The organism is Sporolactobacillus kofuensis (genome assembly GCF_024125425.1).
GTDB classification, from domain to species: domain Bacteria; phylum Bacillota; class Bacilli; order Bacillales; family Sporolactobacillaceae; genus Sporolactobacillus; species Sporolactobacillus kofuensis.
In genome coordinates, this window is the sequence record NZ_JAMXWN010000014.1 from 1 (window position 1) to 57,671 (window position 57,671).

The window sequence follows — 57,671 nt, forward strand, 5'->3', positions numbered from 1 at the left end:
TACTACTATTCGTTTCGACTTCCAAGAGTGGAACTTCTGCTAAGATCGTGCACGTCCTGTGCACAACGCAGAAGTCACCACATCCTGTGGAAGATCGTTCATAAGATCCATAGCAAATTGAATTGATTAGGGGTTTATAACCCTTATATCACGCTTGGCTTTTGTTCAGTTTTCAAGGAACATTCATTACGTCGTTCTCAACAGCAACTTAATTATCATACCATGCTGTTTCGAAACTGTCAACACTTTTTTATTAAACTATCAAGTCGCTTTTCAGCGACAAAAAATATTATATCTCAACTAAACTATCAAGTCAAGATGTTTTTTTACTATGCCGGATAATCATTTTCTTAAAATCGCGGCGGAATGCTATATTAACATCTCATTTGCAATCCGTCAATCCTTTTCACTATATTGCAGTCTATTAGGCAACGTTCGTACACTAGTGGTAACTAATCTATGTAAGAAACTTTATAAACTGATTTACGCTATTCACTATTGAAAGAAGATGTTTCAACAGTATTTAAAATTCAAACACTATTATTAATTTCCTCATAAAAAGTTTCTATAATCAATGAAATTTCCAAAGATTTTTAGCTGTCACAAAAAAATATTCTTTTCGCTATTCCCCCGAAAAGCAAAAAGGTATATGTTTAAGCAAATAATGTTATTTTTTATTACATCATAATTTTAGGAGGGTTATTTGTGTCAAAAAATCTATCACAAATGAATGGTTCAATCCCTACCAATGCTGCTCAGGCAAAGGTAAAAGAGTATGGTGCAACAGAAACAGTGCCTCATTCCACAGCGCGTAACATGTCCTTTTGGGACATGATTGCGACATGGATCGGCGCCAATGCCAACAATGGTACTTGGTACATTGGCGGTGTTGTTGCAGGTTGTGCGTTTGGTGGCGCACTTGCTGTTACGCTTATTGCAAATCCGATTGCGTATATCTTCATGGCTCTTGTTGGTTACATGGGCTACAAAGTCGGCACTTCAACAATGGCACTCACCCGTCCATCCTTTGGTGTACGCGGAAGTTCATTGCCCACTATAGTAAACCTAACGTCATTTATTGGCTGGACTGCAGTGAACACCTTTATTGCAGCGATATCGATCAGCTTCCTGCTCAAATCAAGCCTTGGGTGGCCTGCTTTCGGTGAAAAAGGCAGCGCGAAAGCGATGATCGTTGGCATTATCATTATGAGCATTCTTCACTTAGTATCAATCTCTCTTGGCCACCGTTCGGTAAAACTGATCGAACGTGTTGGCATGATCTTAGTCTGCATCCTTGGCATTTGGGAAACGATTGTCGTCCTGCAACATGTTTCCTTGAGTCAGATCATTCATTGGCGCCCTTCAAATGCATTATCCCTTCCTTTCGGTACCGCGATGGATACTATGGCAGCATTTAGTCTAGCTTGGATACCGGCAATCGCAGAATTCACACGTTATACAAGGAAAAAATCGAGTGCAACCATTGCCCCGATGATCGGAGCTAATATCGGTTTGTTCTGGTTTGCATTCGTTGGTATTATCGCAACCATTGCTGCGGCAATCTCTACTGGAACGTATAATCCTAACAATTCAGACCCGAGTACCATCGCGAGTCAGCTCGGCCTTGGTTGGCTTGCAATGATTGTCATCGTCATCACAAGTACAACTGCTAATGCAGTAAATCTGATGGCAGCCGGGATTTCTCTGACGAACTTGTCAAAGAAAGTAAAACCTATGCCTGCGCTTTGGGCAGCGACCATTTGTGCCGTCCTACTTACGTTTGTTCCTCTCTTATTCGGTAGCTTTCTCGATTCATTTATTGCATTCCTTGATTACCTTGGCATGGTACTTGGGCCGCTGATCGGCATTATGGTTACAGACTTTTTCTTCGTTAAAAAGAGACACTATGATCCATCTGCTTTTGAAGACACAAAAGGTAAATATTGGTTTACCGCTGGCTTCCATCTCCCTGCTTTAATTTCGTGGGCGATCGGAGTTGTTGCGTTCATCCTTTTACACAACCTTTCCTTCTTCAAAGAAAGCATTGGCGCAACTTATCCAGTTTTAGTTCTATCAGGATTAATTTATTGGTTGCTTACAAGAAATCGCAAATAATTGTTGGGTGGTCTGAAAAATGTTAGTACGTAACGCTCGTTTAACAAACCGTGATGGGCTCTGGCAAATCCTTTTGAATAAAGAGCGTATTGCAAAAATTGAACCAATGGATAATGTACGCAATGACTATTCCGGAGAAACATTGGATGCCGAAGGTGGTTTGGTTATTCCTCCGTTTATAGAACCTCATGTGCATCTTGATACGGTATTAACCGCCGGAGAACCAAAGTGGAACATCAGCGGAACATTATTTGAAGGTATTGAAACATGGTCTCTAAGAAAAAATCAGTTATCTCGAGAGGACGTTCTTTCTCGTGCACAGAAAGCGCTAATGTGGCAAGCCGCTCAAGGCATACAATTTGTCCGAACACATGTCGATGTTGATGATCACGAATTGACTGCATTAAAAGCTTTGCTAGAATTGAAAGAACGCGTATCAGACTGGATGGATATCCAAATTGTAGCCTTCCCTCAGGAAAGTATTCTTGGGTATCCTAAAGGAAAAGAGCTCATAGAAGAAGCAATGGTTCTCGGTGCCGACGCAGTCGGTGGAATTCCCCATTATGAACTCACACGGGAAGATGGGGTCGATTCAATGAAATTTGTTTTTGACCTTGCCGAAAAATATGATCGTCTGATCGACGTGCATTGTGACGAAATTGATGATGAACAATCCCGGTTTGTTGAAGTGATTGCTGCCGAAGCCTATAAACGAGAAATGGGGCACCGTGTGACGGCAAGCCATACAACCGCCATGCATTCTTATAATGGAGCCTATGCTGCGAAACTGTTCCGCGTTCTAAAAATGTCAGGAATCAACTTTGTTGCGAATCCGCTCGTGAATACCCATCTTCAAGGTCGCTTTGATACATATCCGAAACGACGAGGGGTCACACGTGTTAAAGAAATGCTTCAAGCCGGGATCAATGTTTGCTTCGGTCATGATGACATCTTTGACCCGTGGTATCCTCTCGGCACCGGCAATATGCTTCAAGTCCTGTTCATGGGTCTGCATGTCTGCCAGTTAATGGGCTATCAACAGATCACCCGTGCCCTGGATCTAATCACCGTCAATAGTGCCAAAACGCTTCACGTTTCCGAACAGTACGGAATTGAAGAAGGAAAGCCGGCGAATTTTCTAGTTATGTCAGAGTCAGAGAGCTATAATGTGATTCGAAAACTAGCGCCCGTGCGCTACTCCGTTCATAAAGGAAAAGTTCTGGCTGAAACCAAACCAAGTGTAACAAAGATCCTACTTGATAGCGTAGAAACCCCTGTTGACTTTAATTGATTCTTTTAACCGTAGAGGAACTGCTGATTTTCGGCGGTTCCTTTTTTATTGAGGTTTAAGCATATAAATACAAAATCATGTTAATAAGTTACAGGTCTTGAAAAGCTCTGATCGGATTCATTATTTTTGCAGTTTCTGCGCTTTACCCCTACACTAACTATTAGAAAATACAGTTCAGAAAGAAGGATGCACAATGACGATCTATGATTTTACTTTTCCGAAATTAACGGGTAGCGACACCCTTTCTCTCGCAGATTATAAAAATCAAGTACTGTTGGTCGTGAACACAGCCAGCAAGTGCGGCTTCACGCCACAGTATGAAGGACTTGAAAATCTCTATAAGACCTACCATAACCAAGGATTTTCTGTACTCGGCTTTCCCAGTGATAGTTTTCTAAAGCAAGAGTTTGCTGAAGGAGAAAAAACAGCCGAATTCTGCAAACTAAATTACGGCGTTACCTTCCCCCTATTGAAAAAATCAAAAATGAAAGGTAGCGAAATCAATCCGCTGTTCAAATACTTGCTTAATGAAGCAGGCGAAAAAAAGATTACTTGGAACTTCAATAAGTTCTTGATTAACCGTGAAGGAAAAGTCGTGCATTATTATGGATCACGCACGAAACCAGAAAAAATCGAACGTGCTATTCAAACGCTGTTGCAAGATTCAGTGAATGCATAATTTACTTAGATATGAAATTTACGGTTATACGATTTGTTTACACATCATTTTCTAAGCATCTAAATAGTAAAGAAAGGCTTATTTCCGACTCGGAGATAAGCCTTTTTATTATTAATTTTCTTTAAATACTTGATCAATTGGGTGCTGTCCAATCGGTTTATTCATAGGCACGAACTAATTTTTAATTAGCGTCCAATTATTTGTGGTGTAACGATGTTGTAATGCCCTGTTCATTAGAATAAAAGCAATTAAATTCTAGGGACATCTCATAATTAGGGAGGACAATGATGTATAATTGTGCACTGCTAAAATTTAAAGATATTGTGAGTAACGATGGGCATTTAACATCAATTGAGGAGCGCATTGATGTCCCTTTTATCATAAAACGTATTTATTACATTACAGGAGTTGCACAAGATGCTGAAAGAGGTTTTCATGCGCACAAAACACTCCATCAGGTGCTTATCTGCTTGAATGGTTCAATAAAAATACGTCTAAAAACTCCAATCAAGGAAGAACAAATAAAGTTAAATGACCCATCAGTCGGTTTATATATCGGTCCCCTTATTTGGCGTGAAATGTTTGATTTTACAAAAGGTAGTGTATTATTGGTTGCTGCCTCAGACCATTACTCTGAAGATGACTATATCAGAGACTATAATCTCTATTTAGATGAAGCGAAAGATACCTTTTTGAGTCATTCAATTCATGAGTAATCCGTTGTATTCGGCAGTTTCACTTAGGGGTATTTATCAATGATTATTAGTAGGCTACCCAAATAACCCAGAGATATAGATTGGTGGAGAAAAAATGGGGGGATTTTTTTTGAAGGGAATTATCATGGCTGGCGGCAGTGGTACTCGGCTATATCCGATTACGCGTTCAATATCGAAACAATTGCTCCCCGTTTATGACAAACCGATGATTTATTATCCATTGTCCGTTCTCATGTTGGCTGGCATTAGAGAAATCCTGATCATCTCAACACCTCAGGATACCCCGCGCTTTCAAGAATTACTTGGTGACGGTAGAAACTACGGAATACAGCTGAAGTATATGATACAACCAAAGGCTGACGGATTGGCTCGGGCTTTTCAATTAGGTAAAGATTTTATTGGTCACGATCACGTAGCCCTTATTCTCGGTGACAATATTTTCTACGGTGATGATTTCAAAAACATTCTCCAAAAAGCTGCAACTCAAAAGCAAGGAGCTACTGTATTTTGTTATAACGTCAAGGATCCTGAGCAATTTGGCATTATTGGATTTGACACTACGGGAAATGTTACATCAATAGAAGAAAAGCCCAAGCATCCTAAATCAAACTTTGCGGTTACCGGACTTTACTTTTATGATAACCAGGTTGTCGATATTGTAAATGACTTAGAGCCTTCTTCTCGAGGTGAATTGGAAATTACTTCGGTTAATGAGGCGTATTTAAATCAAGGAATGTTGAAAGTTGAATTGCTTGGACGTGGATTTGCTTGGCTGGATACGGGTACACATGAATCGTTGTTAAGTGCTTCCCTCTTTATTCAAACGATTGAAAATCGACAAGGGTTGCAAATTGCATGTATCGAAGAAATTGCTTATCGTATGGGCTATATTGATGAAGACAAATTATTGCAATTAGCTCAACCTTTAAGTAAAAATGGATATGGCCAATATTTGCTGAATTTGTTGAAAGAACAAGCTACATAGTTATGATATGGAGGTTGGGCATTGATGAAGCTGCTAGTAACTGGCGGAGCAGGATTTATCGGTAGCAATTTTATTCATTATATGATGAAGAACTACCCAAGTGATACAATCATTAACTTCGATTTACTCACGTATGCAGGTAACTTAGAAAATCTTGAAGATATCCGAAAAAATCCGAATTATCATTTTGTTCATGGGAATATCTGCAATGATGAACTACTTGATTATGTCATCGATCAATTTGCTGTGGATGCCATTGTTAATTTTGCTGCGGAATCACACGTGGATCGCAGTATTACCGAACCAGGCGTGTTTATCAAAACAAACGTGCTTGGCACGCAAACGTTGCTTGAAGTTGCCAAGAACAAGCATATTCATAAATATCTTCAAGTTTCAACAGATGAAGTCTATGGAACCTTAGGATCAACCGGTTATTTTAAAGAGACAACACCACTCGCACCAAACAGTCCCTATGCATCAAGCAAGGCTTCAGCAGATTTGGTGGTTCGTGCCTATTATGAAACATACGGAATCAATACGAATATCACGCGCTGTTCGAACAACTACGGCCCCTACCATTTTCCAGAGAAATTGATTCCATTAATCATCACAAATGCTCTAGAAAATAAAAAACTGCCCGTCTACGGTGACGGAAAAAATGTTCGCGACTGGCTGTATGTTGAAGACCACTGCCGTGCAATCGATCTCGTCCTCCATCGTGGAAAGCCGGGCGAAGTCTATAATGTTGGCGGACATCATGAAATGCGCAATATTGATCTTATTGAACTCATTCTCGACAAATTGCACAAACCGAACAGCCTAATCAAACATGTTTCAGATCGGCCTGGCCATGACCGGCGCTATGCGATTGACCCGACAAAGATAACAACTGAACTGGGCTGGCATCCGCAGTTTACCTTGGAACAAGGACTGAACAAGACCATTCAATGGTATCAGACGCATATGGAATGGTGGCACAAAATCAAGTCCGGATCATACATGGATTACTACAAGAAACATTATGGGTCATCTAGTTGAACGGAAAGGATACTGACAGTGTGATCCATGATTCTGTGAATCAAACTCATACTCATTTCTACAGCATGATCTAGCGTCTTGACAATCTTGAAAGAAGATGATTGCTTACACTCGGAAAAAGAGGAGCGTTCTCTGTGAATCATCCATTAGTGTCCGTCATTATCTTGACCTACAATAATTTTCACTATCTAGAACAATCCATCGATTCTGTACTCAGTCAAAACTACTCAAATATAGAGCTCATTATTAGTGATGATGGTTCTAAAAATTTTAATAAAACCTTTGTCGAAAATTATTTAAGCGAGAATTTGAATGAAAATATTAAAGATTACAGTGTGATCCAAAACAAGAAGAATTTAGGCATTGTTAAAAACTTCAACAACTCAATAAAAATAAGTAATGGAGAATATATCGTACCGCTAGATTGTGATGATTGTTTTTATGATGAAAACGTAATCCGTTCATTAGTTAAGGAATTCTTAAACACTGGTGCAAATATCATTACCGGCTATATGGACGAATACGACCAAAGCTTGAAAACATTTATACAAAGATCCCCAAATAAGAGTAAATTAATCTTATTCAATAATATGGATCAGCTTTTCGAGGAATTATGTAGAAGAAATTTCATTGCCGGTGCATGCACCTCATATAGCAGAAAGTTATTTGATAAATATGGATTTTTAGATGAAAGTTACACATTTTTAAATGATTATCCTGAATTTTTAAGATTAGCTCGTCTCGGTGAACAGATCTATTTTATTCACACCACCATTATTAAATATCGGTTAGGCGGAATAAGTACCGGGAAAGTCATTAATCCAGCATTTGAAAAAGATGTTAATTTAGTTTTGCGTAAAGAGATACTCCCCTATCGAGAAAAAATAAGTCCCCGTTTATACAGGGTAAAAATGTATGACTACCTCAGAAGGACAGAAAAAAAAGTGAATCTTCTCCTTCTCAGTATTAAGTATTTTGATGTCGTTGTGATCAAAGTTATGGATCGATTAAAAAGTTTCGTTGGAAAATACTTTGTTCATAAATATTAATCTAGGAGATGTATGGTTTTTATGAATATACCCTTCAATAGTTTCAAACCTATGCATCATGAAATAAAACGTGAAGTCCTAGATAAAATTAATGAAATTTATCAAAAGAACTGGTTTATTAATGGATCAGAAGTTGAACAATTTGAGAAAGAATTTGCAAACTACTGCGGAGTTCAGTACTGTATTGGCTGTGGAAATGGCCTTGATGCATTATACCTTATCTTACGAGGATATGGTATTAAAGATGGCGATGAAGTTATTGTCCCCTCGAACACCTTCATCGCTACAGCTCTTGCTGTTTCCTATACCGGAGCAAAACCAGTATTCGTTGAACCTGAACTTAGAACATATAATATTAATCCCGACCTCATAGAAAAAAAAATAAATAATAAAACGAAAGCCATTATTGCCGTGCATTTGTACGGTCAGCCCGCTAGCATGGACAAAATTATTCAGATTGCAAAAAAATATGCTCTCAAAGTTATTGAAGATTCAGCACAAGGACACGGTGCGAAATACAAAGGAAAGAGAACCGGAAACCTTGGAAATGCAGCTGGTTTCAGCTTTTATCCAGGTAAAAATTTAGGTGCACTTGGGGATGCAGGTGCTGTTGTAACCAATGATCCAGCATTGGCGATAAAAATCAAGGCATTAGCAAATTATGGTTCTGACCGAAAATATCATCATATTTATAAAGGCGTAAATTCACGTCTAGATGAAATACAGGCTGCGCTCTTAAGAATAAAGCTCAGAAATTTAGAAAGATGGAACAATCATAGAAATGCGATTGCTAAGAAGTATTTAATAAAAATTGATCATGATAAAATCATTAAACCACATGTAAGTATGGAAGTAGAACCAGTCTGGCATATTTTTGCGGTCAGAACGCGAAACAGAGATGTTTTTCAAAAGTACCTAGCAGAAAATGGAATACAATCCACGATTCATTATCCTATACCTATTCACTTGCAAGATGCCTATCTTGATTTAAATATAAAAAAAGGACAATTGCCCATTGCAGAACAAATCGCAGATGAAATTATCAGTTTACCAATGTGGTATGGAATGACTGATCAGGAAGTCGACTATGTAATTGAGAAAATTAATACCTGGAAGTAGAACGAAATGTAAAGATTCCTCAGTCATGAGTCAATTCGATTTATCGCTTATTCGATTTGTGAACTTTTTGCTGACTATGAAATTATGGATCGCAGGCTTTCAACTGCTTACTAAATTTATCATAAAGGCAGAGTGTTTAAAAATGAAGATAGCCTATTTAATTATTGCCCACAATAATTTTGAACACTTAAAGAGATTGATCAGATCCATTCAAAATGAGAATGTATTCTTTTTTATTCATATTGATCAGAAGGCTCCTCAAATCTCCTTTGATGAATTCTATCATGTTCAATTGATTCCAGAACAGTATTCTATAAAATGGGGCGGTTTTAGCATGGTAAAAGTGACCATTGAATTATTAAAATACGCCTATCATTTTGATGATTTTAACCGTTTTGTCTTATTAAGCGGCGTTGACTATCCTATAAGAAGTAATGAATATATTGAAAATCTCTTTCAAAAGAATCCAACAATTAACTACATAGATACGCAACTGATGCCTTCTATCGATAAGCCATTTGATCGACTTTTCCGGTATTATATAGAATGTGACCGAACGGTTAATCTGCAATCTTTTCCAATTAAAGTCGTCAACAAATTGATCAAACAATCTAGGATTTGGAGAGCTTATCCTGAACAATACCAACACTATAAGCCATTTGCCGGTAGCCAATGGTGGTCGTTTAGCGATGCATTTGTTGACTATCTATTAAATTTTATTTCCACAAACGATGCATTCATTAGGTTCTATTTGCATACCTTCGTGCCAGATGAGATGTTTTTTCAAACAATTATTATGAACTCCCCATTTGCACAAACCGTTAGAAACACACTCACTTTTGCTGACTGGGAACTTGGAGGACCTCCCTATCCTTCACTTATTCGAAAAATACATATGGACCTTCTAAAGAATGAATTAATTTATTCAAATCAAAAAGTAACGATTTACTGTTTTGCAAGAAAATTTACTGATGATTCATCAAAAATTGTTTCTGAACTTGATAAAATCAGATCTAATTTTTGAGTTCACATAGGCATCTCTTGGTCGGCAAATCAATCTATGGAACTCCAAAAAAATACCCACATGTACTCAACTATGTAAAAGTGGGCATCAATGATTATCTACTTTTGTATTTTTGCAAAGTCTTTCTCATTTCACGATATATCATTCCATCGCGTTTGAAATATTCTTGAACGAAGACGATTGAAAGATAAACGCCCATGCCAAGCACGATTTGGACAATCGTTGTTACTGCGGAAACCCCCATACTTCTTCCCACCAGTCGCACGAGGATCCACATCAGGAACCCTGCAATCAAATAGTCAATTGTATTTCGTGCCATATTTTTGAACGGAACGATTTCTCTAACGAGATAAAGTTGCACAAAAGTTACAGTTAATTCCGCTGCAACAGTACCTACGCTTGCACCAATAGATCCGAACGGAGCAATGAGCATTAGGTTAACAATAAAATTGACTATTGCTCCTGCATACACAGAGATGGTATATTCTTTCATTTTGCCCAATGGCAACATATATTGGGTACCGAATACACCACTCCAGGCCATGAGTACAATCGTTGGCGCAAGAATCACAAGGACCTGAATACATTTTATAAAACTATTTCCCATATACCAAGGAATGAACTCTTCTGCGACTCCTGCTACACCAAACATCAGTGGTATAGCCAGAAACGTGGAAAATTCCAGTGATTTAAATAGATACTCTTTCGCTTTTTCAATCTGGCCGATAGCGAATGTATGAGCCATTCTTGGGAGCATCACTGTCCCAAGTGAAGTAACAACAGATAATGCCATCATCCGAATCTTATCAGCATAATCAAAAATACCAACTTCACTGTTACTTGACACGATGCCAATCATCGTCTTATTCAAAACAAAGTAAATTTGAAGAGCAATTCCTGGAATAAAATAAACAATGGCTGGTTTTAAATGACTTATCATTTGTTTGAATGTAACTCTCACAATCATAATTTGACCTTTAAGATAAAACCACATAATTAGAGAACTGACTAGAACGGATAGACACATAATATAGGTATAGATAGGTAAGTCTGATGGGTTTTTCACCAAAGTAAATACGGCTAATAAAGAAAGGAGTTTAATCACGATATTCCGGGTGACTATTTTTTTAAACATCTCAACACCAAAGAAAAACCAGGAGCAATCGAAGACAATTCCTAATAAACTAATCGTCTGAATCAACGCAATTGTCTTATCTTGCTGAATGAAAAAAACAGCCAAGATTAAATAGCCAATAACCGAACTAAGCGTGAGTATCAATTGAAGAAAATAGAGGCTGAAAAAGTTCTCACTCATCTTTCTTTTATTATCTCTCGTCATGGCAATGATCTTATTTCCATAGGTATCAATACCAAGCATGCCGATAAAAGAGAAGTAGGAAATAATGGAAGCTGTATAAGCATAGGTACCGACACCATGAGGAAGCAAAACACGCGAAACATAAGGAACCGTAATCAGAGGTAAGATCATTACCAATATTTGATAGAGAAGATTATAGAGATAATTTTTCTTAACACTCATATTATCGTTACCCCTCTAATGATCATTTGTCAAAACAGAGTATTAACTAGAGGCTTTCCGGTATTGAATTGGCGCAGAGTCTCAAACGATGCTGTTTACGTGAATAAACTGATGTGTCTAACCCATAAACCAGAACCCTTTTCAAATTAACACCTCCTCCGTGGTCTAATCTCTTATTCTATTTCAGGAATTAGTGCAATAGATTGTGAGGAATTAGCTTACACCTCGATGCTTCCACTTGTAAAAGAGCTTGAATATTGGCGTATAAATGAGTGAAAACCATCCGACAAGCAACAATTGCAAACGACGTGCAAAGGATAACTCAATAGTTGCTATCAGCTCTGAATAATATTTACGGACAATCTTTTTCGTCTTTTGTTTGTAGGCAATCCATTTGGGATCATTTACACCGGTTCGAAGAATCAAATCGTAAATGCCCAACAAGGCGAACACATAGCCCGAAATGGCATAGATTTCGATTGACGGATATTTCTTTCTCACAAGCGCTAACATTTTTTCTGCAGATTGTATTGAGCAAAGATCAATATCCGAACGATGCGTAATACTTCCAGAGCGCTGCCGATAATAGTATTTTGGTGTAGAGTCATAGACTATCGTGCCTGCTCGATCAAGCAAAGTATAGGTTACACTATAGTCTTCACCAGTGTGTCCTAGGGGAAATCGTACATGATCAAACAACTGTTTTGCATAAAGTTTGTCCCAAACACCAACACCGAAGTAGCCGATACTGTTTATGAATCGAAAGGCCTGCTCACTATTCATCACTAAATAGACATTTTCTTTTTTTTCAGGACGCCGAATAGATTTTCCAAAGACCTGAAATTCACTACATATGGACATATCAGCCCTTTCTTTTCTAAGATTGGTCATAAGGAACTCATAGGTATCGTTTTGTATCCAATCATCACAATCAACAAAAGCAATATAATCACCTGTTGCACGATCCAAAGCAACGTTCAGTGCTGAAGAAGGACCACCATTCTTTTTGTGGATCACGAGAATACGAGAATCTTTTTCTGCCCATAAGTCACAAATTTCCGGACTGCGATCTGGAGATCCATCATCTACGAGAATAATTTCGAGATTCCGATACGTTTGATTAACAATGCTTTCGATACATTGTTCAAGATATTGTTCCGTTTGATACACAGCAACAATTACGCTAATTAGCGGATCCACGGCAAGCCTGCCTCCTTTAATAACAACCATTACTTATTTCAATTACCTATGTTTTATTATTTATCATAGAAAACGCTTCTTTTGGTTTTCAGCACAGTTTGCAAAAGGTATATTCTCGCACTAACTGAAGCTATGATTGGCCAACAAAGATCTCCTCTAATTTCTTTGCTTCCGTCTCAATATCGTATCCTGATGCTTTGATCATCGTTGATGTATCTGAGCGCACGTACTCTTTATGATTCAAAATCAAGCTTGCCCAGCATGAAGCTGATTGTTTTAAAGAGTAATAGTTCATTAATTTAGTAATAGCAGCTTCTTTTGTAACCGCAGTCGATGCAATGACCTGCAATCCCGCTGCCTGTGCTTCTATGCTAACCACTGGCAATCCCTCATATCTTGAAGGGAGTAGAAACAGGTCCATTGCCTGCATCCATTCATTGACATTATTTCTCATGCCCATAAAAATAACAGCGTCTGTTATGCCTAACAAATCTACTTTTTCCCTCATGTTAGCCTCGAGTTTGCCGCTCCCTATTAATACCAATACTGTCTGAGGGCATCGCTTATGCATCTCATAAAAGACATCAATAATAAATTTATGGTTTTTTTGATTATGAAATCTGCCGACATGACCAATGACGAAAATTTGATCCGTGATTCCCAGTATTTTCCTATAGTTCTTTCGTACTGGACGAGAAAAAGAGTAAAGGGTTGTTTCTATTGCATTATGAATGAGTTTATAGCGGCTTCCTGACATTATTTTTTTCGAATAGAACCATGAACCCGCAGCATTGGAACAAGCCCAATAATCTGTAGCATATCTTCGCAAAAACAGTTTATTCCAGTAATGAAAAATTTTTTTCACGAATCCATCAGTCTCTTGAGTATTATGACTATGAATGATCCTCGTTGTAACGCCGTATCTTTTAGCGAATTTTAAATAATCGATATTTGCTAAGCTGCAACTATTCACCCATATCGACTTATAATTTTGCCCGTTTTGAGCGAAGAAGCATTTTAAGTCTTTAATATATTGAAAGAGATGGTGCACCTTGCCGTGAATATGCCACACTCTACCTCCAAGCGTTTGAATTTCATCTTCGTAAGCGATTTTTGGAAAGATGGTCAAGAAGTCAAATTGAACCCGCTTTTTGTTCATCTGTCGATAATAGTTCATGAGAAAGCTCTCAACGCCGCCTTTATTGGCAGTCATGCCAACGACAAGAATCCTGTTCATTTTTTTCACCCACAAATTCTTTAATGAATTTAATTGCTGAACGCTAGGAATAATCTTTAATTTAAAAGTTCATGAGCAAATGTGTGGTAATAATGATCAAGATTCAACCCTTCTGCATTTTTACGACTTGCCTCAGCCATACGTTCACGTAATGCTTTTTTCGAAAGTAAGGTATTCATTGACTCTGCCAAATGGGTTACGAGTTCTTTATCTCTAGCCAATAAAACAGCACAATCCTTATTCACGTACTCTGGGATACCACCTGATACGGTTGTGATCAGCGGCAATCCGGATGCCATGGATTCGATAACGGTTAATGGAGCCGGATCATCCCACATCGATGGCACAACAGCCAAGTCTGCCATTGCATAAATCGAAGGCATCTGTTGGTAAGCAACAAAACCTGTAAATATGATCTTGTCGTTCATCGATTCTGCAAGCTTTTTCAATCCAGTTTCATAGTCGCTCTCCATCTTACTGCCATAGAAATAACCACCGACGATAACTAGCTTTGCATCCGGAATATTCGCCTGCCTGAATGCGAGCAGCAATTCCTTAATCCCTTTTTCCTTAGAGAGCCGCCCCGAAAATAAGATAATCTTTTCATTCTCTGCAATTCCATATTTTCTGCGAACATTCATTGCTTCTTTTCTGCTTTTAATACTTCCAAACAGAGCTGTATCTACACAATTCTTAAGCACAATCAAATGTTTTGGTGGGGATCCTTCAAAGAAAATTTCTAGTGTATTATTGATGTAGCGGCTCACACCGAGCACTTTCTTACAGTTGCGAATAAGTTCCCGACAATTGTAGTCCTTGGTGACCTCATTATGAAGATGATAATAATATCTACCAAGGTACTTGCGAGAATTCCCATATTTTTTCAATGCCATAAATAGTGTTGCATGATTTTCAAGCACAACTTTATCGTAATTGTTCTTTTTTAAATACTTTCCGACTTTATAAATGTAATGAAGTCTCTGAACGATATATCGATAGGACATATGCTTCTCTATTTTTATTTTTTTTGCGATGAAATAAATAATCCGATCACAAATTCGAAGTAGATAAGGAGGTTTTATGAACACATACGCCGAGTTTCTCTTGCTGGCAGCAATTCTAACCGCTTTTTCATGATAGGTACTAAAAATGATTAGTTTAAACAGTTGATAGCGCTCATTCTCATTCACAAGATTATCCACTAACGCTTCTACTGCTCCTCCCATCGCAGCTGGAACAGGTAAATATCCAGATGTAACGATCGCAATATTCATTGACGATCCTCCCTTAAAAGCGGATGATAAAATTTTTTGCATGCTTCTTGCGCACAGGAACTTTCGGAGCTAAAGCCAAACCGACTAAGAAAAAATAGTTCATAACAGCGGGGGGATACAAAAATGATCCGTCAATCATAAATGCAATTAGTACACAAATCATCCCAATGGCTGCAAGGTCATTCTGTTTATAAACGCTGATGATCGCTGAAATAAAGATGCCAAGAAATCCAATAAATCCGAAAATACCGTACATTTGAAATGAGTAAAACAGTCCCTCAACATAATTGATTTCATCCCAGGGCAAACCAACGATCAGAAATCTGAGAAACTCAGCTTCAGTTAAATGATTAATTTGTGAAAACGCACTTGCATATTGCAAGGTACGCCCGGCACCGGTCGGATCTGATATCGTTTGCTGCATATAACGTGCATAGGCTTGTTGAAGAAATGAACTATCCGCATGAATGAGGTATAAAATTCCAAAACCGGAAATGAACAAAACCGCCGCCAGGAACAGGAGCTGATGATGATCATTTAATTTGTTTTTCACAAGCATCAGAATAAATATAAGAAAGATAACAAAGGGAATCATGATCGATCGCGAGCCACTCAGAAATAAACCGACAAGCCCGAAAACAATGGCTGCGTATTTAAGCACTTTTTGTTTCATCGTTAATGGAAACCATGAGAGCAGGAACGGAATGCCCATCGCATAAAATAAACCGACTCCGTTTCCATTTTGATAAGTTGATGGCATTTTCTGTGCTTCTCCAGAGATCGCCATACCGAAGCCAATCGGTTTGTCTGCTAAATCCTGACCAAATGTATACGTGAGTCCTGGAATTGCCGTCGCGACAATACCGGCAATCCTTTGTATCAGTGCATAACTTCCCACAATAATAAGAGAAAACGCCAGAATTTTTATTGCCTTTTGAGCATCCATTGACCTTCCAATGCCGATTGCCAGCGGTGAAGCAAAAACAACCATAGCCGCTGTGATTTGAAATGACGAAAGACTGCCCAAATTAATGACAAAGGCTAGCAACACAGAACATGCAAAAAGAACATAAGATACGGACAAACCTTTTATTTGGTTAATTGCTGAAATCACATGTAACTGGCATTTTATTAGCGCAAACAAAAATAAGAACATAGCAATCGTTATTGGAACACCAATCTGCACTCCTGCCTTTGGAAAAGTAAATGTTATGAATTCAAAAAAATAATTCAGCATTAACCTAATCCCCTTACTATCGATCTGTCCCAATTAAATGATGCATATTCTCATTTTTTCTTTTCATGACTGCTATTTTTTCAAAACATCGAGCTTACTGATCGGTTGCCGAATGCGAACGGTTAGTTTGATCATTCCTATTAATCAGTTGCTCATAAACCTCTACTATTCTGCGATTTAGTTTGTCGCTTGTATATTTTTCTTTATAGATTGCATAGCCTTGTTCCCCCAAGGTTTCTAGATCACGTTTACTGACCGTTGTTAGAATCTTCGTTAATTGTTCTAAATGGTTTAGGTCAAATAAATAACCGTTCACTCCATCCGTCACTAATTCAGGAAGATCTCCTCGATTACTGGCAATGATCGGTTTTTTGTTCTTCATCGCTTCTATTGCGACCAATCCAAAACCCTCCCATCTGGATGGAATGATGATCGCATCAAATTTTTCATAATAACTGTCAATGATTTGATGATCAACCCAACCTAGTGTCGTGACATTATTTGGAATTTCCATAAGCGCCGGATCCAGAACATTCTGCCCTATTGCATATAAATTGACATTTTCCAGAGGGGAATTCTTAAAGTAATCAAATAAAAGATCAATGCCCTTTTGCCTATCAAACCGTCCAACAAAAAGTAGATTAATTTTCGTTTGATCAAGATTTAGCGAGAGATCCTCACCTTTAAATAGTCGGTCTTCAATCCCATTTGGAATCACTATTGATTTCTGCTTGGGTATCTTATAGAGTTGTGAACCAATAAACTCTTTATTCGATATATTGACAATAATGTCTGTTTTTCTCGCGAGCAAGCGCTCTAACCATCCGTAAATATATTTTTTTATCTGAGAGATCTCCATCATGAATGACCATCCATGGGCACAATACACAATTTTGGGGCGTTTCATTTTGAAAAAAAACCACACGCGAACAAATAAACCAGCAAAGGAACTATGAATGTGAACAATATCAGGTTTTAACTTAGTTATCGCTTGATGAACTTCGATGATCGCAGGAAGTACTTTGGATAATTTCCTTTTATAGTGGTAATAGTGAAAATGGACGCCATCGATCGGTAGATTGTCAGAATTATAGTCACTCATTAACACATGAACACTACTTACCTGATCTGCGGACACTTGAAATTTTAAAACCTCGTTTATATAAGTTGATATCCCGCCTCGAACATACTCACAAACATGTAAAATTCTCATTGCTATCCGCCCTCACCCTCTAAGAAGCTTCTATAAATTTTTTTTACCAGCCGGGCTTCATAAGATTGGTGCAGCGATATCTGGTTCAATAAATGGTGATTATCTAATAGGAATTTTTAGAATGAAAAATAATGAAAAGTGTTTTAATCATAATTTTGATATCGAATAGAGTGCTTCTCTTCTTAATGTACTCAATATCTAATTCAACCATCGTTTCAAATCCTACACTGCTTCTCGCCTCAACTTGCCAGAGACCCGTACAACCTGGCTTAACGAGTAACCGTTGCTTATCATATTGGGAATATTGTTGTACTTCCCGGAGCAGCGGTGGGCGGGGCCCGACTAAACTCATTTCTCCTTTTAATACATTTAATAATTGAGGAAACTCATCTAAGCTTGTTTTCCGCAAAAATCGGCCAACCTGAGTAACTCTTGGGTCATTTTTTATTTTGAACATAGCTCCTGACGATTCATTTTTATCAAGCAGATCATCCAACAGGTCTTCAGCGTGATGCACCATTGATCGGAATTTATAGATGCGAAATTGTTCACCGTTCTTTCCAACTCGATTTTGCTTGAAAAATATTGGGCCCTCAGGATCATTTAGTTTAATAATGATCGAGATCAATAGGAACAGTGGTGACAAAAAGATTAGCCCTACTAAAGCACCACATAGATCCATTACTCTTTTTATGAATAAATAGCCGGGTGTCTCCCTTAAATGTAGTTGAAGATTTTGCATGTTTTCTCTAATGTTCATTGTCGTATCGTAAGTTTTCTCAGCCGGCGGCTTTGAGAAAGCCATAATGTCTGCCTCCTGTAGACAATAGATAGTAGTCATCTTGAATGAAGAGGAATGCAGATCGACGAGAAAAGAAGCTTATTATTCTATCAATGTTCGCTATAGTTGTAGTGATACCGGTCTTTTCTACGTACTTTCTTATCATTCAACACCATACCAAGAAGTTTGCCATTAACTTCTGAAAACACATGAGCTGCTTTCCGAACGTTCTCGAATTCTGAGGTTCCGCTTTTTACCACCATTAAGATTCCGTCACATAGGTTTGCCAGTAGCCGAGCATCTGTAACAGCCAAGATCGGTGGAGAATCAATAATCACTTGATCAAAATGTTCCTCTGCCTGCCTGATCACGTCTTCCATTTCCGCAGAACTCAGTAAATCAGCGGGATTAGGTGGGACAGGTCCACTAGTCATGAGATAGAGCTGATCCAAAATAGTCGATCGAAGTACACTTGAGGCCTTCGCTTGCCCTGTTAGCACATTCGTCAGCCCTTTTCGGTTATTCCGATCAAAAAATCGATGCTGTGTCGGCTTTCGAGTGTCCGCATCGATCAGTAGCACTTGTTTCCCCTGTTGCGCCATGACGACGGCCAAATTCGCAGCTGTTGTTGATTTTCCCTCACCAGATTCAGCCGAAGTCACGACCAATGATTTTAAACCTCCTCCTGCTTTAGCAAAGGAAATATTTGTTCGTAATGTGCGATATTGTTCAGAAATCGAAGAGTTTTCCTGAAAAAAGGTGACAAGAGCATACGGTTCCCCTTTCTCTTTCATCACACGTCTAAAAAGGCGTCTTCTCTTTCTAAACATTTCTAACCTTGTTGTGTTAGGTACCTTTTTATCAACTATTTTTCTGTGCCTGTCTTGATTACCAAAATGCTCAATAACGCCAACCACGGGGAAACCTAATTTCTGTTCAATGTCTTCTTCTGTCTTAATCGTGTTATCCAGATATTCAATCAGAAAAACAAGACCAGTCGAGAACAATAAACCAAGGATTACTGCGACAGTGAGATTTTTGGTGAGATTTGGCGAAACCTGTCCACTACTCGCAGACACAGTTGCTGGTGAAATCAAACTGACGTTATCCACTTTCAAAAACTCTTGCACTTGCGCTTTGAACTCCCTAGCAACACTGTTCACGATGCGTACGGAAAGTTCCGCACGATTCGTCTCTGCTGTTATCGAAAAGATCTGGGATTGTTCACTCGTTTCGACAGTTAAGGTGCCTTGTAATTCTTCTGTCGTCCAGTTCAGATTTAAATCTCGAATGACCTTTTTTAATACTGACGGATCATCGATCAATTCACTGTACGTGTTTACAAGCTGGACATTTGTTTGAACGGCATTCGAATTATAGAGCATTTTTCCATTGCCTAAATTTACAAGAATTCGAGTCGTCGCATCGTACTTTGGTGTCATGAAAAAGTTGGTGGCAATCGCTCCGATTAGGACGGCGACAAAAGTTATGGAAGCGATCAACCATATCCGCTTCCTAACAATCAGATAGATTTCCTTTAATCCCACTGTCTTTTTCATCAAAGTTCCTCCAAATGTCGTTCAAGTTCACCCAATCTGACTATCAGGTAGGGAACAAATAGTTCTTCATTTTTATTACACGTATCATACAGAACAGGACGTAACACAATCATTACACGGACATGCCACATCTGAGTGAAGTGAAGCATCAGATTATTGGAATACAAACTTTTTCTTTGCCACCATCTCATGTTGAGTTCTCAATAATGTATGTACTTGAACTGTTTTAGAGATTGTAAGATACAGGATTATCCATAAGCCCATCCATTTTTATAAAAAATAATGAATACTCTTCTCGAAAAGAGCATTCATTTTATACATAGGGATCTGATTTTTTGGATTTAATCAGTTTGTATCGTGTGGGGGAACAACCAATGCAAAAAATACACACTGAAATTGGAGACTGTCTTTTCGAGGTTCAAGCAGATTCGGCGACTCTAATGACTATGTTTACAAGAAATTTTATTTGTGTAAGTAATGTTCAAGATCAATCAGCAAACATGATCATATATATCCATGGTGGCTATGATACGCCTATCGTAAAAAAAGGCTCCAAACACACGCATGAACAGTGTTCATTGATGATCCAACAGAATGACTATGTCATTATCGTTGAAAAGCACTTCAGCTCCGCTCATCTCTATGTTTATCATCTTCAAGCGCTAATTACAGCTTTTTACAACTTATACAGTCTGCTCATTGTTCATAACGAATGGGGTATCATGGTGAACTGCAGATACATGATCAAACAGGGTGAAGCGCACCTCGAGTTAACTAGGTTAGCGAACAACGCACATGAAATAAGCACTTGTGCAGAAGACAAGGTGGGAACGGTCCTGATCAAAATTTCTCCAAATGGTGCGACCCTATTCGAATGTACAGCTCAGAATATTGAATCAGCTGAATTCTATCCAATAGGCAGCATTAGGTTTTCTAATCAATTTTCCCCCAAAAAAATAAGAAAAACGCAAGTAATGTTACAGCTTCTCGACTCTGTACCCTATTTGCCAAATGAAAACGAGTCGATGCTGCACATGATTTCAATGCTCAAGCAATTCGTTGCTGTCACTCCGATTCTGGGATGTTCTACTGATCGAAAATTCATCTCGTGACTTGACTTGATCAAATGAAACTCTATTTATTGAGGAACACTCAAGCAACATTGGGTTCGAGGAATGCTATTCTTCCAAACATGGTTTGGCTTATGATGATGCTTAATATGGTTTATCGAGTGAACCTTTTTTCAAAACTTAGCCTATCAATTCATCCATTACACAATCATTTCAGTACAAATTTTAATTAATTAATGTGTACTAAAGAGGTTAAACCTTATGGATACACTTGCCATGACTCATTATTCTTTGCATTATTCAGCTAATTTTCCAACCCCAAATGCCCCGACAGTACTCTTTATTCATGACATGATGGTCAATGCAGCTGAGTGGATACCGATGACGGGATATCTTGGAAACCAATTGAATTTTGTAGTCTATGATTTATATGACCATGAAAGAACAGGTGGTAATCATCGGCCGAGCTTCAAAAAATTTATCTCAGACATTTGTTTATTAATCAATCACCTTAAACTCAATAACATTCATATCGTTGGGGATGGTTTGGGTGGAAATATCGGTTTTGAGTTCGCGAGAAGGTACCCTCAACGAGTTGCTTCACTCACTATGATGGCTACTAATTTTTTCTTTAAAAACGATGTAGTGAGTAGAGAACTCACATTACTCGCTCAACTGATTGACTGCGATCGATCGTTGTTCTTTCAAAAATTACTTGAGGTCAATTTTCAAACACTTACCGAGGATAAAATTTTGCTCTTTGAAAATTCTTCCGCGCATGTTTCATCTCGTTTCATCAAAGAGTGTTTGAGCATGCTCCTTAACTTTTATGATCCTGAACGATTTTGCTTTGAAATAGAGCTTAGCAAGTTGAACGTTCCAACACTTGTCCTACATGGCACCAATGATCTGTTTTTCCCAGGGTATCTATCCGCCATATTTTCAGCATGCCTTCCAAACAGTCATTTTCTTACCGTGCCTGGAGCGGCGCATAACCTGCCACTCGATCAGCCGGAAATCACCGCTACCTTTGTAAGTCACTTTATTTTAACAAATAGGAAGTCACCATTTGTTTCTTCACTTCACAACAAACTGGTGAATGAATTTCGAGAGGTATTGAGAAAAAGCCTTGATTTGTCAAAAAATGATCGACATATTCTCAGGATAACAATGATGGGTGAAATCCAAATTCTGTGGAATGATGAATTGATTGAAGGTAAGTGGAATCAGCGTCGTGCGAAAGAGCTGCTCTTGTTTATAATCCTTAAAGGTGGAATGACCACTCGGGATGAGCTGATTCAAACCTTTCTTCCAAGTCTTACGCACGAATCTTCAAGGAATCATTTGCGCGTGCAAATCAATCATTTAAATCAACTTTTTCATGATTCTCCTAATCCTGATGTTCATAACCTTTTGTTGATAAATGAGCAAATGATTGCGTTAAATGCGCAATGTGAAAGCGACATTGGAGATTATCAAAAGTCGTTAGATCAACTTGCTCAGGACACACGCCCCATAAACGATCAATTGTTGACGTTGATTTTATTATTGAAACAGTATGATCCTGACTCCTTCACTTCATTCCACGGGGAATGGATCAATACATTAACTAATCAAATTGAATCTAAATTATCAGACGTTATGGTACATCTGCTCTCAAAATTGAATGTAGAAAAAATGTATTCAGAGATGCGCGGGCTACTCCACTATGGAAAATCTGTTGAGCCTTATGATGGATACTGCGAGGAGCAACTGATGAAAATACAACATCATCTACGGCTTGAATGAATCAATGATAAGTACTGGGAAAGGGGAGCGTTCTAGGTTGTCAACCGTAACTATTGAAAATCATACGCTGAACTATCATTACCATCTATCCGATAAAAATAGTCCAACTCTGCTCTTCATCCACGATCTGTGTATGGATTCGGAAATGTGGAAGTACACGCTGCCACACATGGGACAGCACTTCAATTTACTCACTTATGACTTTTATGGCCATGGCAAAACAACAGACACTCTTGAGCCAAGTTCACTGCATCTCCTCACTCATGAGCTACTCGCACTTTTACACTACTTAGAACTTGATTGTGTTCACATAGTAGGTTGTAAATATGGTGCATTCCTTGCTCTTGAACTGGCTATTAACTACCCAAACCTTGTAAGTTCGCTCGCACTAATCTCATTGCCATTCTATATACAGAAAGACATTTATGATCGTGACGGTTCCATAAACTTACAACTGATCCAGCTCGATCAAGCATTGTTTGTGAAAAAGTATATCATAGAAAACACTTGTCCCGTTGCCTTGTCAAAAGCTCGATTAATCACACGTGCCCTTCATCGAATACCTAACCGTCACCTCTATTCATCATTCAAGGACCTGATCATAAGAAGTGGTCTACCAAATGGCAATACCATGAGTAAACTCAAACAACTTCAGAAACCGATCTTATTCATGCATGGCGAAAATGATCCAATATTTCCCCCAACTCTAGCAATGATCTACAGTCAATTTGCAGCAAACAGCCGGTTCATGGTGATTCAAGCATCTTCTTCCCTCATCCCTCTCGACCAGCCTGAATATGCGGCAGATACACTCTGCCAATTCTTGAACAAATATGATTCAATGTCATCTGTTCATTTGAGAAAAGATGGATTTATTCGTTCATTGCATCAAGTTCTTGAACAAACATATCAATCTCGGTTCGATCACCCATGTGAACTGAGACTGTCCATCATGAGCGGGGTTACGCATGTCTTCTGGAATAACGAGGAACTCAATGCGACATGGACAAGGCGAAATGCTCGGGAACTCCTTCTCTTCATCATTCTGAAAAAAGGTGTTGTTCATCGAGACACAATCATCAATGCCTTCTTAACCGACATGGCTATCGATCACGCCCGTAACCATCTGCGCGTTCAACTAAATTATCTAAACACGCTGTTTCGCAATCAGGCAGATCCGGCTCTTCGACATGTCCTCATCGTCACCCGAGAATCAGTAGCCTTAAATGCTGATGTAAAAAGTGATCTAGGTGAATTTATGGAATCCATTGAAGACATGATCTGGTCTAATGCACCTATTGAAGAACGCGTTCGTAATTTTTTGATCCTTATTGAAGATTTTAAGCCGACTATTTTTCATACATGGAAAGGTGGGTGGATCAAAAAAATAGAACAGCAAATAACAAATCAACTGATACAAATCCTCGAACAGATTCTATTCGTGCTTACTAAAGAAGGAAACGATGCTGAAATTCAGCGAATCCTTAGCAAATGCATGAGTAATGAACTCTATAAAGACCGCTGTGAACACTACACGAACCTTCTGGATCAAAGAAACGGAACTTCTCGTAAAGGGACTCCCCCAATCCCTTCTCAATAATTCTAAGTGCATTAATGATAGAGTTTAGAACAGCTTAATCCTATAAAAAATAGTGTAGTGAGTTCATGTATTTTTACTAAAATCATACTCGTTAATTTCCAAAAAAAGAAAGGCTTACCTCCAATTTTCCGGAGCTAAGCCTTTCTTTAAAAATGAAATCAACCCATCAATTCGCAAATATTGTTTGAGAACGCTACAGGATCCTGTACCGGCAGTCCTTCAATGAGCAGTGCTTGGTTATACAGTAGATTGGTGTACAACTCAACTTTAGACTGATCGTTCAGATCAAAGGCAGCTTTAAGGGCTTTAAACACATTGTGATTTGTATTAATTTCTAGAATTTTGTCCGCTTTGACATTTTCGTTGTTTGGCATCTGGTTCAATACTTTTTCCATCTCAATGGAGACTTCTCCTTCTGTTGCAAAGCATACCGGATACGATTTCAAACGTTTAGACGCGCGGACCCCTTTAACTTTATCAGTAAGGACATCCATCATCTTGTCAAACAAGCCTTTGTTTGCTTTTTCTTCAGCTTCATCTTGTTTCTTGTCCTTCTCATCTTCGAGACCAAGGTCACTGCTTGATACAGACTTGAATTCTTTTTCTTTATATTTCAACAGCATCTTGATCGCAAATTCGTCGATGTCTTCGGTGAAGTACAGCATCTCAAAGCCTTTGTCAGCAACGAGCTCAGTTTGTGGCAATTTATCAATTTTATCAGTTGATTCGCCAACCGCGTAATAAATATATTTCTGATCTTCGGGCATGCGCGATACATATTCATCGAGTGTGACCATTTTCTTCTCTTTTGAGGAGTAGAACATCAACAGGTCTTGCAGATCTTCTTTATGTTGACCATAATCCATATATGCACCGTATTTTAACTGGCGGCCAAATGCTTTATAGAAGGTCTCATACTTCTCACGGTCTTCCTTGAGCAGTTTCTCAAGCTCTTTCTTGATCTTGTGGTTGATATTCTTGGCGATCAGTTTGAGTTGCTTGTCTTGTTGAAGAATTTCACGTGAAATGTTCAGTGACAAATCTTCAGAGTCAACCATACCTTTTACGAAACTAAAGTAGTCCGGAAGCAGGTCCGAACATTTTTCCATGATCATGACGCCATTGGAATAAAGTTCTAGACCTTTTTCATATTCCTTAGAATAGTAATCGAACGGTATACTTTCCGGAATGTACAGAATCGCGTGATAGCGAACCATACCGTCTGCCTGAATATTGATGTAACGCAGCGGTTTATCGAAGCCGTAGTGCTTCTCCATATAGAAGTTCTCGTAATCTTCAGGCTTAAGTTCCGACTTATTCTTACGCCAAATCGGTACCATGCTGTTAATTGTCTGAACTTCTTTTACTTCTTCAAATTCCTTATCGTTATCTTTTTTCGGACGACTTTCCGTTACTTCCATTTTGATTGGGTAGCGGATGAAGTCGGAATACTTCTTGATGATTTGGCGCAGTCGATATTCTTCGAGGTAGTCACTATACTTCTCGTCCTCGGTATCTTCCTTCAAGGTTAAAATGATATCCGTACCTACTGAACTCTTATCTGCCGGCGTTAATGTGTAACCATCGGCGCCTTCCGATTCCCACTTGTAAGCCTGATCGCTGTCCAATGCTTTACTAATTACCGTAACTTTATCAGCAACCATAAAAGAGGAATAAAAACCAACACCAAATTGGCCGATGATATCGTGGTTATCTTTGGATTCATTTTCCGTCTTGAATTTTAACGAACCACTTTGCGCGATCGTACCGAGGTTTTCTTCAAGCTCTTCCTCGGTCATACCGATCCCAGTATCGGAGATCGTCAATGTGTGGTTGTCCTTATCCGGTTTAATTTCAATATAATAGTTATCTTTGTCAAAATTGAGGCTTTGATCGGTCAGCGCACGATAGTAGATCTTATCCATTGCGTCACTGGCATTAGAGATGATTTCTCGTAGGAAAATTTCCTTCTGAGAATAGATCGAGTGAATCATCATATCCAACAATTTTTTGGATTCTGCTTTAAATTCTTTCGTAGCCATCAGTAATCCCCTTTCGTTCGCTTCTTTATATTTATTTCGCTATTGTCGTGAAGATTAGCACTCTTTGCTTAAGAGTGCTAATACTATTTTTATAGCGCATACACTACTTTTTGTCAAATTTTTTCGGGTAGTAACCTTTCTTTTTCACCTTTCTTTAACCGTTTACATGAAGTTTCTCTTCATGATACGATAGAAGTAATAAATCTATAGTAAATAATGGGAGAAAATATGAAAACAGTTTATATCGTGCGACATGGAGAAACACTGCTTAATTTATTAAATCGTTCACAAGGATGGGCAGATTCCCCATTGACATCGAAAGGGACACGACAAGCAGAAGAATTAGGTGAGAAACTACAAGAGCAAGCGATAACCTTTGATGCTGCATTTTCTAGTGACACGGGTCGAGCGAGACAAACAGCTCGGTTAATTCTTGATCATTCTGGAAATGAGTCTTTACCAATAAAAGAACTCTTTAATTTACGTGAAGCATCCTTTGGCCTCTTCGAAGGTGCAGACAACGACGTGATGTGGGAAGAAGGTGGAAAAGCAGCTGGGGAGCTTGGTATGAGTCGGAAATCTTCGATCGATCTGAAAATAAAAGCACTGACCGGCATTAAGAATCTCGATTCGATCGATTATGCGGAAGACTTTCAAGATTTAAAAAAGCGCATTCTTGCACTTAAAGAAACACTGCTCAATACCAACGCGTCAAACATATTGATCGTTACCCACTCACTCTATATCTGCTGTATGCTCTATGTACTTATTTCGGAGGATTTAACCATTGGTAAGGTGCCGAATTGTAGCGTTACCAAGCTTAATGTGAATGAGGGGCACTTCGAATTAGATTATATTGGTCGCACTGAAGAATTGTAATTCGATCGCATAGAACGTGAAAAAGACAAAAGCGAAGCAGATCTTTGTTCCGATCTGCTTCGCTTTTGTCCTATTGATAGACTTTTAATCAAGAGTTGTAAAAAGTCAGTTTATTTCTTCCATAAAATGCCTAATACGCTTCATTGCCTCTTGGAGTTGAGCCATGGATGTTGCATAGGAACAACGAACATGACCTTCACCGCTTTTTCCAAATGCGTTCCCTGGAACGACTACGACACGCTCAGTATGAAGGAGCCTGGTTGCAAAAGTTTCTGAATCCATACCGGTAGATTCAATGCTTGGAAAGGTGTAGAATGCCCCTTCAGGCTTATAACAAGTCAGTCCCATCTCATTTAGCGACTGAACAATATAGTTTCGGCGTTGGCGATAGCTCTTTCGCATCTCCGTAACATCCCGTCGCCCATTTTTTAACCCTTCAATTGCAGCATGCTGTGCCATTGTTGATGCACACATGATCGCATACTGATGAATTTTCAGCATACCTTCCGTGATTTCCTTGGGTGCGCAAACAAAACCTAATCGCCAACCGGTCATTGCCAAATCCTTAGAAAAGCCGCTCACAAGAATCGTTCGTTCCTGCATGCCTTCAATGGCAGCAAAGCTGGTGTATAGCTCATCATATACGAGTTCTGCATAAATTTCGTCAGACAGAATAAGAAGATCATGTTTCTTCGCTACTTTGCAAACCTGTTCCATTTCGTCTCTGCTGAGCATCGATCCTGTTGGATTATTTGGCGAGCAAATCATGATGGCCTTAGTGCGATCAGTTACTGCATCCTCAAGTTGTTCCGGACGCACTTTAAAATCGTGATCGCGTGACGACTCGACAATAACCGGAACACCACCGGCAAGTGTGACAAGTGGTGCATACGAGACAAAACACGGTTCTACAACCAACACCTCATCGCCGGGATCAAGAATCGCGCGCAAGGCAATATCAATTGCTTCACTAGCGCCGACAGTTACGGTAATCTCAGATTCCGGATCATAAGATACGCAATAGTTTTCATCTATATAGTTCGCAATTTCTTCACGTAGTTCGATCAATCCCGCATTTGCAGTGTAAGAAGTAAACCCATCTTTAAGTGAAAGAATGGCTGCCTCACGAACATTCCAGGGCGTAACGAAATCAGGCTCCCCCACCCCAAGGGAAATCACATCAGTCATGCCGGCAGTTGCATCGAAAAACTTACGAATTCCGGATGGTTGCAGCTGGCGTACATGTTTTGCAAGATAAGATGTTTTCAGTTCCATTATGGTGACACCACAATTCGTTTATCGTGATCATCCGAATCATAGATCGTGCCATCATGTTTGAACTTTTTAAGAACAAAATGAGTCGTTGTTGAAATGACTCCTTCAATCGTTGACAATTTCTGACTAACAAAATGAGCTACTTCATTAACCGAGTGTCCTTCCACTTGTACGGATAGATCATAAGTACCTGACATCAGGTAAACTGATTTTACTTCTCTATGGCGATAAATACGTTCAGCGACGTCGTTAAAGCCCACATCCCGCTTAGGTGTTACTTTAACATCGATCATTGCCGTAACCCCTTGATGACCATCAATCTTCGTCCAATCGACTAAGGACACGTAGCGGACAATCACCTTGGTTTCTTCCAACTTTTTAACAATTTGAGTGATCTGATCAATGCTAAGATCAGTCATTTTTGCCAGATCCTCATTTGTTAAGCGGGCATCTTTCTCTAATATTTCCGCAATCTCAATCTCAGTTGCTGTTAGCTTCACGTATATCATTCCTCTCTGAACCTTCTTGCGCCAACTACATTACAGACATTATATAACGGTATGCGGTTGTGAACCACAGAATATGTAAAAATTGTTATAAATCTCGACACATTTATTCACGTTCTTATCTCCATTATTGGTTACATCGGATTGGAAAAATAATTTCAATAACGTATACTTACAATGAATAGAATTGATCAATTGTGCGGAATCATGAAATGAATCGTTACCCGCAAATGGGGGCCTTAAAATGAAACTGGTTGTTGTTCGTCACGGCGAAAGTGCATATAATAAATCCAATCTTTTTTCCGGATGGGAAGATGTAGCGCTTACCACGAATGGAATTGAAGAAGCAAAACAGGCAGGGAGACGGCTGGGAAAAAAACAGATTGAATTTGATTATGCATTTACTTCTGTACTCAAACGTTCGATTAAATCCCTCCAATACATTTTAGATGAAATGCATCAGGAATGGCTTCCGGTTAAGAAGACGTGGCGACTTAATGAACGGAGTTATGGCGCGCTGCAACGTCTGAATAAAGCAGAAACTGCTAACAAAGAAGGAAAAGCATTGGTGAATCGCTGGCGCAAAAGCTATGATGCACTTCCTCCTTTGCTCAATTTAGCTGATCCGAGGCATCCGATTCATGACCGCCGTTACAGTAATGTCGATCCAAAATTGTTACCGAGCGGTGAAAGCTTGAAAACCACGCTCGATCGCGTCCTCCCTTGTTGGGCCGATGAGATTGCACCTTTACTTCTCGGTGGAAAAAATGTGCTCGTCGTCAGCCACAGAAATACGTTGCGCGCATTAGTTAAATACCTTGAAAATATTTCGGATGAAGACATTGTAAATGTAGATGTACCGACTGGTGCACCTGTTGTCTATGAATTTGATAAATCTTTGAACATTCTTTCTAAAGAAGAATTAATTGATGAAGTTAAGATGTAATCCATATATTCTTATTTACATATGTTAAGGTTGTGTTTGTTTGTGAATGCATCACTGCACGCGAAGAGCCGTGAAGTCCTATCACTAGCGATCCCAGCGATGGTGGAGAACTTTTTGCAAACGGTCGTTGGCTTTGTTGATACATTGTTTGTTGCTCATCTTGGACTCGTTGAAGTCACTGCCGTTGGTGTCGCAAATACCTTACTCGCTGTATATATAGCAGTATTTATGGCGATTGGTATCGGTACCTCATCGATTATCGCTAAGCAAATTGGTGCCGGTAATACGGCATACGCGCAACATGCAGCGCGGCAGGCCACTTGGATTTCGTTAATTGCCGGGCTGTTTTTTGGTGTGATTACCTTATGCTTCGCGGAATCCTTGCTCAAATTGATGGGCGCAAGTGGTGATGTTCTGCGTGAAGGCACAACATATTTTCGTATCGTTGGTATTCCTTCACTTGTGATCTCATTAATGATTAATTTTGGTAATGTACTTCGTGCATCAGGTAATACGGTCTCACCGATGATGGTTAGTTTCTGGATGAATCTTATTCACATCGGCTTGGATTATCTGCTCATCTTCGGTATTTTTCAGTTTAGCGGATTTGGCGTTGCCGGAGCAGCCACTGCTACCGTACTTACAAGAACAATTGGAGCAGCAATGCTTTTTCTTGCCATTCGTCGATCATTAATTCGGTTTTCAATTTGGCGAAAAAAAAGTTCTCTTGATACACCAATTACCAAGAAAATCATTCGATTATCAATTCCGGCCACCGCTGAACGGCTGATCATGCGGTTAGGACAAGTCGTTTATTTAGGTTTAATTGTCACTATGGGAACTGAAATCTATGCTGCGAATGCGATTGCTGAGAATATCGAAACCTTTGCCTATCTTCCAGGACTCGGTCTTGGGGTTGCTGCAACGATTTTAGTAGGCAAACAGCTCGGAGCAGAAAAAATCGATGAAGCCTATCAATATGGCCTACTTTCTGCCATCATTTCTGTTGTAATTATGAGCATTGCTGGAGTATTGCTCTTTTTCTGTACCCCATTCTTAGCCGATTGGTTCACCAATCAGCAAAGTACTGCAAATATGATCACCCTAGCGATGCGCATCGATGCCTTTTTTATGCCGCCGCTTGCAGTTGGTTTGGTACTCGCTGGTGCTTTACAAGGTGCAGGTGAAACAAAAATACCGATGTACAGTACAGCTATTGGCATGTGGGGTATCCGGGTAGTGTTTATCTATCTTCTCGGTATTCAGTTTAAAATCGGGATTGCAGGTATTTGGATTGCTCAAGGAATTGATCTCACGGTGAAAGCTGTATTTCTCTATTACTTTTATAAGAAACTATTTATTCGGTCTCGATCGCATAGAATTTCGACGAAATAAATCTCCCACTATATCCTTTTTTTATGAAATTGTACATTTTGAAATAAGGCCAAAGTCCCCATTTACAACAAACTCCTGTTATTAGAGACCATCGGTCACTTTACCGAGATTTGGAAAAGTTTATAATGGAGGCAAATCAACAATCGGGGGTGGGTAAATGCAAATTTCTCCATTTCGGACGATCATAACTACCGGACAGGCAATGAAAAATACTTATAATCAATTGGCTGCCTTACAACAAGAAAAGAAAGCTCAGGAATTTCAAGCGGATCAAGTTCAACTTCGCTCGAGTTCACAGGAAAATCGAGCATCTCTTGTCCATATTGAAGACAAGATATCCGGGCTAAATCGTCAAATTCAGCAAATTCAATCGTCTGGATCTGCTGGTATTTCTGATTCTCTGACAATCAGTAAAACCGCCTATTCCTTACAAAGAAAGAACTAAAGAAAATCCGAGCGATAATTTCTCTCGGATTTTCTTTAGTTCTGAGGTAAATAATTGATCATTTCATCGATGAATGTGTCTAACCAGTGTTTATCCTCGTCCGTACCATGAAAATTAGTACTGAACGTCATCTTTTTACGAAATGTTGTTACTGCTACCTGGAAATAAGGCGCATATTTAATCGATCCTGATATAAATACATCTGTAACCTGAAGATCAGTAAATTTCAGTTTTTGATCATCTACAATTCCAATATTTGTCATCCCATTAACAGGAATACTATAAATTTCCGGAAAAAGCTTCTTAGCTTCGGATAGTGAATGTTTCTCTGTCGCTTCTTCAAGATCCCAGTAGACCCGTAACGGCTCAAGACTTTCTTTCTCTGCATCCATGACGGATTTAACACACGAGAGTGCTTCATCAAAGGTTTCTCCAACATGGCTTGGAACAACACAAGTGATGTTTGACGTAAGATTGCAAAGTCCTGCTTGCGACTCTACTGGCAAATAGGTCCGTAAGTTCACAGGACAGTCAAGAACAATTGGATTTGCATGGAGTACATCGCTTAATGCACAAACATAAGCTGCAAATAATGCGTCGTTAATGGTTGCACCCTTTTTCTTTGCATAGTTTTTAACCGTTTCAAAACGATCAGCATCAATTTGATGTGTTATAATGAACGGATTCTGCGTGTCTCCTGTAAGTGGCAAATAGTCCTTTTCAGTTTGCACATACTTTGTTCGTTGTGCACTCTTGATCTCTCGCATTTGCTCATCATTCATCACATCGAAAACTTGACGAATACTTCGCGATCCGGGATTTGTTATCAATGGATTATTGATTGGTTGGGTCAAGACTAATCTTGAATAACAATCACTCAGCAGATATAAATAATCTTTGAATCCACCGCCATCGCAAAGCATATGATTCAGCACGATCGCTAGTGTATCTTGATTTTCAGTTCTTACAACGGTAATCCGAAGTTGGGGGCCTTTTTTTTCATTTAATTTCACCGTTAATGCTTTTTGGATAGCTGTATCTTTATCTTTATCTTCTTCCCTAACCACTTCAATCATATCTTTACTGGTCCATCCGGCCTCTTCCCAATATGCCTTGTCAGCTTGCTCCAAATAACGGCATGTAAGAAGCGGGAGTGCAGTTACGGTTTTCTGAACCGCCTCTTCTAACAAATGCTCATTTATTGTGGCATCAAATTGGATGACGGCATGCAAATAATGATCATTCTTCATTTTTTCGCCTGAGACAAAATGTTTGATATCCGCACTTTCTGCCGGATATACCTTTTGTTGTATCGTCATTCTTTTTTAGCCTCCCTTAACCTCACATTAAACTTGATTTATTTCCATTTTCTAAATGCTCTCCGTTCTGCATAGATCCTACATGAAGAACAAATAAAAATCACTTTGCCCTGATCATTTACATAGTTAGTCATTCCAAATGCATGTCGATGACAAAGGGCGCACTGTTTTCCGAAAAACAAAGAATGCAAAGTCTCACGAAACGTTCGGTGGTATTTACTCATTGGTTGATCATTCTCCTTCATGAGCACTTTCATTTGTTCCTATTATAATGGTAGTGCGAATCGTCAATCAAATAAAACACATTAATGAAAATCCAATGAATTGCGAAAAGCACCAGAATACCCGAAGATATATCTGGTGCTGTTCATTAGTCAACCTTGATTTGGTAATAGACTCAGGCGAGATAAGCTTCGCGCACCTGTTCATTCTTCATCAGTTCATCGCCCTTGCCCTCAAGAACGATTTGACCGGTCTGAATAACATAACCTCGATCAGCAATTTGAAGTGCTTGGAACGCGTTCTGTTCAACAAGCAAAATCGTCATTCCTTCTTTGTTCATTTCCTTAATAATATCAAAAATTTGTTCGACAATGATGGGTGCAAGACCCATCGATGGTTCATCGAGCATCAAGAGCTTCGGTTTCATCATTAGTGCGCGCCCAATAGCCAACATCTGCTGTTCGCCACCACTCATTGTTCCACCTTTTTGATTGAGTCGTTCCTTAAGTCGTGGAAAGTATGTGAATACGCGTTCTAATCGATGTGCAATGACACTCTTATCTTTTACAGAGAAGGCACCGATTTGCAGATTTTCACGAACAGTAAGTCTTGGAAAAATACGTCTTCCTTCTGGTACTTGAGCGATTCCCAATCCTGCCGTCTGATGTGCAGGGAATTTAGTAATATCCCGTCCATCAAAAATAATTGAACCTTTCTTAGGGCGTACTTGACCGCTGATTGATTTCAAGGTTGTTGATTTTCCGGCACCGTTACTTCCAATCAAAGTAACGATTTCTCCTTGATCAATATACAATTCGATCCCGTTTAAAGCCTGAATTTGACTGTAATAACTGTCAATCTTATTCACTTCAAGAAAATGTTTTGCTATTGGTTCAGTCATTAGCAACAGCCCCCTTACCGAGATATGCTTCAATTACTCTGTTGTTTGTTCTAATCTCGTCAGGTTTACCCGAAGCGATCAATTCACCATGATCAAGTACATAGATAAAGTCGGATATTTTCATAACCAGCTTCATATCATGTTCAATCAAAATTATCGTCACATCAAGTTTAGAGCGAAGATCATAAATAAGATTCGTTAGTTTTTCCGTTTCTTTTGGATTCATACCTGCTGCCGGTTCGTCTAAAAGCAGGATCTTCGGCTTTGCTGCCATTGCACGGCCAATTTCTAATCGGCGTTGTGCACCGTAAGCAAGATTTCCTGCATTCTCGTTGACATAATCCTCGAGTCCAACATATTTTAGAATGTCATAAGCTTCAACCCTTGCGGTCTCTTCGATTTTTCGAATGTGCGGCAATTGGAGCAACGTACCGACCCAATGACTTTTTAAATTTTGATGCATACCCACAAGTACATTTTCGAGAACAGTCATATCGTTAAAGAGACGGATATTCTGAAACGTACGTGTGATTCCAAATTGAGAGACCTGGTGCGGCTTTAATCCGACAAGCGATTTTCCATTAAGAAGAATATCCCCTGAAGTTGGTTTATACACTGCCGTAATCATATTGAAAAAGGTCGTTTTACCAGCACCGTTAGGTCCGATAACTGCAGTAATCGAATTCTTTTCTATATTCATCGTGATGTCTGAGGTCGCCGTTAAACCTCCGAATTGTTTTGTAAGATTTTTCACTTCCAAAATGTTCACGAATCGGCACCTCCTGACGTCACTTTCTCACGATCTAGAGCAGCCGCAGCGGATTCTTTCTTCAAAAGCTCGACATCCACTTTCCGATTTTTGTGCGGAATCAACCCTTGTGTGCGATAGAGTGCAAAGATAATTAGCAACAAACCAAAAATCAACAACTGCATTTTTTCCGGAGACAAAGCTGCCGGAATCTCAATACCATAATCGGTACTCATCTGAGAGAGCCAGTCTGAAATATTAGTCAATACCTGAGTTCGTAAGATAATCACAACAGCAGCACCAAGAATTACTCCTGGAACACTTCCCATACCACCTAAAATAACCATAACAAGGACCATTGTCGATTCAAGGTATGTGAAGCTTGTGGCGTCGACGAACATTTGTTTTGCAGCAAACACGACACCCATCATTCCTGAGAATGAAGCACCAATCGCGAATGCTGCAAGTTTCGTCTTAACTAACGGGATACCCATTGCCTGGGCAGCAATTTCATTATCTCGAACGGCTTTCCAAGATCTGCCTAACTTTGAATCTTCCAGTTTCCGAACAACATAGATCACCACTAGGAAGATTCCCAGTGCAATATAGTAGAATTGGCTTGAGTTTCCAATCGTGATGCCAAAGAAATTTGGTGGTTTAATGGAAGCAATTCCCATGGAACCGTTGGTAATATTCAATGGATGATCCATGTTGTTCAATAAAATCCGGATAATTTCCCCAAATCCAAGAGTTACGATTGCTAAATAATCTCCACGAACACGCAACACTGGAATACCAAGTAAAATACCAAACAAAGATGCAACCAGTGCTCCAATAATAATGAAGATCCAGAAAGTCCCACCTGGTAATGGGTAATGACCAAAAGGCATAAATTTAGCGGCTTGCCCACTCGCAAAGATTGCGTATGAATAGGCGCCTACTGCAAAGAATGCAATAAAACCAAGGTCTAGAAGTCCGGCAAAGCCGACAACGATATTTAACCCTAATGCCATTGCACAATAAATGCCAACAAGTGTACCTACTTCCATATATGTCTGGTACGAATCACTATGACTCGCGATGAATGGAACAATGATCGCGAGAATCACAATCCCTGTGACCCATTTTACTCTTAAGTTAAACTTTAAATAGTACAGAATAAGAATAGAAAAAAGTAACAACAGGAACGCAATCGTTGAATCCGGCAACAGGAAAAGACCTAGTCCTGTTAGTACGACATACGCTATAAATAGGATTACTTGATTTTTTTTACTCTGCGCAAATTTATCAAACAATGCACTCAATATTGTCACCTACACTTTCTCTACGACGGCTTTGCCAAACAAACCTTCTGGCTTAAAGATCAGTACCAGAATCAAAATAATGAAAGCAAATACGTCTTTGTATTCAGCACCCATCGCACCATGGGTGATAAGCGAGAGGTTAGCAGCAGCAAACATTTCAAGAAGTCCTAACATAATACCACCGAACATTGCACCACGGATATTCCCAATACCTCCTAGAACAGCAGCAGTGAACGCTTTGATGCCGAGAATGAATCCAATATATGGATCAATTGTTCCATATTGAATCATAAACAGTACACCGGTAGCTCCACCAAGTGCCGATCCAATAAAGAAAGTAACGGAGATCACGCGATTCACATTGATCGTCATCAAAGAAGCTGTGTCACGATCTTGTGCGACAGCACGCATCGCCATGCCCCATTTGGTTTTGTTTACAAAAAGATCTAATGAAACAAGCATAACGATCGTTACTGCAAGAACGAGTAGAAACGAGCTCTGAAACGTTGCATTATCAAAAAACGGCATTATGTGATGAATATCAAGAGTAAACTTATGGTTGAACATGGAAGGCGCAGTAACAATATAGTTACCAGTCTTTAATTCTGCAATAAATCGAACTGCATCTTCGAGTACAAAAGAGATACCAATGGAAGTAATCAATGCAATCAGTTTCGGCGCATTCTTCCGTCTTAATGGGCGATAAGCGACACGCTCAATACCGACACCGAGCAAGCCGGTCGCAATCCCGGCAACCACAATAACGATAAGAAAGACGATTAGTGCCGGCATTGCTGCTAAGAAACCCATACCTAACATGAGAAAAAGAACGGTTGCTCCAATAAAAGCACCTGTCATGAACACATCGCCGTGAGCGAAGTTAATCAGTTCAAGAATGCCATAAACCATTGTATAGCCAATCGCGACAACCGCGTATACGACGCCTAGCGTCAGACCATCAATGAGTACCTGCGGCAAGTTCTGAATGATCTGTGCGAGCATTATCTCACCACTTTCCTACAAGTTATAAAATTGGGATGTATTGCAATGAAGGATTCACCCTTCATTGCCCAGAGTTATGTGATCGTACCTAAAAATTTCTAAAAGGGTATAGCTTTTTCTCCATACCCTTTTTGGACACTTCAGTTATTAATTTTCAAGCAAACGTTCATCAATTGATCATTGGCTAATTTCAGCTTCTTGAGCCGGTGGATATTTAGCTTGATCAAATTTGTAAATGTAAACCTTAGCGTAAGTATTGTCGCCTTTATCGTTAAAGCTTACTTTCGTAGTTACTCCGTCATAGTTCTTGATCCCACGGATCGCTTTTTCGACTTGTTCACGCGTTGGCTTTTTCCCATCATTTGCATTGATAGCATTCATAATTCCTTTAAGGATTACACCAGCACTGTCATAGCCATATGCTGAGTAAGATTCCACATTCTTACCAAATTTTTCTTTATATTTCTTAGCAAAAGCTTGGCCTTTTTCAGTTTTTGATACGTCTCCCGCAACAGAAGTCAGGTATACGCCTTTTACTGCATCGCCAGCAATTTGTACAGTTGATGAAGAGTCAAGGCCGTCGCCGCCCATGATTGGCATGTTCAAACCTTTTTGACGTGCTTGTTTAATAATCAGACCGCCTTCAGCATATACACCACCAAAGTAGATGAGATCCGGTTTCTTCGTTACTGCTTGACTAAGCACACCACTGAAATCTTTTTCACCAACAGTGATTCCTTCATAGCCAACAATGTCGGCACCAAGTTTTTTTGCTTGATCTCTGAATTGTTCAGCAAGACCTGAACCATAAGCTGTCTTGTCTTGGATGATGAAAATCTTCTTTGCTTTCAGAGTTTTAACTGCGAAGTTTGCACCTGCAGGGCCTTGGAAATCATCTCGCGCACAGATACGGTTAACCGACTTGAGTCCGCGATCAGTTACAACAGTTGCTGTAGTAGCTGGAGATACCATTGCCAGGTTGTTCTTTTCGTATACTTCAGAGGAAGGAATAGCAACACCGGAGTTCAGGTGACCAACAAGTGCTAAGACATTTTTATCCGCTGCAAGAATCTGAGCGTTTGCCACACCTTTCTTCGGATCTCCTTGATCATCCATATCTTTCAGTTTAATTTCAAAGCCTTTTTTAGCAAATGCTGCTTTTTGATCATCAATTGCTAATTCTGCACCGAGACGAATAGCATCGCCAAGCGTTGCGCTACCGCCAGAAAGTGGAGATTGACTTCCAATTTCGATAACCTGCTTACCTTTAGAACCACCTGATTTTGAAGCACAACCGCTGATAACACCAAGTAGTAATACAACAACAGCCACTAACGGGATGATTTTCTTTAGATTCATTTTAACCCTCCTTTTTATAAAAACGGCACAACTCTAAATACTCTGAAATTTCTATGTAGGACTCACCCCCGCAATACTTCTCTATTGTTTCTCTTTTTTTATGCGGCTCTTTAAAGAACATAATAATTAATTATGAGACTATAGTCATTATCTATGTCAGATATTATAACACAGTTTTTTATTTTACAGATTAGTCAAAATAGCTAATAATAACTATAATAACAGCGATTACAGCGCTTACATATAGTGATTTTTTCTCTTTTAAATTATATAAATTTTCATGTTTTTAATTAGATTTTTTCATGGAAACAATGGACGATCCTCTTTTTGAGGAATCTCCTTCATAAAGGATTCGTAAAACTTCATGTAATGTTATAGTTGATTAATATAAAAAAGACTATAATAATATAGCCAAGTAAACCATGAGGAGAACTGATGTTATGCCAATAAAAATACCGAAGCTGCTCCCAGCACGCGAGATTTTAGAAAATGAAAATATCTTCGTAATGGATGAAGATCGTGCAATAACTCAGGACATACGACCGCTCAATATACTGATCTTGAATTTGATGCCTGAGAAGGAAATGGAAGAAACACAATTACTCCGTCATCTGAGTAATACACCTCTACAAGTCAATGTGTCCTTTATGAAAACTGCTACACATAATTCTAAAAATACGAGTCACTTTCATCTGGATCAGTTCTACACTGTCTTTAATGAAGTGAAGAATAAGAAATTTGATGGATTGATCATTACAGGTGCTCCAGTTGAACGTCTGCCGTTCACGGAAGTCGATTATTGGGATGAGTTAGTAGAAATTATGGATTGGGCGGATACACATGTTACATCGACTTTGCACATTTGCTGGGGTGCACAAGCGGCGTTGTACTATCATTTCGGTATAAATAAACAACTTTTTCCCGAGAAACTTTCAGGAGTCTACAGCCACACACTCAGTAAACCAAAAGAAAAACTACTTCGCGGATTTGACGATGTCTTCTTTGCGCCTCATTCAAGGTATACGGATATTGACCGAAAGTCTTTGATCAATCATAAAGAGGTCACTGTACTTTCTGAATCGGATGAAGCTGGCCCATTCATTTTAATGGCCAATAATGGAAAGCAGATTATGGTTACAGGACATCTAGAATATGATACTGGTACACTTGCGAATGAATATAAACGCGATCTAAATAGAGGGATTCATCCACATCTCCCTCAACACTATTTTCCAAACGATGATCCCAATAAAAAGCCCTTGAATCTTTGGCGCTCTCATGCTCATTTACTTTTTTCAAACTGGTTAAATTATTACGTTTATCAAGAAACCCCCTTTCAATGGGACTAATCGTTACCTGATACAATTTATTATTTATTTTTTTTTACAAAAAAACTCGGGTTTAATCACCCGAGTTTTTCTCATTCATATCCTCATGCTTTTTTGTTTGCCCAATCATATTGCTTATCATGGAAGGTTTTCTCAATAGTTCCCACAACATCTTCTTGAATAAGCAATTGTGCTTGCTTAATCGCGGTATATACAGCTTCACTTTTTGCTGCACCGTGCACTTTAATAATTGGTGCTGCCAAACCAAAGAGCAAGGCGCCACCATATGCCGATGTATCCATATGCTGCTTTACCGATTTCAGTTTACTATACATCAATCCGGTAAGCACCTTCGTATAGAGTGAACTCCCTAAAGTTTCTTTAAGTAATTTCATTAAGGACATCGCTGTTCCTTCAATACTCTTCAGTACCATATTTCCTGAAAAGCCATCAGCAACAATCACATCAGCCGGTCCTTCAAGCAGTTCACGTGATTCAATATTACCAACAAAGTTAATCGGTGCGTTACTCAATAATTTATAGGCTTCCTTAACGAGTTCATTGCCCTTACCCGGTTCTTCCCCAATATTCAACAATCCGATTCGTGGGTTTGGGCGATGCATTACTTTTTCCGCATAGATTGCACCCATGATCGCATATTGAAGCATATTTTCCGGTTTCGTTTCTGCATTAGCACCAACATCAAGAAATAGAAAACCTTTATTCTGATGAATAGTCGGAAGCGTTGGTGCAAGTGCTGGACGATCAATACCTTTAATACGTCCGACACCGAATAACCCAGAAGCCATCAAAGCTCCTGTGTTTCCTGCTGAAATGGCAGCTGCACAACGTTGTTCTCTTACTTCCTGCACAGCTAATACCATTGAAGCTTGTTTTTTTCGTCGAACGGCTTGAACAGGAGCATCCGTACCTTCAATTTTTTCTGTCGTATGCAGAATGTCGACACGGCTCTGGTCACCAACCAATTTCACGAGTTTCTCTCGATCGCCGACAAGCGTGACCTGCAGATCTGGGAACTCATTTAGTGCTTTAAGTGTTCCTTCCACCATTGATTCCGGTGCATGGTCCCCGCCCATTGCATCAATCGCTAACCTCATATTATTCTCTCCTTTATATAAAACAGGTGTTAGCCGTCAAAAGCCAAATAACACGTTACAATACTTATTAAATGATTACCGATTCACTTTATCACTTAATACGCATTCTGTCCAAACTATGTTTCAAAAAAATACGATGAAATAATAAATAAATGTAAATGTCACAATTTGTTAAACCTAAATTCACGATCAATACATCGTCACGTTTTGTACGGTACTACTTTTATGTTTACATAATATAATTTCTGTATATTAACCATTATATATTATCAACGCTATTAATCCCCTTGCTTCTCGGAACAGAACTAATTATCGATAAATTAATGGTTGGAACATCTCGCTCAACCGTTAAATCCTCAATGTAATCATGTATACGGATTTCATTCATTGATCTATTTTTGTTCTGTCCATCACTAAACGCTTTTCTCAAATCTCTATCCTTTTATCCTGAGAACGGTATAATAAAGAAGACTTTATAACTTAATGGAGGCTATATTGATGAGAAAGCTCTATTATGCGGCATTAGCTTATATGATAGCAGGCTTGCTTTCGGGTATTTATTTTCGTGAACTAACAAAGGCAACCGGCTTTCATGGGGAAACCATGTTATCCATTCTTCATACTCATTTACTTATTTTGGGCATGTTTTTCTTCCTTATTGTGATTGCTTTGGAGAAGCTTTATTCGCTTACTAATAATCGACTTTTTACGCTATTTTTTTGGACGTACAATGTAGGCGTTATTTGGACCATTACTTTAATGGCTGTGCACGGAACACGTGATGTACTTCACTTGCCATCTGGACCAGCAATTTCAGGTATGGCCGGAATGGGCCATATCATTCTGTCGATTGCCCTCGTACTCTTTTTTATTATTTTGAAAGATGCTTTGTTTCCTAAAACCATAAATCATTGATCATGATCACAATCGATAAAAATAATCGCTAAAACAAAAAGGAGAGGATATCCTCTCCTTTTTGTTTTCGTTTAGTAAATGCTGTCCTAAAATAATTATTTATCATAAACCGGCGTGCAATCTTCAACATATTTTGGATTTTTTCCAAGTGTCAAATCAAAGAATAGATCTTTGATCTTCCTGCACACTTCACCTTCATGGCCAGTGCCAACGATTCGATGATCAACTGCAACAACAGGGGTAACTTCCATTGCGGTACCGCTGAAGAATACTTCATCTGCAGCATAGAGTTCTGTTCTGGATACACTGCGTTCAACAACCTCAAGTCCAAGTTCTTCTTGAGCAAGTTTAATGACCAATTCACGAGTGATACCCTCAAGGATGTTGTCTGAAGTTGAAGGAGTGATCAGTTTACCCTTTTTAAATAAGAAAATATTTTCTCCCGAACCTTCACAAACATGATTGCCTTCAGTCAGAAAGATCGCTTCATCGAATCCGGCACGTTTTGTTTCAAGTGCGGCTAATGCAGAATTAAGGTAAGCAGCAGTTGCTTTCGTACGCGGTGGAAGTTGGTTGTCTGAGAGTCGACGCCAAGAAGAGACACCGACACTTAGTTCAGACTTTCCAGCATACTTATTCAATGGCTGAGTATACATGACAACCTTAACATCTGCATGATCAAGAGTTGGTCCAATATCCAGCGAATCGTTATAGACAATTGGACGAATATATGTAGTCTGACGACAATTGTTCTTCTTCAAAAGCTCAACGGTTCCTTTGCATAGATCTTCAACCGAAAGATCAAAATCAAGATTAACCGTCTTTGCAGATTGCTTCAGTCTCTCATAATGATCTTTGAGTTTAAATGCATAGAGTTGTTCATTTTCATCATCCCAATATGCGCGGATGCCTTCGAATACACCGAGTCCATAGTTAAATGCTTTACTACGGATACTGATCTTAACATCGTCCTCTTTTACAAGTTCTCCCTGATAATACACATAATTCTCTGACAATATAAACTCCTCCTATATCTGTAATATCAACAGAAGATTCAGTCGATTTATGTTTATAGCTATCATTGGCTATTCATAACATACCCAAATCTTCTGCCTTTTTTTGTGTAGATCTATAATAACATAAATTAACAAAGATATTTTCTAAAAATATGATATTTTGTAGAAAACTTTCCGATTGACAAGCAAAATGCTTTCAAAGGCCTCGTTGCACTTTTACTCTATCCCTCTATTCTTTTAGCTTTTTCTACTTAAAGAATCGTATTTAGAAAACTGGGACTGGCCGATGACTATGCGATGCCTGTATTCCTGCTAGTTGCCACAATGTACAAGAAGAAAATCCCAGGGTGCAATGGTTTGTTGATCGATCGATAGTTGCTCTAAACAGGTGTTGATCATCTGATCATGCATCTCATCTATGCACTTTGAGCAATCAATTGTCGTCATTTCTGAAGTCGGGTTAAAGATAATCGCTGTGTAATCATCATTCGCCAAATAGCGCAAGTATCCAAAAAGTTTGCCCATTGAAAAGGGTAAAAAGAGTCCTTTTTGGAGATTGGGATGAACTCTCCGTGTTTGAATGGAAACTTGGAATTCCGAATAAATTTTTTTGTTTTCTCTACCCCACGGGTAATATCGGCGATTATCAGGATCCTTCCCGCCCTCCACGCCAGCCTCATCACCATAATAAACACATGGAACCCCGGGCAAAGTCATCAACATCCAGATTGCCAATCTCATTTTTTTCTGATCACCACCGAGCATCGTAAATATACGCTCAGTATCATGTGTGCCCATATTATTCATATTTGCCAAAAAGGCATCATGTGGATAATTTGCTCTTAAAGTAAAACTCGCCCGTGCTGCTTCTCGGGCACTTTGTTTTTCGGTAAGTAGATTAATGATCAGGCTGCGAAATGGATAATTCATCACACCATGAAGCATCCCTCCTTCAAGATAGTGGCGTCTTTTGTCATAAGCAATCTTATGGGATGCATCTTCCCAAACCTCTCCAATCAACACTTTCTGTTCCCCTTTTTTATTGTGTTGATCGAGTACCTGTCGAATCCCCTCGATAAATTCATCACTTAATTCATCAGCTACATCTAATCGCCAGCCGCCAACACCTAGTTTTGTCCAAGTATTAATTACACTCTCTTCCGAACCATAGATAAAATCGCGATAACTTTTTTGCTCTTTATTAACGGTCGGTAAATCAGCAATATTCCACCAACAATCATAATGATCATGATCATTATGGAAAGTGAACCACTGATAATAGGGTGAGCTGGGATCCTGGTAGGCACCACCTCCGCCGTAATTTCCAAAACGATTAAAATAAATGCTGTCCGCACCAACATGATTAAATACACCGTCTAAAAGGATATGCATTCCTAATCGACGAGCTTTCAAAATAAGAGTCTCAAATAGTTTTCGATCACCAAACATCGGATCAATTTCCAAATAATTTGCTGTGTCGTATTTATGATTGCTTCTTGCTTCGAAGATCGGGCTTAGATAAAGAATCGTAACTCCTAATTTTTTTAACTCATGGAGTTTAGCAATAATCCCCTCCAAATTCCCGCCATAGAAATCCCATCTGACGATATCACCATCCTGGCCGCGAATATAGTAAGGGCGATCTTCTTTAGTCGCATAGATAAACGAATTTTTTTTGGGATTCCTAATCATCTGGTGACGATTGCCATTATAGAAACGATCGACAAAAATATGATAAATAACCCCTTCAATATACCAATCTGGAGCGGGGTCGCTGTGGTCATAGCACGTCAATTGGTATTGCTGCACACTTGAAAGATCAGCAAGTAGACGTCCTTCACCACCATAATTGTCTTCAGCTTTTGCATAATAGATAGATTTCTCCTGCCCTACCTCCAGATAAACCACATGAAAATGATAGAAATACAGCCCACTTTTACCTGTTGTTTGGAATCTAAGTGAGTATGTGGACGAGTTGTCGAGTGACTTTATCATTGGTACCGCATAGCTCGGTTCGCCATCCTTCTGAACCACCAAATGCACCGAACGGATGTTAACACCATCAACTTTTATTGTAAAGTAAACACTTCTGCCTATTTGAATTGCTCCAAACGGGCGTAAGAAGTGCTCAGACCATGAATTAAAATAAATGTCGGGTAATCCCATTAAATCACTTCTCTTCTCCAGTAAAGGCAACCATTAAATGTCTCGAATCCGCGAAAAAACATCCCATATTTGGCTGGCATATTGTTGTACCGTGTAATCCGAAGAAAATGTACCGGCTCCCGCTATATTGATCAGAGCCATTCGTTGCCACTTCAATGTGTCTCTGTACAGTTGGTCAATTTGTTTCTGCGCAGCTGAATAAGCATCAAAATCACGTAAAACAAAGTATTCATCACCATAGTAAACGAGAGAGTCAAAGACTGAACGTCCTTCTGCCTCTGCATCGGGGATAGTCCCGTCAATTAGGGCATTCAAAACCCGACGCAGGACAGGGTTCCTATCGTAATAGCTTTTCGAGTGATAACTTCCATCATGATAATATTGATAGACTTCCTCTTCACGCAAACCAAAAATGATAATATTATTCGAACCAACTCGATCACGAATTTCGACATTTGCTCCATCTAATGTCGCCAAAGTAATGGCTCCATTTAACATCAGTTTCATATTACTTGTCCCTGATGCTTCCTTTGAGGCAAGTGAAATTTGTTCACTGATATCCGCGGCAGGGATTATTTTTTCTGCCAAAGAAACGCCATAATTTTCAACAAAGACAATCTTCAGTTTTTCCTTAATGGTTGTATCTTGATTAATAAGATCGGCAACGGAATTAATTAGTTTGATAATTTGTTTTGCATAAGTATAACTTGGCGCTGCCTTCGCACCAAAAATGAATACACGAGGATGGAGATCCGCTTCAGGATGATCCTTCAATTGAAAATATAAACTGAGGATGTGAAGAAGATTCAATAATTGCCTTTTGTACGCATGCAATCGTTTAATTTGTACGTCAAAGATTGCATCAGGATTTAAAACAAGGCCCATCGTCTTTTGAATATGTTTTGCAAAGCGTTCTTTATTCTGATGTTTAATTTTCGCAAGCTCAATCAAGGTTTTCTCATCATCCCGAAAAGCCTTTAACATCTTCAATTCGGTCGGTGTTGTTTCCCAATCATTACCAATTTTTCGGTTAATTAGATTGCAAAGCGGTTCATTCGCCAGCATCAGCCAACGGCGTTGCGTAATTCCGTTGGTTTTATTATTAAATTTTGACGGATAGATCAGATAAAAATCATGAAGTACTTTTTCCTTTAGTATCGTTGTATGCAACTGAGCAACACCATTAATACTATGGCTACCGATAATGGCTAAATGGGCCATTTTGACATGACCACACTCAATAATTCTTGTTCGTTCAACAATTGATGGATCAAAAAGGGTACTCATTTTCATTGTGAATCGACGATCGATTTCACAAATGATTTGGTAGATACGTGGGAGTAGTGTGCTGATCATGTCAATCGGCCATTTTTCAAGAGCCTCGGACATAATCGTATGATTTGTATAGCTCATCACATTTACGGTTACATTCCAGGCATGTTCCCAATCCATTTTCTCTTCGTCGAGTAGGATCCGCATCAATTCCGGGACGGATAATGCGGGATGCGTATCGTTAATATGGATGGCGACCTTCTCTGCCAGATGAAGCATAGGAACGCGCATTTTCTTATAGTGTCTAATGATGCTCTGAACTCCGGCTGATACGAAGAAATACTCTTGCTTTAAGCGTAACAGACGACCTTCATAGTTCGAATCATCAGGATAGAGCACCTCAGATATACTTTCAATTTGATTACGTTGATGGATAAATGACCAATAGTCCGTACTCTCATCTTGTGCAGGTACTTCTGCCGACCAGAGCCGAAGTGTATTCACCACATCATTTTTATAGCCAATCACTGCAGTATCATACGGGACAGCGAGCACTTTTTGAGCCCCTTCATAATGAGGTTCGAGGACTCCGGAAGCTGTTTTCTCAAGCCATACTTTTCCATACAATCGAACAGTTACAGCAGCATGCATCTTTCTTGTTTCCCAGACGTTGCCGTTCTGTAACCAGTTTTCCGGTAGTTCAACTTGATAACCATTCACAAATTTTTGCTTGAACAATCCATATTTAAAGCGAATACCATTGCCGTGACCCGGAATCTCACTCGTAGCCATCGAATCGATAAAACATGCGGCAAGGCGACCAAGCCCTCCGTTACCTAAACCTGGATCGGGTTCCATTTGTACAATAGTCTCAAGATCAATCCCTAAGTCATACAGTCCATCTCGCACCGTATTGAGAATTCCTAAATTTAAAAGATTACTTTTCAGCATTCTTCCCAGTAAAAATTCCATTGAAAAATAATACGTTTGTTTTTGCTTATTCTCGACATACACTTGATTCGTGTGGCTCCAATTTTTTGATGAATAGGTTCGAACGAGATTACCCAACACAAAAAATTGTTCGGTTGGCTCTGCCTCAGAGATATCCATCGAGTAGACTTCCGTCATCATTTTCTTATAATCATCTTTAAATTTTCGTTTTGACAGATCCATAAAGCTACCTTCCTTATTCCATAGATATTCATGCATCTTAGCGCTAATAAAAACAGATGATACGGAGATCTTTTGTGGATAAAAGATTCAGAACCCCCAGTACAAGAAAAACAGTTAATCGTCACATTAGTGGAAGGACACCTAAATCAGCACAACCAGTTATAAAGGTATCATTACACAAAAGAAAGCGATAAAGGTGAGCGGCTATGAATCAATCATTGACGAAAATAAATAGTTTTATAAGTACTGCCATGGGCTACTAATCGATTTTATGAAAAAAATGTATTGGCATTTTCGATGCTGGGATCGAATTTTATTGTCTCTGATGAAAGATTGCTTTCAGAGATCCTGCTGATCACCGAATTTTTCTCAATTACAATCGGCTTGTCCTTAGTTCCAAATAGTTTTGTATTTGGTTCAATTCGGACTTGTTTATCCAGAACTACATAATGCAACTCAGCGCCACTACCAATCGAACTTCCTTGCATAATGACCGAACTATTGATTGTTGTGTTTTTTTCCACTGTAACATTTCTAAATAGAACCGAATGAGACACATCGCCATAGATCATGCATCCGTTAGCAATAAGAGAATTTTCAACTTTTGAGGAACGTGCATAATATGTTGGCGCTTCATTCTTAACCTTGGTATGAATACTCTGACTCCCTTTTAAGAGAGCGGTAAGATTCGTATCGTGGAGCATATCCATATTCGCTTCATAATATGCACCCACCGAATGAATGGCTTTCAAATACCCTGTGTATTCAAACCCATTGGAGGGAAGATTCACGATCGCTTGATGAAGTACATCCGTCAAATTGCAATGTTCATTCTCAGCAACAACATTGCGGATCAATTTCGTAAGCAAATGCGTTTTCATCACATAAATTTCCATATTAATAAATAATTTCCCGGCATTGTTGAACAGATTGCATGACTTTATGCCGCGTACACGGCCATCCTCGTCAATAGTGAGACAAGACCCTTGTAGATGCTCTTTATTGACTTGTTCGAAGGATTTATAGACAACTGTAATATCGGCACCTTGTTCAATGTGATGACGTAAAATGGCCTGCACATCAACATTGCACAACATCTGTGATCCCATAATTACTGTATATTCTGACTCGGATTTCTCAAAGAACTCGATATTATTGTAGTAATTGTAGACATCTCCTTCTCTGCTTCCCCCAATTGCTTTATCATGAGGATGTGAACTGTAATCAGTGAAGAAGAACAATCCACCATACAGACTGTCTAATCCCCACTCTTTACCGCTTCGAACATGATCATATATCGAGCGTAGGTTGTCATTTGTAAAGATGCCAATCGTTTCAACGCCTGCTGTGGTTAGGTTTGTCAATGGAAAATCAATTAAACGATATCTGCTACAAAAAGGTAAGCTTGCAATTGGCCGATTCATGGTTAAAGGATTTGCAGCAACCCTGGGTTCTGTAATATTAAGTATCCCGCAGATTTTATTTCTCTTCATCATTCAACCCCCCCACAATTTCGTTATAGCCGACAACCTCAATCGTATCGTCACCGACAATCTGAGCATTATCTGCAAATACTGCATGTTCACCCACAATCGCTCGATCAATTGTCACGTTCTTACCGATGACCGTATTTGCCATCACGATTGAATCTCGAACTACACTGTTCGCACCGATTTTTACATTTTGTGAGATTATCGAATGATTAATCTCACCTGAAATATAACAACCATCCACAATCAACGATTCTTTTACCTTTGCACCTTTCGCTAAGAAGTGTGGGGGAGCAACGGGATTCTTTGAATAAATGCGCCAACTTTTATCGCGAATGTTCAGTTCATGATCCGGATTAATGAAAGCCATATTTGCTTCCCACAAACTTTCAATCGTCCCTACATCCTTCCAATACCCATTAAATGAATAGGCAAATACATTTTCTCCATTCGCAAGAAACGTAGGAATGACATTTTTGCCGAAATCATCCATATTCTGACCTGTCGCATGACTTTCTGTCAGATAACGACGGAGAACATCCCATGTAAAAATATAAATTCCCATCGAAGCAAGATTGCTCTTCGGCTTTGCCGGCTTCTCCTCAAAATCAATAATTCGATCCGTGTTATCGGTATTCATAATGCCAAATCGTGATGCTTCTTCAAGCGGCACGTGGATGACTGCAACAGTTGCCGTCGCTTTTTTTCGTTTGTGGAAGTGGAGCATATGTTCATAGTCCATTTTATAAATATGATCCCCAGATAAAATGAGCAAATAAGTGGGATTATGACTGTCAATATAACTGATATTTTGATAAATCGCATGTGCCGTACCCTCAAACCACTTTTCACCATCAAGGCTAGAATGGGGTTGTAATATGGTGACACCACCGTCTTTATGATCTAAACCCCAATGTGAGCCATTGCCGATGTGACTATTAAGTTCAAGAGGCTGATATTGCGTCACTACACCAATGGTCCTTATGCCTGAGTTCGAGCAATTACTTAAAGAAAAGTCAATTATCCTGTATTTCCCACCAAAAGGTACAGCAGGTTTCGCGATCGTTCTCGTTAATTTTCCCAACCTCGAACCTTGGCCACCTGCCAAAATCATTGCGATCATTTCATCCTTCATGTCATATGGAAAAAGAATGGGGGACCACCTTCTTCCGTACACCTCCTTTGCCCATTAAATGAATCTTATAGTCTATCGTATGAACAAAATTAAAAAAACATATTCAGAATCTCATTATTAAACGGAAAAACTTGCCGATTATCATTGTTATTTTTCCATATCGTCATTATGCTCTGTATAAATTATTTTTGAATTTTCAAATTTATTTTTACCACTCTTTTTTAACTGTACAAAAATTAATATTTTTTTTCGATATTATAAAATTAATTTCCTAATTTCAAAGATAATTATTTGTCAATTATCGAATCATAGAGCACCTTATACTCTTTAGCTGATTTTTCCCAACCAAAATCCAACCCCATAGATCGATCTACTAATTTATCCCATTTAGATCGATGTTCACGATAAAAATAAAGGGCACGTTCAATCGTATAAAGCATGTCATGGGCGTTATAATTCGTAAAACTAAACCCGTTACCTTCATCCGTAAATTCGTTATAACTTTGAACCGTGTCACTGAGCCCTCCTGTCTCTCGAACAACAGGTAAACTACCATAGCGCATCGCAAGGAGCTGTCCAATGCCACAAGGTTCGAAGCTTGATGGCATAAGAAAGAGATCTGAGCCAGCATAAATCTTACGTGCCAATCCGTCATCAAAAAATATATTTGCTGATACAGAATTTGGATAGTGAGCTGCGAACTGACGAAATGCTTCTTCATCATTGTGGTCTCCTGTCCCGAGAACAACAAATTGAACCCCTAGATTCAGGATTTCGTGGAAGACGCGTAGAACAAGATCAATGCCTTTTTGTCCGGTCAATCGCGTAATCATAGCAATCAAAGGTACATCAGGATTGACGGGTAAGTGTAAATATTCTTGAAGCCCTGCTTTATTTAACGGCTTACCTAGTACATTGTGAAACGTTGAGAATAGATGCTGATCGGTCGCGGGATTATAGAGTTCTCGATCAATGCCATTAATGATCCCATGAAGTTTTTCACTGTTCCAACGCAGAAAACCGTCTAAATTTTCTCCATAATAGGGCATCTGAATTTCATAGGCATAAGTCTTACTGACTGTCGTGATCTTGTTTGAATAAGCAAGACCTGCTTTCAAATAACTCACGTTGTCATAGAATTCCAATCCATCTTTATAAAAATAGGAATAATCAAGACTAAGCAAATCGCCAAGCACCGATTTTGGAAACACACCTTGATAGCGTAAATTATGAATAGTGAACACAGTGCGAATGTTCTGATAAAAAGATTGCCAGCGATAGTGTGCCTGAAGCAGAACACTGATTGGACCTGTTTGCCAATCATGACAATGAATCACATCTGGCTTATCCTTTAGATGAGGCAGAACTTCTAGGACAGCTCGGGAGAAGAACGCAAACCGTTCACCGTCATCGCCGTACCCATAACAGCCTGGCCGTTTAAAATAATACTCATTGTCCAAGAAATAATACTGAATACCCTCAACTTCCATCGTAAACAGACCACAATATTGATTGCGCCATCCCACAGGAACATATATATAGTTTACGTAAGTCATCTTATTAACATCGTCCGGATTCATGTCTTGATATTTTGGGAGCACCACACTTACCTTTACATTTTCTTTCTGCAGCGCCTTTGGTAATGCGCCAACTACATCTCCTAGTCCTCCGGTTTTAATAAATGGAACACATTCAGATGCGGCAAACAGTACGTTCATCTCTCTCTCTCCTTTTTCACTAAGCCTACGGTAACCGATTAGTCTAGATGATCATTAGCGATCAATAATTTTCTCTTCTTTGTCTCTTTCATGAGAATACTCATACCGAGAGGCGGAACGGTCATTTCTAATGAATTCGGCTGATTATGATAGGGGGTGTCAATAGAAAGTATTGGCTCAAAATTACATTGTCCTGACCCACCAAATGGTGCCGCATCACTATTGAACATTTCAAGATAATAACCACTTGATGGAACGCCGAATTTGAAATGATGGTACACAGTCGGTGTAAAGTTCAGAATGATGATACAGTAATCGCCTTTTCTTTTTCCTTTTCTAATAAAACTAAGAATACTTTGATCAGAATTGTCGGCATCGATCCATTCAAAACCTTCCCCCTCATGATCGAGACGCCATAGACAAGATTGCTGTTGATAAAAATGATTTAACGCAATGGTATAGCGATGAAAATTCTGGTGAACAGGGAAATCAAATAAAAGCCAATCCAGCTGCTCAAGATCTTTCCATTCGTCAAATTGAGCAAACTCACTACCCATGAATAATAGTTTTTTGCCTGGATGAGTGATAAAAAAACCATAGAGAACACGAAGATTCGCGAATCGCTGCCACTCATCCCCAGGCATTTTATTTAGCAAAGAACGTTTGCCGTACACAAGTTCATCATGGGAGAATGATAAAATAAAGTTTTCAGAGTATGCATAAAGCATCGAAAACGTAATCAAATTTTGATGATGGCGGCGCTCTTGTGGTTCATAAGACATATAGCGCAGTACGTCATGCACCCAGCCCATGTTCCATTTATAATTGAAGCCCAATCCTCCATTGTTCGTTGGAGCCGTAACCATCGGAAAATCCGTAGCTTCTTCAGCAATCATCAACGCCGAAGGAAATTGACTATAAACCGCTTCATTCATCTTTTTAATAAACTTGATGGCTTCCAAATTTTCATAGCCACCGTACTTATTTCTCAAATCGAATGGCAGATCGCCGTTATGATTCAGATAAATCATTGAGGAAACCGCATCGATCCGAAATCCTTCAACGTGATAGACATCCATCCAAAAACGCGCATTAGAGATAAGAAAACTCACAACTTCATGCTTACTAAAATCAAAATTATACGTTCCCCATTGTGGCCGATCAGCAAGTTTCGGATCGCATGGTTCATAAAGTGCCGTACCATCAAACTTTCCAAGGCCATGCGTATCACGGCAAAAATGAGCCGGCGTCCAATCTAAGATCACACCAATATCATGCTGATGGCATGTATCAACAAAATACATAAAGTCTTCTGGCGTTCCGAAACGACTCGTTGGCGCAAAATAACCTGTGATCTGATAGCCCCATGATCGATCATAAGGATGCTCCATGATCGGCATTAATTCGATATGAGTAAACCCATTGGCAATAAGATAATCAACAAGTTCGTCTGCTAATTCACGATAATTAAGCAGCTCTTCATTTTCCTTTTTCTTCCATGACCCGAGATGGCATTCATAGACCAACATTGGCTGATGATACTCATCCCTCTTCTCACGCTTACTCATCCATTTCTTGTCGTGCCAATGATAGCGATCTAATCGGTAAGTAAGTGATGCTGTATTGGGACGCGTCTCTGCATAAAACGCATAGGGATCCGCTTTTAAAACGAGCTCACCACTAGGTGTTCGAATCGCAAATTTGTAACGTTCATTGGTTTCAATGTCCGGGATAAAGATTGTCCATACTCCTGAATCTTTGACAGGCTTCAGCGGGTAAATCCCCTCTTCCCAATCATTAAAATCTCCGACTATCGAAACAGATTGTGCGTTCGGAGCCCAAACAGTAAAGTGAAATCCTGCTTTACTGTTGACATGATCAAAGTGTGCACCAAAAACCTTATACCCTTCATATAAGGTACCTTCATGAAACAAGTACAAATCGAAATCACTTGGATACATTTGCGGCTCATTCTCTGCTGTCAACATGGCGCCACTTCCTTTTTACTTTTAATAGGACCACTCGTCTTAACTGGATAATATTCCTTCAATTCATCTACTAACTTCATTTGACGCACACTAATTATAGCTATAACATTCAACGAGAATGGCAAATTTCCTTCATCGAATTTAGTCTAATAATGTCAAAATAAAGAATATATAGAATTTATTTTATATTAATAAAGAAAAAAGTTGAACAAACCGCTGTTTCCAAATTGTGGAATACAAAAACAGGCATCCTCTGAGAAGAGTTTGCCTGTTTTCTAATGTTTAATAATTATGTCGTTCTATCTACTGATATCTCCTGCTATTTGACGCGTTTGATCCATTTTATTCCACCGCAATTGAACCAAATCATACTTTACAAGTTTCATACCCATATCATTAACTTTTTCCACAAACGTATCGGGAATTCCCACATATTCTGCCTCGTCAAGGTTTAATGCTATCGGTGCATGGCAATTGATTTCCGCTAATTCTCGAGATAATCGCAGCATATCAAGATCAGTGCTGATCTTCTTTTTTTGACCAGCAGGAAGCAGATCCAACTGATCGAGCAAATGCTCGATACTTCCAAATCGTTGAATAAGTTTCACAGCGGTTTTTTCACCAATTCCTCGAACTCCAGGGTAACCATCGCTTGAATCGCCCATCAATGCTTTCACATCGATGTACTGTAACGGTGTAACCCCATAATCTTCAGAAAACATTTGTTGGTTATAACTACGATAATTGCCATAACCCTTCTGTAATAAATCGACACGAATGCCTTGATCAAGGAGCTGTAACAAGTCTCGATCACCGGTCACGATCGAAACATCTGTCGTTTTGTGCATCGTTTTCGCAAGCGTTCCGATACAATCATCGGCTTCATATCCAGTTAAACCGACGTTTGGGATACCGAAAGCTTCGATCATATCTTTTGCAAGATCAAATTGTGGAACCATCTCAACCGGCGGTGCCGCACGATTCGCTTTATAGCCATCAAAGAGTTGATGCCGAAATGTTTTCGCGCCCATGTCCCAACATACTGCAACATGAGTTGGTTTTCTGTTGTTAAGAGCAAGGAGAAGATGACGCAAAAAGCCTTGCACACCATTGGTTGGAATACCTTGATCATTAAACATAAACTGTCCGGATGGCGCTGTTGCGTAAAAGGCACGGAACAACAAGGCCATGCCATCTACCAATAATAATTGCGATTGATTTGCCAAAAAAACGCCTCTCTTCAATAATTCTTTTTTTCATTATACCATGAACCTATATCTCCATTTATACCCGCCTGACTGTTTAAAAATAAACAGAATTGCGCTATGCTAGAAACATTCACTGAAATTGGAACCGATTAATTGGAGTGTTTATGAAAATGAAACGAATGTTCATCCTGGTTGCCGCTGTAGTTCTCGTTGCTCTAGCTGCCTATTTTGTTAGAGACAGGGATCAAGAGCATAAAGTGCGTACATCTGGAAGTCAACCGATTACTTCTGCCTTGCACAAAGACAATGTTGGTAAGCCGATGAAGCAGCAGATCCCGACCGTCTTTATTCATGGATGGAAAGGCTCAGAACGTTCGTTTAATACGATGTTTCAACGATTCAATCATCATTACATCGGACCACAAAGAGCTATGATTATACGCGTTGCCCCTAATGGTCACATCATCGTCATTGGCAAAATCACAAATCAGACCATGCCATTAATTCAAGTCATCTTTGTCGCCAACCACGAATCATTTGAAAAACAAGCATTTTGGTTGAAGCGTGTCTTTCGTATTCTCAAATCGGATGAAGGTATTTCACGTGTGAATGTTGTTACTCACTCCATGGGCGGTAAAGCTTTTACAGGATACCTAGAACATATTGATCATCCGAACTATTATCCAAGCGTTGATAAGTTTGTGGCGATTGCTGCTCCATTTGATTGGATCAACGGACCGCAAAATGAAGCAGACTATACTGTGCAGCAGCTAAAAAGGCACAGTTACCTTTATCAACATCGCCACCGTTTACCACAGGACTTGAAAGTTCTTGCTATTGCAGGAATTATGCATAACGCTCAAGAAGGTGATGGTGTTGTTGCCTTGCGTAGTGCTTTTTTTGGACGCTACTTCTTCAACCATGCTCATTATACTGAAAAAATTGTATACGGAGCAAAAGCCCAGCACAGTGAATTACATGAAAATCCGCAGGTTGATCAATTGGTTGCCCATTATTTGTGGCATATCAATCCTAAATGAAAAAGCAAGCATCGAAATCGATGCTTGCTTTTTCATTTCAAATCAATTTGTCAAAGGGAATACGACGGTTGATCGCATACATAATCGGGGCCCCAACAAGCATTACTGCGCACTCACCAGCGGCTACACTCAGCCAAGTCAGTATGAATGGCATATGGAATACAATTGATAATTCCCAGGCGATGATGCACATCGTTAATGTGAAAATTGCTGTATTGATTATCATGCGTCCCCATATATTTTTGACATACTTTGATACGAGTATTGTGATCAGAAGTGCCAGCACCGATTGACCAGTGCCAAAGATCAAGTCGTATGGAAGCAGGGGTGAGAAGAACAAGTTACCAATAAATACACCGCAAATGATGCCCCAAAAATAGTTCTTGTTGAACACAACAAGATGGTTAAGCATCTCCGCAATCCGAAATTGTACGGCAGAAAAACTAATTGGCTGTAGGAAAAAAGTAAGCACAATATATAACGCCGCAATAATTGCGTTGACCGCAAGCGTTCTCAATCTCATTTGATCATTTCCTTCCTAGTTTTTTGATAGACGTGGGAGGGTTTCGAACCACGTGAGCATGATGCCCAAACTATTCCATTTTAATCAATCTCTACTTTTTGTCAAATAATCCATGGAAGAAGAATGTGTTAAATTTTTCTCGGCTGAGGCTTCTGTTGCTTGCTTGCCGCGTGCATCTTGCACCAAGTCACTTTTCAAACCGTTCAAATCTTTCAGCACATTATCCCTCCGAAAAACTTTTTACACAAACCAATTTGAAAGCATTTAAATCTTAATCGAAATAAAAAGTCACTCTCTATACAGAGAGTGACTTTGGATTCACTTAGAGTTGATTTACAATTATTCTTCGCGGTTAGACATCGTAATCATCAAAATAAATCGAATCAATTCCATAACCGACACAAGCGCTGCGGCAACATAAGTCATTGCAGCGGCAGAAAGCACTTTCTTCGCTTGTTTTTGTTCGTCTTGTTGGACAATACCTAATGAAACGATTTGCTTCAGAGCACGTCCGGAAGCATCAAATTCTACAGGCAATGTTACTAATTGAAAAAGAACGGCAGCCGCAAAGAAAATCACACCAAGCGTTGCGAGTTGAAAGGCTCCAAGTATGACACCAGCAATGATTAGGATATATGAGAGATTAGAGCCAATATTTGCGACAGGCACAAGTGCGCTCCGAACACGCATAAAAGTATAATCGTTTGCGTCCTGAATAGCGTG

48 protein-coding genes, 1 pseudogene and 1 riboswitch (1 of these 50 running past the window's edge) are annotated in these 57,671 nt (G+C 39.3%); of the genes and pseudogenes, 19 read left to right on the forward strand and 30 right to left on the reverse strand.

Features of this window, described 5'->3' with window-relative positions; translation table 11 throughout:
* Positions 1-705 precede the first annotated feature (705 nt).
* The 9 genes from NIE32_RS11300 (at position 706) to NIE32_RS11340 (ending at position 10,016) form a co-directional block, all read left to right on the forward strand.
* On the forward strand, positions 706-2,115 hold the full coding sequence (locus NIE32_RS11300; RefSeq protein ID WP_253077009.1) for a cytosine permease: 1,410 nt from the start codon (positions 706-708) through the stop codon (positions 2,113-2,115).
* Between the two features lie 19 nt (positions 2,116-2,134).
* Positions 2,135-3,406 (forward strand): cytosine deaminase, encoded by a 1,272-nt coding sequence (gene codA, locus NIE32_RS11305; protein WP_253077010.1) that lies wholly within the window; start codon positions 2,135-2,137, stop codon positions 3,404-3,406.
* Between the two features lie 193 nt (positions 3,407-3,599).
* Complete coding sequence (locus tag NIE32_RS11310) at positions 3,600-4,085, forward strand: glutathione peroxidase (protein ID WP_253077011.1); 486 nt, start codon at positions 3,600-3,602, stop codon at positions 4,083-4,085.
* Positions 4,086-4,369: 284 nt separating this feature from the next.
* The gene (locus NIE32_RS11315; RefSeq protein ID WP_253077012.1) at positions 4,370-4,801 is read left to right on the forward strand and encodes a sugar 3,4-ketoisomerase; all 432 of its coding nucleotides are present in this window, start codon (positions 4,370-4,372) and stop codon (positions 4,799-4,801) included.
* A gap of 109 nt (positions 4,802-4,910) precedes the next feature.
* A complete protein-coding gene (gene rfbA, locus NIE32_RS11320; RefSeq protein WP_253077013.1) occupies positions 4,911-5,786 on the forward strand; it encodes a glucose-1-phosphate thymidylyltransferase RfbA in 876 nt (291 codons plus the stop codon).
* A gap of 24 nt (positions 5,787-5,810) precedes the next feature.
* A complete protein-coding gene (rfbB, locus tag NIE32_RS11325; protein WP_253077068.1) occupies positions 5,811-6,824 on the forward strand; it encodes a dTDP-glucose 4,6-dehydratase in 1,014 nt (337 codons plus the stop codon).
* Between the two features lie 134 nt (positions 6,825-6,958).
* Positions 6,959-7,873, forward strand: coding sequence for a glycosyltransferase family 2 protein (locus NIE32_RS11330; RefSeq protein WP_253077014.1), 915 nt, complete (start codon positions 6,959-6,961; stop codon positions 7,871-7,873).
* A 21-nt stretch (positions 7,874-7,894) separates the two neighbouring features.
* A complete protein-coding gene (locus NIE32_RS11335) occupies positions 7,895-8,992 on the forward strand; it encodes a DegT/DnrJ/EryC1/StrS family aminotransferase (RefSeq protein WP_253077015.1) in 1,098 nt (365 codons plus the stop codon).
* Between the two features lie 142 nt (positions 8,993-9,134).
* Positions 9,135-10,016, forward strand: a complete 882-nt coding sequence (locus tag NIE32_RS11340; RefSeq protein ID WP_253077016.1) for a beta-1,6-N-acetylglucosaminyltransferase — start codon at positions 9,135-9,137, stop codon at positions 10,014-10,016.
* 94 nt (positions 10,017-10,110) lie between these two features.
* Here the strand turns inward: NIE32_RS11340 and NIE32_RS11345 are convergent, their stop codons facing one another.
* The 9 genes and pseudogenes from NIE32_RS11345 to NIE32_RS14430 form a co-directional block, all read right to left on the reverse strand.
* Positions 10,111-11,556: a flippase gene (locus NIE32_RS11345; protein ID WP_253077017.1), complete on the reverse strand. Its 1,446-nt coding sequence runs from the start codon at positions 11,554-11,556 to the stop codon at positions 10,111-10,113.
* A 213-nt stretch (positions 11,557-11,769) separates the two neighbouring features.
* Positions 11,770-12,756, reverse strand: a complete 987-nt coding sequence (locus NIE32_RS11350; protein WP_253077018.1) for a glycosyltransferase family 2 protein — start codon at positions 12,754-12,756, stop codon at positions 11,770-11,772.
* A 130-nt stretch (positions 12,757-12,886) separates the two neighbouring features.
* Positions 12,887-13,993, reverse strand: a complete 1,107-nt coding sequence (locus NIE32_RS11355; RefSeq protein ID WP_253077019.1) for a glycosyltransferase family 1 protein — start codon at positions 13,991-13,993, stop codon at positions 12,887-12,889.
* A 56-nt stretch (positions 13,994-14,049) separates the two neighbouring features.
* Positions 14,050-15,267, reverse strand: coding sequence for a glycosyltransferase family 4 protein (locus NIE32_RS11360; RefSeq protein ID WP_253077020.1), 1,218 nt, complete (start codon positions 15,265-15,267; stop codon positions 14,050-14,052).
* Positions 15,268-15,280: 13 nt separating this feature from the next.
* Positions 15,281-16,504: an O-antigen ligase family protein gene (locus NIE32_RS11365; protein ID WP_253077021.1), complete on the reverse strand. Its 1,224-nt coding sequence runs from the start codon at positions 16,502-16,504 to the stop codon at positions 15,281-15,283.
* A gap of 94 nt (positions 16,505-16,598) precedes the next feature.
* Entirely contained in the window at positions 16,599-17,717 is a 1,119-nt protein-coding gene (locus NIE32_RS11370; RefSeq protein WP_253077022.1) for a glycosyltransferase, read from the reverse strand.
* Positions 17,718-17,820: 103 nt separating this feature from the next.
* Positions 17,821-18,477, reverse strand: a complete 657-nt coding sequence (locus NIE32_RS11375) for a sugar transferase (protein ID WP_253077069.1) — start codon at positions 18,475-18,477, stop codon at positions 17,821-17,823.
* Between the two features lie 131 nt (positions 18,478-18,608).
* The gene (locus tag NIE32_RS14425) at positions 18,609-19,292 is read right to left on the reverse strand and encodes a CpsD/CapB family tyrosine-protein kinase (RefSeq protein ID WP_253077070.1); all 684 of its coding nucleotides are present in this window, start codon (positions 19,290-19,292) and stop codon (positions 18,609-18,611) included.
* Between the two features lie 498 nt (positions 19,293-19,790).
* Positions 19,791-20,057, reverse strand: a pseudogene (locus tag NIE32_RS14430) (Wzz/FepE/Etk N-terminal domain-containing protein); the annotation flags it as partial.
* A gap of 374 nt (positions 20,058-20,431) precedes the next feature.
* Here NIE32_RS14430 and NIE32_RS11390 point away from each other — a divergent pair.
* The 3 genes from NIE32_RS11390 (at position 20,432) to NIE32_RS11400 (ending at position 24,515) form a co-directional block, all read left to right on the forward strand.
* Positions 20,432-21,169, forward strand: a complete 738-nt coding sequence (locus tag NIE32_RS11390) for a hypothetical protein (protein WP_253077023.1) — start codon at positions 20,432-20,434, stop codon at positions 21,167-21,169.
* 219 nt (positions 21,170-21,388) lie between these two features.
* Positions 21,389-22,915, forward strand: coding sequence for an alpha/beta fold hydrolase (locus tag NIE32_RS11395; RefSeq protein ID WP_253077024.1), 1,527 nt, complete (start codon positions 21,389-21,391; stop codon positions 22,913-22,915).
* A gap of 37 nt (positions 22,916-22,952) precedes the next feature.
* Positions 22,953-24,515: an alpha/beta fold hydrolase gene (locus tag NIE32_RS11400; protein WP_253077025.1), complete on the forward strand. Its 1,563-nt coding sequence runs from the start codon at positions 22,953-22,955 to the stop codon at positions 24,513-24,515.
* 158 nt (positions 24,516-24,673) lie between these two features.
* Here NIE32_RS11400 and htpG read toward each other — a convergent pair whose 3' ends face one another.
* Positions 24,674-26,557 (reverse strand): molecular chaperone HtpG, encoded by a 1,884-nt coding sequence (gene htpG / locus NIE32_RS11405; protein ID WP_253077026.1) that lies wholly within the window; start codon positions 26,555-26,557, stop codon positions 24,674-24,676.
* Positions 26,558-26,785: 228 nt separating this feature from the next.
* Between htpG and NIE32_RS11410 the strand changes: the two genes are divergently transcribed.
* A complete protein-coding gene (locus NIE32_RS11410; RefSeq protein WP_253077027.1) occupies positions 26,786-27,436 on the forward strand; it encodes a histidine phosphatase family protein in 651 nt (216 codons plus the stop codon).
* 105 nt (positions 27,437-27,541) lie between these two features.
* On the opposite strand, the gene NIE32_RS11415 is transcribed toward NIE32_RS11410, so the two are convergent.
* The gene (locus NIE32_RS11415) at positions 27,542-28,711 is read right to left on the reverse strand and encodes an aminotransferase (protein WP_253077028.1); all 1,170 of its coding nucleotides are present in this window, start codon (positions 28,709-28,711) and stop codon (positions 27,542-27,544) included.
* Entirely contained in the window at positions 28,711-29,211 is a 501-nt protein-coding gene (locus NIE32_RS11420) for an Lrp/AsnC family transcriptional regulator (protein WP_253077071.1), read from the reverse strand. Before NIE32_RS11420 ends, NIE32_RS11415 begins: the two co-directional genes overlap by 1 nt.
* Positions 29,212-29,461: 250 nt before the next feature.
* Here NIE32_RS11420 and gpmA point away from each other — a divergent pair, with 250 nt between their 5' ends.
* The 3 genes from gpmA (at position 29,462) to NIE32_RS11435 (ending at position 32,003) form a co-directional block, all read left to right on the forward strand.
* Complete coding sequence (gene gpmA, locus NIE32_RS11425; protein WP_253077029.1) at positions 29,462-30,163, forward strand: 2,3-diphosphoglycerate-dependent phosphoglycerate mutase; 702 nt, start codon at positions 29,462-29,464, stop codon at positions 30,161-30,163.
* A 42-nt stretch (positions 30,164-30,205) separates the two neighbouring features.
* Entirely contained in the window at positions 30,206-31,558 is a 1,353-nt protein-coding gene (locus tag NIE32_RS11430; RefSeq protein WP_253077030.1) for an MATE family efflux transporter, read from the forward strand.
* A gap of 157 nt (positions 31,559-31,715) precedes the next feature.
* On the forward strand, positions 31,716-32,003 hold the full coding sequence (locus tag NIE32_RS11435; RefSeq protein ID WP_253077031.1) for a hypothetical protein: 288 nt from the start codon (positions 31,716-31,718) through the stop codon (positions 32,001-32,003).
* Positions 32,004-32,038: 35 nt separating this feature from the next.
* On the opposite strand, the gene NIE32_RS11440 is transcribed toward NIE32_RS11435, so the two are convergent.
* From NIE32_RS11440 to NIE32_RS11465, 6 genes are all read right to left on the reverse strand, one after another.
* Positions 32,039-33,322 (reverse strand): condensation domain-containing protein, encoded by a 1,284-nt coding sequence (locus NIE32_RS11440; RefSeq protein ID WP_253077032.1) that lies wholly within the window; start codon positions 33,320-33,322, stop codon positions 32,039-32,041.
* 397 nt (positions 33,323-33,719) lie between these two features.
* Positions 33,720-34,445, reverse strand: coding sequence for an ABC transporter ATP-binding protein (locus NIE32_RS11445; RefSeq protein ID WP_253077033.1), 726 nt, complete (start codon positions 34,443-34,445; stop codon positions 33,720-33,722).
* Positions 34,438-35,214 (reverse strand): ABC transporter ATP-binding protein, encoded by a 777-nt coding sequence (locus tag NIE32_RS11450; RefSeq protein ID WP_253077034.1) that lies wholly within the window; start codon positions 35,212-35,214, stop codon positions 34,438-34,440. Before NIE32_RS11450 ends, NIE32_RS11445 begins: the two co-directional genes overlap by 8 nt.
* Positions 35,211-36,506, reverse strand: coding sequence for a branched-chain amino acid ABC transporter permease (locus NIE32_RS11455; RefSeq protein WP_381452103.1), 1,296 nt, complete (start codon positions 36,504-36,506; stop codon positions 35,211-35,213). The genes NIE32_RS11450 and NIE32_RS11455 overlap by 4 nt, the downstream gene beginning before the upstream one ends.
* On the reverse strand, positions 36,507-37,499 hold the full coding sequence (locus NIE32_RS11460) for a branched-chain amino acid ABC transporter permease (RefSeq protein WP_253077035.1): 993 nt from the start codon (positions 37,497-37,499) through the stop codon (positions 36,507-36,509).
* A gap of 177 nt (positions 37,500-37,676) precedes the next feature.
* Positions 37,677-38,858 carry a branched-chain amino acid ABC transporter substrate-binding protein gene (locus tag NIE32_RS11465; RefSeq protein ID WP_253077036.1) on the reverse strand — a complete coding sequence of 394 codons (1,182 nt, stop codon included), beginning with the start codon at positions 38,856-38,858 and terminating at the stop codon, positions 37,677-37,679.
* Between the two features lie 440 nt (positions 38,859-39,298).
* Between NIE32_RS11465 and metA the strand changes: the two genes are divergently transcribed.
* Positions 39,299-40,207, forward strand: coding sequence for a homoserine O-acetyltransferase MetA (gene metA, locus NIE32_RS11470; protein ID WP_253077037.1), 909 nt, complete (start codon positions 39,299-39,301; stop codon positions 40,205-40,207).
* Between the two features lie 83 nt (positions 40,208-40,290).
* On the opposite strand, the gene plsX is transcribed toward metA, so the two are convergent.
* Entirely contained in the window at positions 40,291-41,304 is a 1,014-nt protein-coding gene (gene plsX, locus NIE32_RS11475) for a phosphate acyltransferase PlsX (protein WP_253077038.1), read from the reverse strand.
* A 498-nt stretch (positions 41,305-41,802) separates the two neighbouring features.
* Here plsX and NIE32_RS11480 point away from each other — a divergent pair, with 498 nt between their 5' ends.
* Positions 41,803-42,219, forward strand: coding sequence for a DUF2871 domain-containing protein (locus tag NIE32_RS11480; RefSeq protein ID WP_253077039.1), 417 nt, complete (start codon positions 41,803-41,805; stop codon positions 42,217-42,219).
* Between the two features lie 95 nt (positions 42,220-42,314).
* On the opposite strand, the gene NIE32_RS11485 is transcribed toward NIE32_RS11480, so the two are convergent.
* The 8 genes from NIE32_RS11485 to NIE32_RS11520 form a co-directional block, all read right to left on the reverse strand.
* A complete protein-coding gene (locus tag NIE32_RS11485; protein WP_253077040.1) occupies positions 42,315-43,235 on the reverse strand; it encodes a branched-chain amino acid transaminase in 921 nt (306 codons plus the stop codon).
* Between the two features lie 312 nt (positions 43,236-43,547).
* Positions 43,548-45,401, reverse strand: a complete 1,854-nt coding sequence (locus NIE32_RS11490) for a glycoside hydrolase family 13 protein (protein ID WP_253077041.1) — start codon at positions 45,399-45,401, stop codon at positions 43,548-43,550.
* 33 nt (positions 45,402-45,434) lie between these two features.
* Positions 45,435-47,846 (reverse strand): glycogen/starch/alpha-glucan phosphorylase, encoded by a 2,412-nt coding sequence (locus NIE32_RS11495; RefSeq protein ID WP_253077042.1) that lies wholly within the window; start codon positions 47,844-47,846, stop codon positions 45,435-45,437.
* A 269-nt stretch (positions 47,847-48,115) separates the two neighbouring features.
* Positions 48,116-49,342, reverse strand: a complete 1,227-nt coding sequence (glgD, locus tag NIE32_RS11500) for a glucose-1-phosphate adenylyltransferase subunit GlgD (RefSeq protein WP_253077043.1) — start codon at positions 49,340-49,342, stop codon at positions 48,116-48,118.
* Complete coding sequence (locus NIE32_RS11505; protein ID WP_381452202.1) at positions 49,326-50,471, reverse strand: glucose-1-phosphate adenylyltransferase; 1,146 nt, start codon at positions 50,469-50,471, stop codon at positions 49,326-49,328. Before NIE32_RS11505 ends, glgD begins: the two co-directional genes overlap by 17 nt.
* A 287-nt stretch (positions 50,472-50,758) precedes the next feature.
* Complete coding sequence (glgA, locus tag NIE32_RS11510; RefSeq protein WP_253077045.1) at positions 50,759-52,189, reverse strand: glycogen synthase GlgA; 1,431 nt, start codon at positions 52,187-52,189, stop codon at positions 50,759-50,761.
* 38 nt (positions 52,190-52,227) lie between these two features.
* On the reverse strand, positions 52,228-54,177 hold the full coding sequence (glgB, locus tag NIE32_RS11515) for a 1,4-alpha-glucan branching protein GlgB (RefSeq protein ID WP_253077046.1): 1,950 nt from the start codon (positions 54,175-54,177) through the stop codon (positions 52,228-52,230).
* A 299-nt stretch (positions 54,178-54,476) separates the two neighbouring features.
* Positions 54,477-55,403, reverse strand: a complete 927-nt coding sequence (locus NIE32_RS11520; protein WP_253077047.1) for a 5'-3' exonuclease — start codon at positions 55,401-55,403, stop codon at positions 54,477-54,479.
* 152 nt (positions 55,404-55,555) lie between these two features.
* Here NIE32_RS11520 and NIE32_RS11525 point away from each other — a divergent pair, with 152 nt between their 5' ends.
* Positions 55,556-56,425, forward strand: a complete 870-nt coding sequence (locus NIE32_RS11525; RefSeq protein WP_253077048.1) for an alpha/beta hydrolase — start codon at positions 55,556-55,558, stop codon at positions 56,423-56,425.
* Positions 56,426-56,462: 37 nt separating this feature from the next.
* Here NIE32_RS11525 and NIE32_RS11530 read toward each other — a convergent pair whose 3' ends face one another.
* From NIE32_RS11530 to NIE32_RS11535, 3 genes are all read right to left on the reverse strand, one after another.
* Positions 56,463-56,948: a QueT transporter family protein gene (locus tag NIE32_RS11530; protein WP_253077049.1), complete on the reverse strand. Its 486-nt coding sequence runs from the start codon at positions 56,946-56,948 to the stop codon at positions 56,463-56,465.
* A gap of 9 nt (positions 56,949-56,957) precedes the next feature.
* Positions 56,958-57,006, reverse strand: a riboswitch (PreQ1 riboswitch).
* A gap of 26 nt (positions 57,007-57,032) precedes the next feature.
* On the reverse strand, positions 57,033-57,167 hold the full coding sequence (locus NIE32_RS14285) for a hypothetical protein (RefSeq protein ID WP_290443602.1): 135 nt from the start codon (positions 57,165-57,167) through the stop codon (positions 57,033-57,035).
* Between the two features lie 120 nt (positions 57,168-57,287).
* On the reverse strand, positions 57,288-57,671 hold the 3' portion of the coding sequence (locus NIE32_RS11535; RefSeq protein WP_253077050.1) for a zinc metallopeptidase. 297 nt of this gene lie beyond the right edge of the window; the window shows 384 of its 681 coding nt (coding positions 298-681); the start codon falls outside the window, past its right edge; it ends in the stop codon at positions 57,288-57,290.

Coding starts and splice junctions, on each gene's coding strand:
- NIE32_RS11460 (WP_253077035.1), bottom strand. CDS start 37,499: ATGCTCGCACAGATCATTCAGAACTTGCCGCAGGTACTCATTGATGGT.
- gpmA (WP_253077029.1), top strand. CDS start 29,462: ATGAAACTGGTTGTTGTTCGTCACGGCGAAAGTGCATATAATAAATCC.
- NIE32_RS11370 (WP_253077022.1), bottom strand. CDS start 17,717: ATGAGAATTTTACATGTTTGTGAGTATGTTCGAGGCGGGATATCAACT.
- htpG (WP_253077026.1), bottom strand. CDS start 26,557: ATGGCTACGAAAGAATTTAAAGCAGAATCCAAAAAATTGTTGGATATG.
- plsX (WP_253077038.1), bottom strand. CDS start 41,304: ATGAGGTTAGCGATTGATGCAATGGGCGGGGACCATGCACCGGAATCA.
- NIE32_RS11310 (WP_253077011.1), top strand. CDS start 3,600: ATGACGATCTATGATTTTACTTTTCCGAAATTAACGGGTAGCGACACC.
- NIE32_RS11495 (WP_253077042.1), bottom strand. CDS start 47,846: ATGGATCTGTCAAAACGAAAATTTAAAGATGATTATAAGAAAATGATG.
- NIE32_RS11375 (WP_253077069.1), bottom strand. CDS start 18,477: ATGAACATTAGAGAAAACATGCAAAATCTTCAACTACATTTAAGGGAG.
- NIE32_RS11435 (WP_253077031.1), top strand. CDS start 31,716: ATGCAAATTTCTCCATTTCGGACGATCATAACTACCGGACAGGCAATG.
- NIE32_RS11480 (WP_253077039.1), top strand. CDS start 41,803: ATGAGAAAGCTCTATTATGCGGCATTAGCTTATATGATAGCAGGCTTG.
- glgB (WP_253077046.1), bottom strand. CDS start 54,177: ATGTTGACAGCAGAGAATGAGCCGCAAATGTATCCAAGTGATTTCGAT.
- rfbB (WP_253077068.1), top strand. CDS start 5,811: ATGAAGCTGCTAGTAACTGGCGGAGCAGGATTTATCGGTAGCAATTTT.
- NIE32_RS11390 (WP_253077023.1), top strand. CDS start 20,432: ATGCAAAAAATACACACTGAAATTGGAGACTGTCTTTTCGAGGTTCAA.
- NIE32_RS11490 (WP_253077041.1), bottom strand. CDS start 45,401: ATGGGATTACCCGACATTTATTTTAATTCATGGTCTGAGCACTTCTTA.
- NIE32_RS14425 (WP_253077070.1), bottom strand. CDS start 19,292: ATGAAAGAGAAAGGGGAACCGTATGCTCTTGTCACCTTTTTTCAGGAA.
- metA (WP_253077037.1), top strand. CDS start 39,299: ATGCCAATAAAAATACCGAAGCTGCTCCCAGCACGCGAGATTTTAGAA.
- NIE32_RS11365 (WP_253077021.1), bottom strand. CDS start 16,504: ATGCTGAATTATTTTTTTGAATTCATAACATTTACTTTTCCAAAGGCA.
- NIE32_RS11335 (WP_253077015.1), top strand. CDS start 7,895: ATGAATATACCCTTCAATAGTTTCAAACCTATGCATCATGAAATAAAA.
- NIE32_RS11355 (WP_253077019.1), bottom strand. CDS start 13,993: ATGAACAGGATTCTTGTCGTTGGCATGACTGCCAATAAAGGCGGCGTT.
- NIE32_RS11345 (WP_253077017.1), bottom strand. CDS start 11,556: ATGAGTGTTAAGAAAAATTATCTCTATAATCTTCTCTATCAAATATTG.
- NIE32_RS11340 (WP_253077016.1), top strand. CDS start 9,135: ATGAAGATAGCCTATTTAATTATTGCCCACAATAATTTTGAACACTTA.
- NIE32_RS11530 (WP_253077049.1), bottom strand. CDS start 56,948: ATGAGATTGAGAACGCTTGCGGTCAACGCAATTATTGCGGCGTTATAT.
- glgD (WP_253077043.1), bottom strand. CDS start 49,342: ATGATGAAGAGAAATAAAATCTGCGGGATACTTAATATTACAGAACCC.
- codA (WP_253077010.1), top strand. CDS start 2,135: ATGTTAGTACGTAACGCTCGTTTAACAAACCGTGATGGGCTCTGGCAA.
- NIE32_RS11315 (WP_253077012.1), top strand. CDS start 4,370: ATGATGTATAATTGTGCACTGCTAAAATTTAAAGATATTGTGAGTAAC.
- NIE32_RS11505 (WP_381452202.1), bottom strand. CDS start 50,471: ATGAAGGATGAAATGATCGCAATGATTTTGGCAGGTGGCCAAGGTTCG.
- NIE32_RS11525 (WP_253077048.1), top strand. CDS start 55,556: ATGAAACGAATGTTCATCCTGGTTGCCGCTGTAGTTCTCGTTGCTCTA.
- NIE32_RS11410 (WP_253077027.1), top strand. CDS start 26,786: ATGAAAACAGTTTATATCGTGCGACATGGAGAAACACTGCTTAATTTA.
- NIE32_RS11415 (WP_253077028.1), bottom strand. CDS start 28,711: ATGGAACTGAAAACATCTTATCTTGCAAAACATGTACGCCAGCTGCAA.
- NIE32_RS11440 (WP_253077032.1), bottom strand. CDS start 33,322: ATGACGATACAACAAAAGGTATATCCGGCAGAAAGTGCGGATATCAAA.
- NIE32_RS11445 (WP_253077033.1), bottom strand. CDS start 34,445: ATGACTGAACCAATAGCAAAACATTTTCTTGAAGTGAATAAGATTGAC.
- NIE32_RS11465 (WP_253077036.1), bottom strand. CDS start 38,858: ATGAATCTAAAGAAAATCATCCCGTTAGTGGCTGTTGTTGTATTACTA.
- glgA (WP_253077045.1), bottom strand. CDS start 52,189: ATGAACGTACTGTTTGCCGCATCTGAATGTGTTCCATTTATTAAAACC.
- NIE32_RS11395 (WP_253077024.1), top strand. CDS start 21,389: ATGGATACACTTGCCATGACTCATTATTCTTTGCATTATTCAGCTAAT.
- NIE32_RS11360 (WP_253077020.1), bottom strand. CDS start 15,267: ATGAATATTGCGATCGTTACATCTGGATATTTACCTGTTCCAGCTGCG.